The 56144-nt window shown below is 58.2% G+C and carries 57 protein-coding genes (1 of these 57 running past the window's edge); 26 read left to right on the top strand and 31 right to left on the bottom strand.

Features of this window, described 5'->3' with window-relative positions:
* The 6 genes in view from H6B31_RS03830 to H6B31_RS03810 are tightly spaced (at most 54 nt apart) and all read left to right on the top strand, a layout consistent with a single transcriptional unit that may run on beyond the window.
* Nucleotides 1-487, top strand: the final stretch of a protein-coding gene (locus H6B31_RS03830) for a DUF8426 domain-containing protein (protein ID WP_204897283.1). 2795 nt of this gene lie to the left of the window's left edge; 487 of the gene's 3282 nt are visible here — the last part of the coding sequence; the start codon falls outside the window, past its left edge; the stop codon is at nucleotides 485-487.
* Nucleotides 488-517: 30 nt separating this feature from the next.
* Nucleotides 518-1828 (top strand): McrC family protein, encoded by a 1311-nt coding sequence (locus tag H6B31_RS03825; RefSeq protein WP_243418829.1) that lies wholly within the window; start codon nucleotides 518-520, stop codon nucleotides 1826-1828.
* A 54-nt stretch (nucleotides 1829-1882) separates the two neighbouring features.
* Nucleotides 1883-4603, top strand: coding sequence for a DEAD/DEAH box helicase (locus H6B31_RS03820; RefSeq protein ID WP_204897282.1), 2721 nt, complete (start codon nucleotides 1883-1885; stop codon nucleotides 4601-4603).
* A gap of 47 nt (nucleotides 4604-4650) precedes the next feature.
* Nucleotides 4651-4995, top strand: a complete 345-nt coding sequence (locus tag H6B31_RS17080) for a GDSL-type esterase/lipase family protein (RefSeq protein WP_243418828.1) — start codon at nucleotides 4651-4653, stop codon at nucleotides 4993-4995.
* Nucleotides 4996-5184 (top strand): SGNH/GDSL hydrolase family protein, encoded by a 189-nt coding sequence (locus H6B31_RS17075; protein ID WP_243418827.1) that lies wholly within the window; start codon nucleotides 4996-4998, stop codon nucleotides 5182-5184.
* Entirely contained in the window at nucleotides 5181-5561 is a 381-nt protein-coding gene (locus H6B31_RS03810; RefSeq protein WP_204897281.1) for a rhodanese-like domain-containing protein, read from the top strand. Before H6B31_RS17075 ends, H6B31_RS03810 begins: the two co-directional genes overlap by 4 nt.
* Before the next feature lie 118 nt (nucleotides 5562-5679).
* Here the strand turns inward: H6B31_RS03810 and H6B31_RS03805 are convergent, their stop codons facing one another.
* Entirely contained in the window at nucleotides 5680-6492 is an 813-nt protein-coding gene (locus H6B31_RS03805; RefSeq protein WP_243418826.1) for a DUF6076 domain-containing protein, read from the bottom strand.
* Between the two features lie 657 nt (nucleotides 6493-7149).
* Here H6B31_RS03805 and H6B31_RS03800 point away from each other — a divergent pair.
* From H6B31_RS03800 to H6B31_RS03785, 4 genes are all read left to right on the top strand, one after another.
* Nucleotides 7150-7362: a helix-turn-helix domain-containing protein gene (locus H6B31_RS03800; protein ID WP_204897279.1), complete on the top strand. Its 213-nt coding sequence runs from the start codon at nucleotides 7150-7152 to the stop codon at nucleotides 7360-7362.
* Complete coding sequence (locus H6B31_RS03795; RefSeq protein WP_204897278.1) at nucleotides 7359-7790, top strand: helix-turn-helix domain-containing protein; 432 nt, start codon at nucleotides 7359-7361, stop codon at nucleotides 7788-7790. Before H6B31_RS03800 ends, H6B31_RS03795 begins: the two co-directional genes overlap by 4 nt.
* Before the next feature lie 2 nt (nucleotides 7791-7792).
* Nucleotides 7793-8140 (top strand): hypothetical protein, encoded by a 348-nt coding sequence (locus H6B31_RS03790; RefSeq protein ID WP_204897277.1) that lies wholly within the window; start codon nucleotides 7793-7795, stop codon nucleotides 8138-8140.
* A gap of 328 nt (nucleotides 8141-8468) precedes the next feature.
* Nucleotides 8469-8879: a hypothetical protein gene (locus tag H6B31_RS03785; RefSeq protein WP_204897276.1), complete on the top strand. Its 411-nt coding sequence runs from the start codon at nucleotides 8469-8471 to the stop codon at nucleotides 8877-8879.
* Nucleotides 8880-8930: 51 nt separating this feature from the next.
* Here the strand turns inward: H6B31_RS03785 and H6B31_RS03780 are convergent, their stop codons facing one another.
* Complete coding sequence (locus tag H6B31_RS03780) at nucleotides 8931-9386, bottom strand: hypothetical protein (protein ID WP_191523685.1); 456 nt, start codon at nucleotides 9384-9386, stop codon at nucleotides 8931-8933.
* Nucleotides 9387-9639: 253 nt separating this feature from the next.
* On the opposite strand from H6B31_RS03780, the gene H6B31_RS03775 reads away from it, so the two are divergent.
* The 3 genes from H6B31_RS03775 to H6B31_RS03765 are packed head-to-tail and all read left to right on the top strand — an operon-like array spanning nucleotide 9640 to nucleotide 12730.
* Nucleotides 9640-9942 (top strand): DUF6809 family protein, encoded by a 303-nt coding sequence (locus tag H6B31_RS03775; RefSeq protein WP_204897275.1) that lies wholly within the window; start codon nucleotides 9640-9642, stop codon nucleotides 9940-9942.
* 3 nt (nucleotides 9943-9945) lie between these two features.
* Nucleotides 9946-11154, top strand: a complete 1209-nt coding sequence (locus tag H6B31_RS03770) for a tyrosine-type recombinase/integrase (protein ID WP_204897274.1) — start codon at nucleotides 9946-9948, stop codon at nucleotides 11152-11154.
* On the top strand, nucleotides 11147-12730 hold the full coding sequence (locus H6B31_RS03765; protein ID WP_204897273.1) for a tyrosine-type recombinase/integrase: 1584 nt from the start codon (nucleotides 11147-11149) through the stop codon (nucleotides 12728-12730). Before H6B31_RS03770 ends, H6B31_RS03765 begins: the two co-directional genes overlap by 8 nt.
* A 174-nt stretch (nucleotides 12731-12904) precedes the next feature.
* On the opposite strand, the gene H6B31_RS03760 is transcribed toward H6B31_RS03765, so the two are convergent.
* The 4 genes from H6B31_RS03760 to H6B31_RS03745 all read right to left on the bottom strand — a co-directional run bounded on the left by H6B31_RS03760 (nucleotide 12905) and on the right by H6B31_RS03745 (nucleotide 17027).
* A complete protein-coding gene (locus H6B31_RS03760) occupies nucleotides 12905-14875 on the bottom strand; it encodes an oleate hydratase (RefSeq protein WP_204897272.1) in 1971 nt (656 codons plus the stop codon).
* 149 nt (nucleotides 14876-15024) lie between these two features.
* On the bottom strand, nucleotides 15025-15585 hold the full coding sequence (locus tag H6B31_RS03755) for a TetR/AcrR family transcriptional regulator (RefSeq protein ID WP_204897271.1): 561 nt from the start codon (nucleotides 15583-15585) through the stop codon (nucleotides 15025-15027).
* Nucleotide 15586: 1 nt separating this feature from the next.
* Nucleotides 15587-16159, bottom strand: a complete 573-nt coding sequence (locus H6B31_RS03750; protein ID WP_204897270.1) for an SGNH/GDSL hydrolase family protein — start codon at nucleotides 16157-16159, stop codon at nucleotides 15587-15589.
* A gap of 718 nt (nucleotides 16160-16877) precedes the next feature.
* Nucleotides 16878-17027 carry a hypothetical protein gene (locus H6B31_RS03745; protein WP_204897269.1) on the bottom strand — a complete coding sequence of 50 codons (150 nt, stop codon included), beginning with the start codon at nucleotides 17025-17027 and terminating at the stop codon, nucleotides 16878-16880.
* A gap of 321 nt (nucleotides 17028-17348) precedes the next feature.
* Between H6B31_RS03745 and H6B31_RS03740 the strand changes: the two genes are divergently transcribed.
* From H6B31_RS03740 to H6B31_RS03720, 5 genes are all read left to right on the top strand, one after another.
* Entirely contained in the window at nucleotides 17349-17591 is a 243-nt protein-coding gene (locus H6B31_RS03740) for a type II toxin-antitoxin system RelE/ParE family toxin (protein ID WP_346014031.1), read from the top strand.
* 32 nt (nucleotides 17592-17623) lie between these two features.
* The gene (locus tag H6B31_RS03735; RefSeq protein WP_204897268.1) at nucleotides 17624-17896 is read left to right on the top strand and encodes a helix-turn-helix domain-containing protein; all 273 of its coding nucleotides are present in this window, start codon (nucleotides 17624-17626) and stop codon (nucleotides 17894-17896) included.
* A gap of 328 nt (nucleotides 17897-18224) precedes the next feature.
* A complete protein-coding gene (locus H6B31_RS03730) occupies nucleotides 18225-19106 on the top strand; it encodes a M20/M25/M40 family metallo-hydrolase (RefSeq protein WP_204897267.1) in 882 nt (293 codons plus the stop codon).
* Between the two features lie 299 nt (nucleotides 19107-19405).
* The gene (locus H6B31_RS17070) at nucleotides 19406-19960 is read left to right on the top strand and encodes a dimethylarginine dimethylaminohydrolase family protein (protein ID WP_243418825.1); all 555 of its coding nucleotides are present in this window, start codon (nucleotides 19406-19408) and stop codon (nucleotides 19958-19960) included.
* Between the two features lie 37 nt (nucleotides 19961-19997).
* A complete protein-coding gene (locus H6B31_RS03720) occupies nucleotides 19998-21665 on the top strand; it encodes a M20/M25/M40 family metallo-hydrolase (protein ID WP_204897266.1) in 1668 nt (555 codons plus the stop codon).
* A 256-nt stretch (nucleotides 21666-21921) separates the two neighbouring features.
* On the opposite strand, the gene H6B31_RS03715 is transcribed toward H6B31_RS03720, so the two are convergent.
* Genes H6B31_RS03715 through larA form a run of 5 tightly spaced genes read right to left on the bottom strand, consistent with a single transcriptional unit; the run spans nucleotide 21922 to nucleotide 27665 of the window.
* Nucleotides 21922-22911 carry an electron transfer flavoprotein subunit alpha/FixB family protein gene (locus H6B31_RS03715; RefSeq protein ID WP_087287365.1) on the bottom strand — a complete coding sequence of 330 codons (990 nt, stop codon included), beginning with the start codon at nucleotides 22909-22911 and terminating at the stop codon, nucleotides 21922-21924.
* A 13-nt stretch (nucleotides 22912-22924) separates the two neighbouring features.
* On the bottom strand, nucleotides 22925-23716 hold the full coding sequence (locus H6B31_RS03710; protein ID WP_191345750.1) for an electron transfer flavoprotein subunit beta/FixA family protein: 792 nt from the start codon (nucleotides 23714-23716) through the stop codon (nucleotides 22925-22927).
* 19 nt (nucleotides 23717-23735) lie between these two features.
* A complete protein-coding gene (locus H6B31_RS03705) occupies nucleotides 23736-24875 on the bottom strand; it encodes an acyl-CoA dehydrogenase family protein (RefSeq protein WP_087287371.1) in 1140 nt (379 codons plus the stop codon).
* Nucleotides 24876-24916: 41 nt separating this feature from the next.
* Entirely contained in the window at nucleotides 24917-26338 is a 1422-nt protein-coding gene (locus H6B31_RS03700) for a D-lactate dehydrogenase (protein ID WP_087287377.1), read from the bottom strand.
* Nucleotides 26339-26375: 37 nt separating this feature from the next.
* Complete coding sequence (larA, locus tag H6B31_RS03695; RefSeq protein ID WP_087287380.1) at nucleotides 26376-27665, bottom strand: nickel-dependent lactate racemase; 1290 nt, start codon at nucleotides 27663-27665, stop codon at nucleotides 26376-26378.
* Nucleotides 27666-27956: 291 nt separating this feature from the next.
* On the opposite strand from larA, the gene H6B31_RS03690 reads away from it, so the two are divergent.
* Together H6B31_RS03690 and H6B31_RS03685 are read left to right on the top strand one after the other, a co-directional pair.
* Complete coding sequence (locus tag H6B31_RS03690) at nucleotides 27957-28643, top strand: FadR/GntR family transcriptional regulator (RefSeq protein ID WP_191345748.1); 687 nt, start codon at nucleotides 27957-27959, stop codon at nucleotides 28641-28643.
* A gap of 204 nt (nucleotides 28644-28847) precedes the next feature.
* The gene (locus H6B31_RS03685; protein ID WP_204897265.1) at nucleotides 28848-29372 is read left to right on the top strand and encodes an XRE family transcriptional regulator; all 525 of its coding nucleotides are present in this window, start codon (nucleotides 28848-28850) and stop codon (nucleotides 29370-29372) included.
* Between the two features lie 899 nt (nucleotides 29373-30271).
* Here the strand turns inward: H6B31_RS03685 and H6B31_RS03680 are convergent.
* From H6B31_RS03680 to H6B31_RS03655, 6 genes are all read right to left on the bottom strand, one after another.
* Nucleotides 30272-31753 (bottom strand): CotH kinase family protein, encoded by a 1482-nt coding sequence (locus H6B31_RS03680; RefSeq protein ID WP_204897264.1) that lies wholly within the window; start codon nucleotides 31751-31753, stop codon nucleotides 30272-30274.
* A 4-nt stretch (nucleotides 31754-31757) separates the two neighbouring features.
* Entirely contained in the window at nucleotides 31758-32438 is a 681-nt protein-coding gene (locus H6B31_RS03675; protein ID WP_204897263.1) for a DUF4956 domain-containing protein, read from the bottom strand.
* Between the two features lie 26 nt (nucleotides 32439-32464).
* Nucleotides 32465-33175 (bottom strand): polyphosphate polymerase domain-containing protein, encoded by a 711-nt coding sequence (locus tag H6B31_RS03670; protein WP_204897262.1) that lies wholly within the window; start codon nucleotides 33173-33175, stop codon nucleotides 32465-32467.
* Nucleotides 33144-34394 (bottom strand): PepSY domain-containing protein, encoded by a 1251-nt coding sequence (locus tag H6B31_RS03665; protein ID WP_204897261.1) that lies wholly within the window; start codon nucleotides 34392-34394, stop codon nucleotides 33144-33146. The genes H6B31_RS03670 and H6B31_RS03665 overlap by 32 nt, the downstream gene beginning before the upstream one ends.
* Nucleotides 34395-34566: 172 nt before the next feature.
* A complete protein-coding gene (locus H6B31_RS03660) occupies nucleotides 34567-35496 on the bottom strand; it encodes an anti-sigma-I factor RsgI family protein (RefSeq protein ID WP_204897260.1) in 930 nt (309 codons plus the stop codon).
* Nucleotides 35493-36233: a sigma factor gene (locus H6B31_RS03655; protein WP_204897259.1), complete on the bottom strand. Its 741-nt coding sequence runs from the start codon at nucleotides 36231-36233 to the stop codon at nucleotides 35493-35495. Before H6B31_RS03655 ends, H6B31_RS03660 begins: the two co-directional genes overlap by 4 nt.
* Before the next feature lie 261 nt (nucleotides 36234-36494).
* On the opposite strand from H6B31_RS03655, the gene H6B31_RS03650 reads away from it, so the two are divergent.
* Nucleotides 36495-37088 (top strand): PepSY domain-containing protein, encoded by a 594-nt coding sequence (locus H6B31_RS03650; protein WP_204897258.1) that lies wholly within the window; start codon nucleotides 36495-36497, stop codon nucleotides 37086-37088.
* A gap of 119 nt (nucleotides 37089-37207) precedes the next feature.
* Nucleotides 37208-37696: a hypothetical protein gene (locus H6B31_RS03645; protein WP_204897257.1), complete on the top strand. Its 489-nt coding sequence runs from the start codon at nucleotides 37208-37210 to the stop codon at nucleotides 37694-37696.
* 154 nt (nucleotides 37697-37850) lie between these two features.
* Here H6B31_RS03645 and H6B31_RS03640 read toward each other — a convergent pair whose 3' ends face one another.
* Nucleotides 37851-38084 (bottom strand): hypothetical protein, encoded by a 234-nt coding sequence (locus H6B31_RS03640; protein WP_204897256.1) that lies wholly within the window; start codon nucleotides 38082-38084, stop codon nucleotides 37851-37853.
* Nucleotides 38085-38117: 33 nt separating this feature from the next.
* Nucleotides 38118-40391, bottom strand: coding sequence for a choice-of-anchor I family protein (locus H6B31_RS03635; RefSeq protein WP_204897255.1), 2274 nt, complete (start codon nucleotides 40389-40391; stop codon nucleotides 38118-38120).
* A 508-nt stretch (nucleotides 40392-40899) separates the two neighbouring features.
* Here H6B31_RS03635 and H6B31_RS03630 point away from each other — a divergent pair.
* Genes H6B31_RS03630 through H6B31_RS03620 form a run of 3 tightly spaced genes read left to right on the top strand, consistent with a single transcriptional unit; the run spans nucleotide 40900 to nucleotide 44184 of the window.
* Nucleotides 40900-42504, top strand: a complete 1605-nt coding sequence (locus H6B31_RS03630; RefSeq protein WP_204897254.1) for a vWA domain-containing protein — start codon at nucleotides 40900-40902, stop codon at nucleotides 42502-42504.
* 43 nt (nucleotides 42505-42547) lie between these two features.
* Nucleotides 42548-43147, top strand: a complete 600-nt coding sequence (locus tag H6B31_RS03625; RefSeq protein WP_204897253.1) for a 5-bromo-4-chloroindolyl phosphate hydrolysis family protein — start codon at nucleotides 42548-42550, stop codon at nucleotides 43145-43147.
* Nucleotides 43117-44184: a hypothetical protein gene (locus H6B31_RS03620; protein ID WP_204897252.1), complete on the top strand. Its 1068-nt coding sequence runs from the start codon at nucleotides 43117-43119 to the stop codon at nucleotides 44182-44184. Before H6B31_RS03625 ends, H6B31_RS03620 begins: the two co-directional genes overlap by 31 nt.
* Before the next feature lie 226 nt (nucleotides 44185-44410).
* Here the strand turns inward: H6B31_RS03620 and H6B31_RS03615 are convergent, their stop codons facing one another.
* The 8 genes from H6B31_RS03615 to H6B31_RS03580 form a co-directional block, all read right to left on the bottom strand.
* The gene (locus H6B31_RS03615; protein WP_346014030.1) at nucleotides 44411-45160 is read right to left on the bottom strand and encodes an inositol monophosphatase family protein; all 750 of its coding nucleotides are present in this window, start codon (nucleotides 45158-45160) and stop codon (nucleotides 44411-44413) included.
* 85 nt (nucleotides 45161-45245) lie between these two features.
* Nucleotides 45246-46766, bottom strand: a complete 1521-nt coding sequence (locus tag H6B31_RS03610) for a bifunctional metallophosphatase/5'-nucleotidase (RefSeq protein ID WP_204897250.1) — start codon at nucleotides 46764-46766, stop codon at nucleotides 45246-45248.
* 2 nt (nucleotides 46767-46768) lie between these two features.
* Nucleotides 46769-47578 (bottom strand): phosphonate ABC transporter, permease protein PhnE, encoded by an 810-nt coding sequence (gene phnE, locus H6B31_RS03605; protein ID WP_204889131.1) that lies wholly within the window; start codon nucleotides 47576-47578, stop codon nucleotides 46769-46771.
* A 12-nt stretch (nucleotides 47579-47590) separates the two neighbouring features.
* Nucleotides 47591-48412: a phosphonate ABC transporter, permease protein PhnE gene (phnE, locus tag H6B31_RS03600; RefSeq protein ID WP_087337341.1), complete on the bottom strand. Its 822-nt coding sequence runs from the start codon at nucleotides 48410-48412 to the stop codon at nucleotides 47591-47593.
* Entirely contained in the window at nucleotides 48409-49161 is a 753-nt protein-coding gene (gene phnC / locus H6B31_RS03595; protein ID WP_204897249.1) for a phosphonate ABC transporter ATP-binding protein, read from the bottom strand. The genes phnE (H6B31_RS03600) and phnC overlap by 4 nt, the downstream gene beginning before the upstream one ends.
* Before the next feature lie 77 nt (nucleotides 49162-49238).
* Nucleotides 49239-50324, bottom strand: coding sequence for a phosphate/phosphite/phosphonate ABC transporter substrate-binding protein (locus H6B31_RS03590; RefSeq protein WP_204897248.1), 1086 nt, complete (start codon nucleotides 50322-50324; stop codon nucleotides 49239-49241).
* Between the two features lie 95 nt (nucleotides 50325-50419).
* A complete protein-coding gene (locus H6B31_RS03585; protein WP_204897247.1) occupies nucleotides 50420-51397 on the bottom strand; it encodes a substrate-binding domain-containing protein in 978 nt (325 codons plus the stop codon).
* A 95-nt stretch (nucleotides 51398-51492) separates the two neighbouring features.
* On the bottom strand, nucleotides 51493-52233 hold the full coding sequence (locus H6B31_RS03580; RefSeq protein ID WP_243418823.1) for an AAA family ATPase: 741 nt from the start codon (nucleotides 52231-52233) through the stop codon (nucleotides 51493-51495).
* 358 nt (nucleotides 52234-52591) lie between these two features.
* Here H6B31_RS03580 and H6B31_RS03575 point away from each other — a divergent pair, with 358 nt between their 5' ends.
* The gene (locus H6B31_RS03575; protein WP_006877037.1) at nucleotides 52592-53092 is read left to right on the top strand and encodes an immunoglobulin domain-containing protein; all 501 of its coding nucleotides are present in this window, start codon (nucleotides 52592-52594) and stop codon (nucleotides 53090-53092) included.
* A gap of 94 nt (nucleotides 53093-53186) precedes the next feature.
* Here the strand turns inward: H6B31_RS03575 and H6B31_RS03570 are convergent, their stop codons facing one another.
* From H6B31_RS03570 to H6B31_RS03555, 4 genes are all read right to left on the bottom strand, one after another.
* Entirely contained in the window at nucleotides 53187-54029 is an 843-nt protein-coding gene (locus H6B31_RS03570) for a DUF6508 domain-containing protein (RefSeq protein WP_204897246.1), read from the bottom strand.
* A gap of 18 nt (nucleotides 54030-54047) precedes the next feature.
* Complete coding sequence (locus H6B31_RS03565; RefSeq protein WP_204897245.1) at nucleotides 54048-54899, bottom strand: GIY-YIG nuclease family protein; 852 nt, start codon at nucleotides 54897-54899, stop codon at nucleotides 54048-54050.
* 92 nt (nucleotides 54900-54991) lie between these two features.
* Entirely contained in the window at nucleotides 54992-55714 is a 723-nt protein-coding gene (locus tag H6B31_RS03560) for an alpha/beta fold hydrolase (protein ID WP_204897244.1), read from the bottom strand.
* The coding region (locus H6B31_RS03555; RefSeq protein ID WP_204897243.1) for an SGNH/GDSL hydrolase family protein at nucleotides 55711-56144 on the bottom strand (434 nt) is incomplete at its 5' end. The genes H6B31_RS03555 and H6B31_RS03560, both read right to left, overlap by 4 nt.

The following is a 56144-nucleotide window of genomic DNA, read 5'->3' as shown; positions in this document are numbered from 1 at the left end:
TCTGCTGGGCACCATGAATACGGCGGACCGTTCCATCGCTATGTTGGATACTGCCCTTCGGCGCCGGTTCAGTTTTGTGGAAATGATGCCGGATAGCAGCGTCTTGGATGGCGTAGAAGTCGAAGGCATTTCTATCAGTGGGCTGCTTACGACATTGAACCACCGAATCGAGGTGCTGTTTGATCGGGAGCATACGCTGGGGCATGCCTTCTTTACCCCCCTGCGCCAATCTCCGTCCATTCAGGCCTTAGGTGAGATCTTCCGAGATAAAGTGATTCCGCTTCTTCAGGAGTACTTCTATGATGACTATGAGAAGATCTGTCTGGTCCTTGGTGATAGAAAGCGTCCGGAGCAGCAACAATTTTTCAAGGTTGAAACCGCTGATTTGCAGAGTTTGTTCGGTGTGGAACCTGAATTTGAAGTAAACCCCACATACCACCTTAATCCAGCTGCTTTCTTTGATGCAGAAGTATACCGAAATCTCTGACAGCTGTATTCCGTTGGGAGGTGAGCTCCATTGAGACAATATACCATTCAGGAATACATGGGGTTTACCCGGAATGGACCACCGCGGGCAGGTATGATCTCTCTGCCGGAACATGCCTTTGATCAGCTAGAGCAGTTTATTCTCTCCAACCGGTATGAAAGCTCCAGTGCCCAGCCGCTGGAGTTGATGAGTCTGAGCGCAAGGCCTGGCATAGGTAAGGTGATTACCGCCAAAAATTATGTAGGAGTAATCACCACCAGAGACGGAACAGAGATTGAGATCCTACCCAAACTGACGCTGGCGGGGGATAACAGTGACCAGGCCGTCCGCAAAGTGTTTCTCACCATGCTGCGAACGGTCCAAGAGGCTCCGTTCAAGAAATTTCGTACTGCTCACCTGAATACTTCCCGCATGCGCTTGTTGGACCTGTTTGTGCGTATGTTTCTGGATGAGGCACACCGGCTGATTCAACGCGGCTTAAAATCGGATTATACGGTAACGCAGGACAATGAATCTTGTGTCCGTGGAAAAATCATATTCTCGGAACATATTCGAAAAAATCTGCTGCACCGGGAGCGAATCTTCATAGAGTACGATGTGTTCAGCGTGGACTGCCCGGAAAACCGCCTGGTCAAGTCTACAGCGCTCTACTTGCAGCGACACACCACGGATTTGCAAAACCGTAAGGATCTGCGGATTGTGTTATCCGTCATGGAACAAGTTCCGGTGTCCAAAAATGTGGAGCAGGATTTTCAGCGCTGTGGGCAATCCCGCTCCATGGCAGATTACCAGCGACTTCTGGAGCTGTGCCGGGTATTTTTGCAGGGAAAGAGTTTTACTGCTTTCTCTGGTGGAGAAGCCGCACTGGCACTTCTCTTTCCCATGGAGCTCGTATTTGAAAGCTATGTGGCGGCAGTCTTACGACAGCATTTGGATTCCAAGCAATATCGAGTTCATGTTCAGGCAAAAGGCAAATATCTCTTTGAACTACCACAAAAACAGTTTGCCCTACGGCCAGACTTGGTGATTGAAGATTTGAATAGCGGAGAGCAGACCGTATTAGATACCAAGTGGAAACTTCTATCTCCCCAGTGGCACAATTATGGAATCTCACAGGCCGATATGTACCAGATGTACGCATACCAGAAGGAATATAATGCAAAACAGACGGTATTGCTTTATCCGAATTGTGATGCAATGGCAGATCAGAAAAATCCTATCTACTATTCTTCTCCCAGTGGGAGTCTGGTCAGAGTACAGACATTGCTTTTAGATTCTCCACTTGCTATGGCCGAAGCGGTAAAACAACTGCTGGATACAACACTCCAGCCTTCAAAATAGTAACTACGGCCAATCACAAGCAGAAATCGGCAAAACGTGAGAAGGAGGTTTGCGATGGATAGCAGAAAATATATGCTTCTGGTCAATGGCCAGGATAAGAGCGACTCCGTCGCCAGCTTCCGCTTTCAGGACAGCATGTGCGAGGTGATCTATGCCAATTCCCCAAAGGCCTATCACTACCGTGCCGAAAAAGTACAGCTTCTGAAGGTACAAAGCCGGATCGATCCCTCAGATCTCATCATTATTGTTGATGGTGATACCATTCAGCAAGTAGATGAGATTTTGGATTTTGGCCCCTTTTACCGTTTTCTCCGAACAGGAAAAAAAGCCCTTACATACTCAAAAGGCCAAGTGGAACTCCAGAAAAACTGCCTGAAGAACCAGAAGCAGGCGGGCGTTTTTGAATACTTCAAAGAAACAGCAGCGGAGGTCAGTCTGGTAGCCGAAGGCGGCCTCAACATCCTGAGCACCCAGTATGAGCGGATCAAAAGTGTCAGCGATGCAACCGTGTTGTCCTGCTATCTGGATTCTTCGAAGAAGCCCACCGTGCAGGTGCTCCCTGAGGCAGTCATTTACCCCTTTGGTCTGAACCAAAGCCAGAAAACAGCGGTGGAGAACGCCCTTTCCTCCCAAGTCAGTATCATCCAGGGGCCTCCCGGTACCGGGAAAACACAGACCATTCTGAATATCATCTCCAATGCGGTTCGAAATGGTCAGACGGTAGCTGTTGTCTCCAACAACAACTCTGCCACCTTGAATGTAGCGGAAAAATTGGAGAAGAAGGGTCTCTCTTTCCTGACTGCTTTTCTGGGGAGCCGTGCCAATAAGGAGCACTTTCTGGAGACACAGACTGGACAATACCCAGATATGTCGGCTTGGGTTCTGGAGCAGGAGGAGAAGTCACAGCTGGATCAGGAGGTGACCGTCCTCTCTAAAGAACTCAGTGAGATGCTCAACGCGAAAAACCGCATTGCCACCATCGAACAGGAACTCCTCCAACTGACGCCGGAACAACACTATTTTAGTGAGTACTACAACACCTATGCCCAGGCACCAAAGGATGCGGTGAAGGGTCTCTCCTCCCAAAAGATTTTATCCCTTTGGTTAGAGTACGAGCAGCATGCCCAGCAGGAGAGTAAATTGGGTCTGCTCCAAAAGATATCCATTCTCTTTCGCTTCAATCGCAGTGCGCTGAAAGTGTTCCTCCAGAGGCCGGAACTGGTGATCCCGTACCTCCAGCGGCAATTCTATGTGGTGCGCCGACAAGAATTGACGGAAGAGCGGGCTCAACTGGAGAAGAAGCTGGAGCAATATGCATTTGACGAAAAGATGGCAGAACTGACGGAAAAGTCTCTGCGGTTGTTCCAGGCGGAACTGAGCGAAAGATTCGATTGGCGAAAACCACGTCGACGCTTTGAGATACGGGATTTTCGCGGAAAGTCCAGGGAATTTAATCGGGAGTATCCAGTGATCTTAAGTACGACTTACTCCATTAAAGGCACACTAAACTTTGAACATATTTATGACTACCTGATCGTGGACGAGGCATCCCAGGTAGACCTGGCCACTGGTGTACTGGCTTTTGCCTGTGCTCGCAACATCGTCATTGTGGGAGATCTCCAGCAGCTTCCCAATGTGCTGGACAGCAAAAACTTCCAGGACAGCGAGGCGGTCTGGTCGCGGTATTCTCTCCCGGAGATCTACCATTTCTCTGCCCACAGTCTGCTCTCCTCTGCCATTGCCACATGGCCGGAGGCTCCCACGGTTCTCCTGCGGGAACACTATCGCTGCCATCCCAAAATCATCAATTTCTGCAACCAGAAATTCTACGGTGGGAAGCTCATCGTCATGACAGAGGACCATGAAGAGCCGGATGTCCTGACCATGTATCGGACAGCGCCTGGCAACCATGCCCGAGGTCACCTGAATCAAAGACAGATCGACGTGATTCGGCAGGAGGTACTCCCAAATCTGACGAGACAGGGGTATGAGAGCATCGGGATCATTACACCATACAGAGATCAGGTGGCGGCAATCCAAACACAGCTGGGCAAGGACCTGGAAGTAGCCACCGTCCATAAGTTCCAGGGCCGGGAGAAGGACGCCATCATTCTCACCTCGGTGGATAATGTTATTACCGACTTTGTGGATGACCCCAGAATGCTGAATGTAGCAGTATCCCGGGCAGTAAAGTCTTTAGCTGTCATTACCTCCCAAGATCCAAGGAACGATTGGACTAACTATGGTGATCTGGCCCGCTATATTGAGTACAACAACTGTGCGGTGATTGAGAGTGCGGTCTACTCCGTTTTTGACTTGCTCTATCAGGGGTATGCCGAGCAACGACGAGCCTTTCTGAAAAAGCATGGGCGAGTTTCGGAATATGACTCGGAAAATCTTCTCTATGCAGTAATCCAGAATGTTCTCCAGAAGGAAGAGTTTTCTTTTGTGGACTGTGCGGTCCATGTGTCGTTGGTCAATCTGGTGAAAGACTACTCCATGTTGACAGAGGAGGAAACCGCATACGCCCGCAATCCCCTGACCCATGTGGACTTTCTCTTGTTCCGCAGGATGGACAAGTCTCCTCTGTTGGCGGTAGAGGTAGATGGCACCGCATTCCATGCTACAGGAAGCACCCAGGCAGGCAGAGATGAAAAGAAAAACCGCATTTTTGAACTGTGCGGTATCCCGCTGTTGCGACTCCGGACAGATGGGAGCGGTGAAAAGGAACGAATTGAGCAGGGGCTGAGGGCAACGCTCTCCATAGGTCAGTGAATATATCAAAGTTCCCCCGATATCACGCAGAAAAGAGGAAACACACAATGAATGTCATCTGCTTCGGTGACTCCAACACCTACGGATATGACCCCCGAGGCTATTTCGGCGGGCGCTATGACGTGGACTGCCGGTGGGTGGACATCTTGGCTGCGGAAACCAGCTGGACCGTCTGCAACATGGGGCAGAATGGCCGGGAGATCCCCACTGTTGCCCCCTCCTTCCCTGCAGACACGGATCTGCTGATCGTCATGCTTGGGACCAACGACCTGCTTCAGGGCAGAAGTCCGGAACAGGCCGCTGAACGGTTGGAGCGGTTCCTCTCTGGCATCCCCCTGGATCGAAGCAAGATCCTGGTGATCGCCCCGCCGCCGGTGAAACGGGGCACGTGAGTGTCAGACCAACAGCTCATTAACGATTCCCGCACCTTTGCCCGGCTCTGTCAAGTCCTGGCGGAGCAGCTGGGCATCCGCTTTGCCGACGCCGTGAAGTGGGATATCCCCCTGGCTTACGACGGTGTCCACTTTACGGAGCAAGGGCACAGAGCCTTTGCAGCCGGACTTTTGGAGGTACTTAAATGAAACGAATTCTGCCCATGCTGATTTCTCTTCTGCTGGTGTTGACTGGGTGCAAGGGAAATACCTCAGACGGATACCAGCAGATCACCCAGGAAGAGGCCAAAGAGATGATGGACACCCAGGAAGTCATCATCCTGGATGTACGGGAGCAGGATGAGTACGACAGCGGCCACATCCCTGGCGCGGTCCTGTTGCCGGTGGGAACCATCGACGAGGATACCGCCGCAGAGGTGATCCCTGAAAAAGATTCCACGGTGCTGGTCTACTGCCGCAGCGGGAACCGCAGCAAGACAGCATCCTCTGCCCTGGCGGAACTGGGCTACACCAACATCTACGAATTCGGCGGTATCAATACCTGGCCCTATGAAACTGAGTCATAAACTCGGAAATGACAGGTGTAAGCACGAGCACGCGTCTCAAAATCTGCATTGCCTATTCAAAAGAATACGGGATCGGCTGAATCGCCGATCCCGTTGTTCATTTTCTGCCGACTTGTCCTTACGACTCCTTCAGCCACCGCTCAAATTCTTTCAATGTGAGTGCCCCTACGTCGCACTCGCTCCTTTTCTCTCTGGCCTGCTCGCTCCAGGCGGAGAACTCCTCCTGGGTCAGCTTTCCGGCCTTGATCCGGGCAAAGCGCTTTTTGTACTCCTTGCGGTAGGCCTTAAACACCAGATCATTGGACCGCTTCAGTTCCCACGCCTGGGAAGCTCCCCTCTCCCGGCAGGTCTGCTGACCTTCGGCCACCGGGCGTTCACAGTACTCTGCACTGACCCGGCCGGTCTGCGGAAAATAGCGGCCACAGCTTTTGCACCGCCGGACGGTGATGCCCCGTTCCACGCAGCTACGCAGGGAGTAGTCAATCATATCCAGGAGCTCCGAGGCGTACAAAACCGAAGCACACCGATCTGACTCCACCGGTTCGAAGCTCAGCGGGATCGGGCGGAAGGCGAACATGCCCGGGCGGATGGGTTCGCCATCCAGGTACTGCAGGAAGGCCTGCTTCTGGGGATCCCGCCCCGCCTTGTCCACGTCCAGCACCAGGTCAAAGAAACGTTGGATCTGCTCCTGGTACCGTGGGAGCTGCTCCGGCAGCTGACGCAGTTCCGAGAGCATGTTCCAGTCCTCCTCACTGCCCCAGTCCTGGTCAAGTCCCATGCAGTTCATCCGCTCAAACCAACGCACGTACAGAAGGCGAAAATAGATGTGCCGGGCCGCCAGCTTTCCCAGTTCCATCATGGCTGCTGTCCCCGCCTCCCGGTCACCCTCGGCAATTCTGCGCTCCCAGCTGTCGCCAATCTTCTGGAACATCGGTGTAAGCTCCCTGCAGTCCAGTTCCAGGAACGACAGCAGACTCTCCAGAAAGGGAAGGACCTTCCTTGCGGAGGGTGCCCCCTGCACCCCATACGCATCGAACTCAAAAATCTCATGTCTTCCTGAAACGTACATTTTCGCGTACCACATAGCCACCTCCAAAATCGACATATCGAAAAATTATTTTATAATAAGTCTTGACAGATGTCCGCTCCTGGGTTACGATAATGTCGCGGAGCTGTCTAATTAAAAGTTACGGTAAGTCTACCACCGTAAGGGCAATTTGTCAATGGAAAGACAGCCGCAAAGTCACTGCACCTTGACAAGGGAATACCCATCACCAGAGACGATACTCCCCGGAAAAGTAATGCCAGGACACTGCCGCAGGGCTCCGACAGCCGAGCGTACCAAAGGGAAGGAAACGCCGTGAAGGTCAGACAAGGCCGCAGGGCAGGAACGGGTATGGTGTGTGGCAAGCAATTGATCTATAAAGGAGGACACACATGACAGTTTCGAACATCCGCAAAACCGCCGCAGCAGTCCGGCGGTCAGCTGTGTTTCGGAACACACAACGTGAATCTGTGTTTCGTCCGACAGAGAGGCCTCCGAAACGCAGGAAATTTTCTCTGAATTTTTTCTCGGAGGGAACTAATTTTGATCGTATCCAACTATAAGCACTATGAGGAGCTCCCCTTGTTCCTCAACGCGAAAACTGTGGCACAAGTACTGGGCGTGTCCATCTCCACCGCCTACGAATTGTTCCACGAACCCGGCTTCCCCACGCTGCGCGTGGGCAGCCGAATGGTGGTCCCCAAGGAGAAGTTCATCCAGTGGGTAGAGCTGCAGTCGGGAGGTGACGCCACATGAGCCGGCAGACCTGGACAAAGCGCGACCCCATCAAAAACTACTTCCCCCTCCCCAACGAGATCTACTCTCTGGGACTATCCCCCGGTGCGGTGGTAGTCTACGGCTACCTGATGCGCCAGGAGGACCGGAAGACCTACCAGTGTCTGGCCAGCTACCGAACGATTGGGGAAGCGGTGGGAATGAGCGTCAACACGGTGCGCAAATATGTAATCGAGCTGGAGGACCGGGGTCTGATTCGAACAGAGCGCACCACTGTTACCACCTGGGACGGCCGCACCCGCAATGGCTGTCTCCGCTACCACATCCTGCCCATCCAGATGTCCATCAACCAGTTTTATGAGGGACAGATCCAGGAAGCTGAGCGTGCAATGGAACAGTGGAAAGCAGATGAACGTCTGAATCAGTACACAAAGCGGGGAGGTATATGACCGTGTGGCACAAGCTCATGGACGCGCTCCTGGAATCGGACCCGCTTCTGGCCGCCAAACGTACAGCAGACATCAAGAGATACACCGTCCGGCGCTGGCAGAAAATCCACGGCACTCCCCTGGACGCACAGCAGGTCCAGCTCTATCTCTGCGACGTCCGGCACGGAGATCTCACCCAGGAACAGCGTTTGTTCGTGAAACAGTGCCAGGAGGAAATAGACGTATGTTACCGGTCGGCCCTTTTTCGACTTCTGGTATCGGGAGAGATGGTGCGGCTGCACTTGGCCTCCGACATCGGAGAGGCCGCCGCTCTCCTCTCCCCTGCCGTCCCGGCCGCCTCTGAGCCGTAATCGCCCCGTGTGGCCTCCTGTACGCCTGCGTGTGCCTTTTTCTCTCACAGCAGGAGCCCGGATACCCCCGGCTCCTGTCCCCCAGTTTTCCGCCGGATTTGCGGAGATTTGGGCCGTTGGATTTGAGTACAAGGAAAAAGGGGCGGACACCTGGCCGGTGCCTCCCGCCCCGAAAACACCGGACCCGCAGGGCGGGCCGGCGGTACCGGTCACAGCGTCGCTTTTGGCAGTCTGGTACCCAATACCGGTGCGGAAACCAACCAAAACTCCAGAAAAATCAAGGGGTTCCGAAGGTACACCCTTGGTACCGGGGAGGTGAATCTATCCTATGTCCGAAAAACGCGTTAAGGCGGGAATCGCCCTGACCCCCAAGCACCTGAAACTGTGCGACGAGAATCTGACACGGGCCGGCGTCCGCTCCCGCAACAGTTTTGTGGAACGGGCCATTGAGTTCTATGTGAACTATCTGCTCACCCAGGAGCTGCCCCAGCTCCACAGGGACGGCTTTGACACAAACCGATTCGAGACCCTGTGCAAATCCCTGGGAACAGGCCAGTACAAGATGGCGGTGGAGCTGGCCACGGTGGCCCGTCTGCTGTCCACAATTCTGAACACCAACAGTGAGGAGCTGCGCTGGATTCGGGAGGACAGTGCCCAAGAGGTCAAGAACCTGGGCAGCGTGCCAACCTTCCAGAAGTGCTGGCAGCGCCAAATACAGGGCCATCCTTTCACAGAGTGACACCGCACATGAGCAAGCCGCCTCCCGCACCAGCGGGAGGCGGCGCCCCAATCATCTGATCCCAAGCAGGAGCATCACTGCCACACCCACCGCGATGGGGAACAGGAGAAAGAAAACTTGAGCGAATCCGCTTCGCTTTTCTTTGCTGCGGAATGCTCTGCCGGGATCATCCAGATAGTACAGCTGGATCTGCACCGGCGGGACGGCGCGCTCCAGGTATTTGTACTGATACTGTTTTCCGGAGACCTCATAGGCGTAGGTGGCGTGATAGTGCGAGGTGGTCTTCTCATCAGGCGTGACGCCGTCATCCCAGTATTTGATCCGCTTGGCCGTCACCACATGGCCCAGGGCGACTGCTTTCTCCACGCGCCTGCTATGGGGCGGATGGGCATGGGACCACCGCACCTCCAGGATAAAGAGGATAACAGTGACGGCGATGCCGACCACGGCACCGGGCTGGAGCACGGACGTTCCGAACTCTTCCATTAGTGCAATCACTTCCGCCATAGGATCTCCGTCCCCCTGCTCTGCACAGTCTGTATGAAAATCATATCACAGCGGCGGCGGGGAGACAAGGTGTTTGATAGCCCGTACCAGAGTTTCTGAAAATGATAACTTTCTGAAAATAGTTGCGGTTGGGGGTGGCTATTGGGAGGAAGTTCGGGTATTGTGTGTTGCTGATAGGAGCCCACAGGCTCCATGCATGCGAACAACCGAGCGAAGCGAGGCGCTTGGCGAGTCGTAAAAGGAGGCGGCACACATGCGAGACACACTAGAAAATCTGTATTTCGGATCCATCACCCCCAATGAAAGACAAACCAGACCGAACTCGTCCCTGCAAAAAGCCATAGACCAATCGGAGGAGTGCGAAGAGAAACTTACCGCCCGTCTGGAGGAACAAGATAAGGTCCTGCTGCGGCGGCTCCTCAATGCGGAGAATGAGATCTGCAGCACCATGGCACTGGAGCAGTTCATCCTGGGCTTCCGGCTGGGAGCACGCATCGTCCTGGAAGCACTGGACGAGGACAACGGCGAACTAAGCAGCATCTATAAGGAGGAATAGACCATGACAAAGCGACGGCCATCCGGCGACGGCATGGTCCGAAAGCGGGAGGACGGCCGCTGGGAGGGCCGCATCGTGGTGGGCCACAAGCAAAACGGCGAGCCCATCTTTCGGTATGTCCTGGCGAAAACCCAGAAGGAACTGCTGGACAAGCTCCACCGGGACCTGGAGGCCTTTCAGGACGTGGAGCTCACCGAGGACAGCCGCATGACTCTGGGGGAATGGCTGGACCGGTGGATGGAGGACTACGGTGCGGCCACCCTGCGGCCCAACACCCTGCGCAGCTACGAGCAGTTCATCCTGTGCTACATCAAGCCCTATCTGGGGGATAAGATCGTCTCCCGGGTGACCCGCATGGACATTCAAAAGCTGTACCGAAAACTGAAACACGAGGGCCGTGTCCGCGAGCACCCGGAACACGGGCACGAACTGTCGGACACCATGGTGCTCCGCATCCACGCCATGCTCCATCGGTGCCTGAAGGACGCGGAGGCCGCCCATGTGATCGCCCGGAACCCCACCGACGGGGCTGTGGTGCCCAAGGCCAGCTATAAGCCCAAACAGATCCTCACAAAGGAGCAGATGGACATCTTCCTGGCGGCGGTAGACCGCAGCGAGATCTGGCGTGACTTCTTCTACACGGAGCTGACCACCGGCCTGCGGCGGGGCGAGATCTGCGGTCTCATGTGGCAGGACTTCGACGAGAAGGCCGGAACGCTGAGGGTCCTTCGGTCGGTAAATGTCCCCAAGGCCGGAGAGCTGGAGATCGGCGAGACGAAGACCAGCCAGGGCCGGCGGACCATTCGTCTGCCGCCCAGCACCGTCCAGCGGCTGAAGGAGCGGAAAAAGCACGCCGTCAGTCAGTGGATTTTCCCGGAACCTCTGGCTCCGGAGAAGCCGGTACGCCCCAGTGCCGCCTACTACTGGATGAAGCGAATCTTAAGAGAGGCGGGGCTGCCTGCGATCCGATTCCACGATTTAAGGCACACTTTTGCCACCCACGCCCTCACCAGCGGCGTGGACACCAAGACCCTGTCCGGTATCCTGGGCCACACCAACGCCAGCTTCACCCTGGACACCTACACCCACGTGACGCCGGACATGCAGCAGGAGGCCAGCCACATCGTGGGCGGTTTCCTGGAAGATCTCCTGGGGGAAGACCTGAAACCGTGGCAAAGAGACAGGCCGGAGGGAGGTGCCCGCCATGGGTAAGCGGCGTAAAAAGGGCGAGGGCTCCGTCCGCCAGCGGAACGACGGCCGCTGGGAGGGCCGGGTGGTCATCGGCTATGACGAGAAGGGCCTGCCCAGAACGAAAAACGTCCTGGCCAAGACGAAACGGGAGTGCCAGGAGAAGCTGAAACAGCTCCGGGAGACGGTGACCGGCCCCAGGACGGAGAAGGTCCGGCCGGAGATGCCCTTCGGGGAGTGGCTGGACTTCTGGTACCAGAACTATGTGAAACCTCAGATCCGCCCTACCACCCAGGCCAACTACGAGGCGAAGATCTATCAGCACATCATCCCGGAGCTGGGGAAGATCCCCCTGAACCAGCTGGCCCAGAAGGACCTCCAGCAGTTCTATGCCCGGATGAAAACGGGCGGGCGGCTCATCCGCACGGAGCAGTTCGGCAAGGGCCTCTCCGACTCCATGGTACGCGGCCTCCACGCCGCCTGCCGGTCCGCGCTGGAGAAGGCGGTGCAGGAGGAACTGATCCGCACCAACCCGGCGGTGGGCTGCAAGCTGCCGCCCAAGCGGGGCAGGGAAATGCAGGTGCTGGGCCGGGAAGAGCTCCAGCGGTTCCTCATCCAGGCACAGGCAGAAGGTTATTTCGAACTGTTTCTTCTGGACTTATGCACCGGCCTGCGCCGAGGAGAGCTACTGGCTCTCCAGTGGGACGATCTGGATTTCAAGACCGGGGCCCTGACCGTGAACAAGCAGGTCTACGAGGTGAAGGGACAGCTCCAGGTGAGCGTCCCCAAAACCAAGGCGTCCATCCGCAGGCTGGTCCTGCCGCCCGGCGTGGTGGAGGTGCTGCGGCAATACCGGGAGACGGTGGACTCCCGGTGGATGTTTTCCTCGCCGGTCAAAGAGGACATGCCCATGACGCCGGGAGCGGTGCGCCGGCGGCTCCAGATCATTTTGGAGCGGGCCGGGTGTAAGAGGATCAGATTCCACGATTTACGCCACACCTTTGCCACCCTGTCCCTGGAGAGCGGCATGGATGTGAAGACCCTCTCCGCCATGCTGGGCCATGTGTCGGCGGCAACCACCCTGGACATCTACACCCACGTCACAGGGGATATGCAGACCGAGGCGGCGGCCAAGATCGACCGTGGTCTGGGCAACGAGGTACAGGCGGAATCCGTTCAGGCAGAGCAGGACTTGGCTGCGAACTTCCAGCCGGTGCTGAGAAAAACCCGGAAGCCCGGCACCGGGTGCATCACCCAAATCAATGACCACCTGTTCGAAGGCCGCTACTCCCCCACCTGGCCGGACGGCACCAAGCATTCCAAATGCGTCTACGCCCACACTCGGGAGGAGTGCGAGGCGAAACTGAAGGTGCTGATCCAGCAGATGAATGCGGAGCGGCAGGCCTTGCGGGACAAAATGCGGGGCATCGCTCCGCCGGACAAGCTCACCAAAACCCAGAAGAAGATCTGGATGTACATGAAGTTCCACCCCAACGTGACCAGTTATCGGGCCATCGCCAAAGGCGCCGGGGTGACGAGGCACACGGCGGCGAAGTGGTATGCGATGATGCAGGGAATGCTGGGGGGGAATCTGAAATAGAGGAGGATCGTATCATAACTCGATACGATCCTCTTTCATTTGTCATTATATCAATGTTTTCAATCTCATGACGGGCGACGATCTTTGAGAAGGAGTCCCCGGTTAGGGATGAAAGTATTCTGGGTAACGGTCGTCTCCTCGGTTTTCAGGACGCAGAATGGCAGAACCCAACGGTCACATGTTGTCCCGGAGCACGTCCTGATCCCGCAGGACCTTCTCGATGACGGTGCCCCGGACCGCCCTCAGCAGCGGCTTTTTCAGCAGTTCCAGAGGACCGGGCAGCGAGACATCCAGCGGGGACCTGCCGTCCATCAGGCAGACGGTGCTGTGCAGCAGCTCCCGGATGTCGTACACGCTGCCCCACACCTCGGGCACGCCCCGGTCCACCCCCAGCAGGCCGTAGACGGCCTCCATGGCGGTGCGCACGGAGTACTCGGTGGTGAACACGGTGTCCCGGGGGGTATCGGCGAACTGGCCCAGGAAGGCGAAGTTCACACAGCCGTCGGGGATCACATCGGGCCGGTCTCCCCTGGTCCGGGGCATGAAAAAGGCGGTGATGTAGGGCATCATGGTGGGCACGCACACGGCGCTGTGGGCGGCCAGGTCCGGGATCTGCTCCACCGGCACGCCGATGTGGTAGAGCCACTCCTGGGTGATCTCCTTCCCGGTACACTCCTTCATGGGCTTTTTCACATAGTCGCCGGGCACGTCGGTAAAGAGGCCGTACACCCAGACGCACACTCGCTCCGGCTCCTGCTCCTTAAACTGCCCCTGGCGGTTGATGGTCCAGCTCAGCAGCCACTTGGAGTCCTGACAGCTGACGATGCCGCCGGTGACCACCTTCCCGGTGCGGGGGTCTCGCTTGCAGATGTTGGTAATATAGGGGAGGATCTTGTCGTCCAGGGTGGTGATGGTGGCCGACTCCCAGTTGGTCTTGGAGATGTCGGAGCAGAACTTCTCCGGCCGTCCAAAGGCGGGATCCTGCTTGGCGATGTTCTTCCACAAGCTCCAGCAGCCGCTGGTGCGCACCTCCGCGTCCCCGTTGGGGGCGTGGTCCTGGTCGCCGTAGATGGTCCCCTCGGTGCAGGAGCCGTTGGTGACAAACACCAGGTCGCTCTCCGTGAGGACAATGCCCTGCTCCGCGCCGTTGACCCGGCACTCGATGGCGGTGGCCGTCTTTCTGCCGTCCCGGATGTCGAAGATCACGTTGGTGACCTCGGTACCGAAGCGGAAGTCCACCCCGGCGGCCTCCAGGTACTTCTGCATGGGCAGGATTAGGGACTCATACTGGTTGTACCGGGTGAACTTCAGGGCGCTGAAGTCGGGGAGTCCCGCGATGTGGTGGATGAAGCGCTGGAAGTAGAGCTTCATCTCCAGGGCGCTGTGCCAGTTCTCAAAGGCGAACATGGTCCGCCAGTACAGCCAGAAGGTGGAGGAGAACACCTCGTCGTCAAAGACGTCCTCGATGGTCTTGTCGTACAGGTCCTCGTCCGGGGTCATGAAGAGCTTCATGATCTCCATGCAGCCCTTCTGGCTCAGGTTGAACTTCCCGTCGGTGCGGGCGTCCCGGCCCCGGTCCACCGTTGCCCGGCACAGGGAGTAGTTGGGGTCGTGCTTGTTGAGCCAGTAAAACTCGTCCAGCACCGAGGCCCCCGGCTTCTCCAGGGAGGGGATGGAGCGGAACAGGTCCCACAGACACTCGAAGTGGTCCTCCATCTCCCGGCCACCCCGCATCACATAGCCCCGGCTGGGGTCGAAAATGCCGTCGCAGGCCCCGCCGGCCACGTCCATGGCCTCCAGGATGTGGATGTGGTCCCCGGGCATCTGCCCGTCCCGCACCAGGAAACAGGCCGCCGCCAGGGCCGCCAGGCCGCTGCCCACGATGTAGGCGCTTTTGTTCTCCACCCCCTCCGGCTTCTCCGGCCGGGCGAAGGCCTCATAGTTGCCGTTGGTGTAATAGATACCCTTGCGGTTTTTCTCGTGTTTCCCCAGCTCTGTATTCCGATAGGAGGCCGGGGCGCAGGTTTCAGGCCCGGACTTCTCCGCCGCTTTTTTGCCGCCGCCCCCCTTCTTTGCCAGAACTACCGCCGCGCCCGCTCCAGCTACAGCCGCCGCTGCAGTCAGTGCTCCCAATTTCTTATCCATGTCAGATACCGCCTTTCCGATCCTGCCGCTTCTGCGGGCCGGATTCATTTTGATGGCTTGATTTTACTCCCTGCAAAGCATTTCTTCTATTTACAATCCGGGCCCGATGATCAAAAACTAATCATCGGGCCCGGATTGTAAAGCGGCTCTTATTCTGTTTCCGAAAAATTTCGGATGGCGTTGGCGATACTGCCCCGCATGGCGGCGCTGATCTTTCCCGTCAACACCTGGGGATCGTCGGTCATTCCTTGGCGAATCCAGTCCAGCATAACCCCTACAAAACTGTACTTGTAAAATTCCGCAATAAAGGACTTATCCTCCTCAGAGATGGCCGTCCCCCGGCTCTGCTCTTCCACCACGCCCCGGATCAGGCCATAGGTCAGCTGATAGAGGAACCGCTCCATCTGCTCCCGGCTGATACAGCGGTAGGCGTTGAGGATGAAGGGCCTGTTTTCCTGCACTGCCTCAAAGATCTGCAGAAGCCCCTCCTGCCAGGTCTCGTAGGTCTTCTTCCCCTGGAGGGCTTTGGACGCGTCCTCGATGCAGGCCCACTCCACCAGGTCGTAGATGTCCTTGAAGTGGTAGTAGAAGGCCATGCGGCTGATGCCGCAGTCCTCGGTGATGTCCCGGATGGTAATCTTGTCCAGGGGCTTTTTCAGCAGCATATGCTTCAGGGATTCCTCCAGAGCCTGCTTTGTGGTGTTTGGCATATTACTGCGCCTCCTTTTCGTGCTGCTGGATCACTGCCGCAATGGTCTCCGCCGCAATATGAGAGCCCAGCTCACTGGGATGAACGCCATCGGCAGCATAGAGGTCCTGGGGATCGGACCACTCGTAAAACCGTCGGCCCACATCGGCGATCAGGGCGTTATTTTCCAGTGCCGCCTTGTGGTAGGCCTCGGACAGCTTTCGGGCCATCTCGTCGTAGTCCCAGCCCTTGTCCGTCAGCTTGGCTCCGCCCCTCTGATAGGCCCAGGTGGCGAACAAAATTGGGACTGCCCCGTTTGCCCGAATCTGCCGGCAAAGCTGCTCCACGCTGGAAAAGAAGCTCTTGGGGGAGGTGATGGGGCCGTGGCTCATCTCCTGGAGCACCACATAGTCCCACTTCTCCTTTTGGAGCGCCGCCTGGGTCTGACTGCCCAGCCTGGTGCTGGGGTTCAGCTGTTCCGACAGCCGCGCCCCGCCCCGGGTGTGGTGGACCACCTCCGCCCCGGTCAGTTCGGCGAGCATCTGAGGCATATTATTGGTGAAGATAAAGCTGTTGCCCAGCATGAGGATCCGCATGGCGCTGCTCCTTACTCGTTTATTTCACTGTTTTCCACTGCCATTATACACGGCTCCGCTGAGAGGAACAAGGCCGGGAAGCGCGATGGGCCTATCAGATTTTGCGACGCAAGATTCAAAGATAAGGCTGCGACCGCGTGAACTGATCGTGAATAGGTGGTCATGACCCCATATTTCAAAATTTGTACAGTTTGTTTTTGCTTCTTTCTGGGACGAATTGTGGCTTAGACGGACAAGAAGCTTTGTTTACAACGAAAATTCAAAACAAATCCGAAAAAGTGTGTTGACCACATTTGAGACCATATTTGTGCAGAACGTTAAACAAATTATTGTTTGAAAAGTTATGAAAACCGCCTCAAAACATCAGTTTTTAGGCGGTTTTTGGTCCGAGTGGGGAGACTCGAACTCCCGGCATCTTGCTCCCAAAAATATGTCCGTCCTTTCAAGGAGTACTTTTGTACCCTGTTTAACGCTTCTCAGTGCTCCGGCAATTCCTCTTTAGAACTCTTTTGCCCTGCTTGTTTCAAGAAAACCTTTCGCCTTTTGGGATTTATGTGGGATTGGATTCTGTGTATTAAAAGATGTTCCGTCCGGTTTGAGGGGGGGACAGGCTAAATCACCTCAAAACAGAGACGCAAAAACTGCGCCGCATAAACAGAGAATAAAACCCTGGCGTGTGATACATTGTCCTTAAAATAGGTCTTACCGTTGCCTGTCTCTACCTCAATAGATAGTTAATGCCCGGCCCGGCCAGGGTATTGGAGAGCTTCAGGACGCCCCGCCGTTGGCCGGTGCGTAGATTGTCCAGGATACGGGCGTTGGTGAGTTTCGGCACCAGCGGATGGTTCCGAAAGCCGATATCCGTCATGTTCAACTCCGTCTGGACATTGGTCATATCGCCCAGTCTAGGCGGTAGGTGGTGGTGCGCATGGGCTGGCTGTTAAATACATCACAGACCTCCGCTTCCGCCTGAAAGGGCTGGTGTTTGAATTAAAGTTTCATATTATCATCTTAACATATCATATATGATATTGACTCGGTATATCCTATATAATATACTCTGCGTAGATCAAGTTAGGTGGTGATTCAATGGATGTTGCGCTTTATTGCACACGATCACGCAAAGAGGTGGTACAGGAGTTTCTGGATAGCCTGCCCTCTAAAGACTTGGCAAAGGTGATCCGGGAATATTGAGCTTCTGGCGCAATGTGCTCCAGACTTACATGAGCCCCATACAAAACATATTGATGGGCCGATTTGGGAGCTGCGCTCGAAATTTTCCAGCAACATCTATTGTATCTTCTATTTCATCTGGGATGGGAATAAGCTGGTACTGCTCCACGGCTTTACGAAGAAAACCCAAAAAACACCGCCGACTGAAATCGCGATTGCAAAGAAGCGGATGGAGGATTATCAAAGCCGGGCACAATAAATATGCCCAACACAAAAAGGAGGCCGCATCATATGGACTTTAAGGAGTATAAGGCAAAGGTATTTGCTGAGCGCCCCGAAGTCAAGGAGGAGTACGATGTGCTGGCGCCTCAATACGAGATCATTCGTGCTGAAATTGAGAGCCGCAGAGCCATCGGCATGACTCAAAAACAACTGGCCGAGAAAATGGGGACGGCGCAGGCCAATATCTCCAGATTTGAAAGTGGAACCTACAACCCTTCCCTGGCCTTTCTGCAGAAAATGGCAGACAGTTTGGGGAAAACCTTAAAAATATCTCTGGAGTAATCAAGGGCGGAGGCGAACAGCTTCCGCCCTTGATTTTTAAATGTACGTTTTCACATTGCCTGTACCCCCGCCTGAAAGGGATGGTTTTTAAATTGGAGCTTCATATTGTCACCATTGTTATGTCATGATGGAGCCTTTTGATGTTCAACCTTTATATTTGATACGTAGTATAACTCAGATGAGATGGGATAGCATTTACCGGTATCATGAAAGATTGTAAAATCAGTTCCTTCTCCACTCCTAAAAGATTGCTGAACACGAGATGAATTAAACGCAATTCCGTCAAAGCCAATATTCTTTATCAATTCACAAATATATTGGCATAACAATGGGTCATGCCTGCGGCCACTGTGCCAGCGGCAGCGCCAGCGTGCTGTCCGCCCTGGCTCTGAACGCCATAAAAGAGCAACTGCCCTTCGGGGTGGATATCATCAGCACTCCGGATGAAGAAATCAACGGCGCAAAATGTATCATGGCAGATCAGGGAATTTTCGATGCCTATGATTTTGCCATCATGGTGCATATGGGAGGGGCAAATCTCATTGATGTCAATTTTATTGCCTTGGATGGGTTGCAGTTTATATGGACCGGGGTGGCCGCCCATGCGGCTTCCGCGCCGGAGCAGGGACGCAACGCCCTCAATGCGGCCAGACTGTTTATGGATGCCACGGATATGATGCGTCAGCATATCATCCAGGATGCGAGAATCCATAGAATAATCAAGGCTGGCGGCATGGCCTCCAATATTGTGCCGGACCGGGCGGAGGTTGAATTTCTGACCCGGGCACCAAAGCGCAGCCAGCTCAATGACATCACCCAGTGTGTCAAGGATTGTTCCAAAGCGGCTGCCATGGCCACCCGGACCCAGGTGGAGTTCCATCCGGTGGGCGAGGCCTATCATGAACTGTATGTCAGTCCCTCGGGCAGGCAGGTTATGAAGGAATGCTATGAGGCGCTGGATCTCCCCTTGCTGGAGGGAGTGGAGGGCATGACCGGCTCATCTGACATCGGCAATGTGGATTACCACTGCCCGGCGTTCCATCCGGTGATGAGCATTGGGAAAGACTATCAGTGCCACACGGTGGAATTTGCGGAAGAGATGACTAAGCCCAATACCCATCAGGCCATCCAGAATGCCGCGGCGCTGTATTGCAACCCGGATCGCATGCATCAGATCAAGCAGGAGCATAAAGAGTACAGAGGACTATAACAGGAGGTTTGTGCGATGAATTACGGATGTCAAAGTATGGTCAAGAAAATTGACAGCATATTGATCAAGCGGCCGGTGGATGCCTATGTCAGTCAGGAAAATCTGGAAGCCAACTGAGAGGCCTTTAAGTATTTTGGATGCCCGGACTTTGACAAAAAGGAATATAATACGTTTGAGTCCATTATTCGGGCCCATGTTCCCAATGTATATGCCTTGCCCTATGATCCCAGAGGTGGCCTGGACTCCATTTATACCCATGATCCGGTTAAAATTACGGAAAAGGGAGCCATTACTTCCCCATGGGGAAGGAGCTGCGCAGCAAGGAATATCTGGCTACGGAAGAGTTCCTGAAAAGTCAGGGCGTACCCACCCTGGGATATATTCAGCCTCCTGGAAAGATGGAGGGCGGCGACGTCCTTTGGATTGATGAGCGCACCGTGGCCATTGGGCTGGGCCGCCGGACCAACGAGGAGGGCATCCGTCAATTCAAGGAACTGACAAAAGGGCTGGTGGATGAGTATGTGATCGTTCCCATGCCCTACGGTGACGGCCCGGATGCCTGCCTGCCTCTGATGAGCATTGTCAGCTTTGTGGATACGGACAAAGCGGTGGTCTACTCCAAGTATATGCCGGTATTTTTCCGCAACTATCTGCTGGAGAAAGGATTTGAGCTGATTGAGTGCGGAGACAAGGAGTATGATTATTTGGGCACGAATCTCCTGGCTCTGGAGCCGAAAAAATGCGTGCTGATTCAGGGCTGTCCGGAGATCCAGAAAAAGCTGGAGGACAAGGGAATTGAAGTGCTGAGGGACAGGAAATCTCCTATAAGGGAACTGGCGGGCCGACCTGCCTGACTTGTCCTGTGTGCAGAAAGTAGAGCGCGGTGAGCGTATGAAAAACCATGACATTGACTTTGATCAGCTGGGCGTGCGCATCCAAGAACTGCTCTATCGCTATGTAGCGGTTCCAAGTATAACTAATACACAGGCGGAGCGCGGCGTGGAGGATTTTTTCCGGGCGTACATCCAGGAGATTCCCTACTTTGCCCAGCATCCGGATCACTGGGGGCTGTATCCCATCCAGGGGGACGGCCTGGGGCGCAGCGTATGCTGGGCTATGGTCCGGGGGAGCGGAGACAAAACCATCGTGCTGGTCCACCATTACGACGTGGTGGACATTGAGGATTACAAGACATTGAAGTCCTGGGCCTATGCGCCGGAACCACTACGGGAGGCGCTGATGCAGCATAAGGATATGCTGCCGGAGGAGGCCCGGCAAGATCTGGAGTCGGGAAAGTTCCTGTTCTGCCGGGGCGGTTGCGATATGGAGGGCGGAGGGTCCATTCAGTACGCACTGCTGGAGGCATACAGCCGCCTGCCGGATTTCCAGGGCAATGTCATTGTGCTCGGGGTTCCCGATGAAGAAAATCTGTCGGCCGGTATGCGGGGAGCGGATCGTCTGCTGGCAGAGTTGCAGGACCGGTATGGCCTGCGCTACCTGATGATGATCAATTCCGAGCCCCACCAGCGGAAGGATTTTTCCCGGGGCGTGTTTTCAGGAGGAACCGTGGGTAAGATGATGCCGTTTATATATGTGCGCGGCTTCCTTTCCCACGCCGGCAAGGTGTTTGAAGGGCTCAACCCGGCCTCTGTCCTGGCAGAAATTGTGACCCGGACAGAAGTTAATATGGAGTTTTCGGACACGGTCCAGGGGGAAGCGGCGCCGCCTCCCATGTGGCTGTATATGAAGGACAGCAAAGACCGCTATGATGTTTCCATGCCGCTGACGGCGCAGGAATGTTTCAGTGTTCTGACGCTAAAACAGACACCCGGGGAGCTGATGGAGCGTGTTAAGAGGATCTGTGAAGAGAGCTTTGCGGCGGTGATTGACCGGCTGAATGCAAGCTATGCTGAATTCCGGAAACGAACCGGGCGGCCTGTGGAACGGCTGCCCTGGAAGGAAAAGGTGGTGACGTTCGGCGAGCTGTACCAGGAGGCCTGTGCCAGCGGCGGAGAAGCGTTTGCCGCTGCGTTTGCCGCGGAACAGAAGCAGCTGCGACAAGAACTGGAACAGGGCAGGATCTATATGATCGAGGCAAATTTCCGCCTGATCGACCGGATTTATGACTATATTGAGGACATATCACCCCGCATTGTGTATGGTCTGATGCCGCCCTATTATCCCAATGTATTAAATTGTTATTTTGCGGATATGGCTCCGGAAGCGCAGGATATGAGCGGGAAACTCAATTGCTATACCAAAGAGCGCTATGGTCAGGAGTACGACCGGGAATATTTCTACACCGGAATCTGTGATTTGAGCTATATCAACATTGAAGATCCGGAGGAGCAGCGGAAACGGATTTCCCAGAGTATGCCTCTGTTCGGATGGTATTATGACATTCCCTTTGAAGAGATCAAGAAGATTTCCATGGCAGGCATCAACATCGGCCCCTGGGGAAAAGATTTTCATAAGCTGACCGAGCGTGTTCTGATGGAGAACCTGTATGACAGAACGCCCCATATTTTAGACCATGCAATCACGATACTGCTGGGGTGAGACAGGAAACGTTTCGAAAATACCAACCTTCTTTCTGGCGGGAGCCGGAGGTTTTGATCAGGGGGGCCTCTGGCTCCCACCGTTTCTGTATTTGTACCTCAGTTGCTGGCAGAGGGCGCCCGGTTTAGAAAAACGGCACCCCGTCGGACCAACCGGTGAGGCTGGACCAACGGGGTGCCGTTGTGTGTTGTTGTTTTTGTCCAATCATGCCATCGTGCAAAGTACCGGGGGAAAGGTAGCAGAGCTGCCCACTGGGTTACTCTGCCTTGCGCTTGCGGATTTCTTCGATCATGGCAGGCAGAACCTTCATCACGTCGCCTACGATGCCCACATCGGCCACATCAAAGATGGGGGCGTCCTCGTCCTTGTTGATGGCCACCACATAGCCGGAACCGGTCATGCCGGACACGTGCTGGGTGGCGCCGGACACGCCGCAGGCGATGTACAGGGCGGGGGAGACAATCTTGCCGGACTGGCCTACCTGGTGGGCACGGGACACCCAGCCCTCCTCGATGGCAGGACGGGTGGCGCCCACCACGCCGCCCAGCAGCTGGGCCAGCTCCTCCACCAGGGCGAAGTTCTCCTGGCTGCCCATACCACGGCCGCCGGTGACGATGACCTTGGCCTCCTCCAGGTTCACGGACTCGGAGATCTCCTTCACCGCTTCCACTACCTTGGTCTTGATGGCATCGGCGGGCACCTCCACCGCCTCAGCGGTGACAGGGGCGGCTTCGCCGGCCTCAGGCTTGGAGAAGGCGCCGGAGCGGACGGTGGCCACTACAGGCAGGGTGTCCACCACCACGTCGTTGAGCACCGTGCCACCGTAGAGGGGAACGGTCCATACGGGGGTGCCGTTGTCGATCTTCAGCGCGGTGGCGTCCTGCACACTGCCCAGGCCCTTCCGGGCGTCCAGCCGGGCGGTGAGCTCCCGGCCCAGGGGGGTGTTGCCGGCCAGCACCGCGGCGGGCGCATACTTGTTGACCATGGCCTCCAGCGCGCAGACCATGGCGTCGCTGCAGCCGTCGCTGAAGGCAGCACCCTCTACCGAGAGTACGCCGTCACACAGCGGAGCAGCCTTTTCTGCGGCGGCGGCATTGTCCGTGCCCACCGCCAAAGCCAGCACCTTACCGCCGGTGAGACCGGCCAGGGTGCGGGCGGGAGTCAGAGCCTCCAGGCTCACATTTACCACTTTGCCTTCCTTTTGCTCCAGGAAGACCAGAATATCTTTGCAATTGCCCCAATCCATGTCTGTCTCTCCTTTACAGCAGCTTGGCGGCGGCCATCATATCCACAGCCTTGATGGCGGATTCCGCAGCAGTTTCCTCGTTGATTTTCACACCGGCCTGGCGCTTGGCGGGCTCAAAGACCTTGACCACGTGGGCGGTGGGCTTGCCGGGCTCCACAGAGTCCAGATCGGCGGCGGAGAGCACGGGGATGGCCATCTTCCGGGCGGCCATCTTGCTCTTGATGGTGGGGTAACGGGGGTCATAGGCGGGCTTGTTCACCGTGACCACGCAGGGGAGCGCGGACTCTACCTTGCGGTAGCCCTCCTCAGTCTCCTGCTTGGCGCAGATGCCGGCGTCCGTCTGCTCGATGTCCACCAGGTCCACAATCACGCCGGTGCCCATGGCCTCAGCCAGCTGGGGCCCCAGCTGACCGCTGGCCCGGTCGGTGGCCTCGCGGCCGCAGAAAATCAGGTCAAAGGGCTTGCCGGCGTCCGCCTCCAGCTTCCGGATGGCGGCGGCCAGGATCTTGCTGCGGCCCAGGGTGTCCGCGCCCTCAAAAGTGGGGTCGCTGATGACATAGCCCTGGTTGGCGCCCACGGCCAGGCAGGTCTTCACCGCGTCCCGGGCTTTCTCTGGGCCCACGGTGATGGCGGTGATGTTGCCACCCACGGCTTCTTTGAGGCGGGTGGCCATCTCCAGCGCATAGGTATCAAAGGCGTTGACCACTGGGGTAACGCCGTCCAGATTCACTTCCTCGGTGCCGGGCTTCAGATGGATTTCCACCGAGTCATCGGGCACCTGCTTCAGGCAAACCAGAATCTCCATATCACTCGAGCTCCTTCAATTAGAATTTTCCAATGGTGTTGTTGGCAACCACAATGCGCTGCACCTCGTTGGTGCCCTCAAAGATCTGGAAGATCTTAGCGTCGCGGAGCAGCTTTTCCACCGGGTACTCCCGGCTGTAACCGTAACCGCCGAACATCTGGATGGCCTCGGATGCCACCTCCATGGCGATGTCGGAAGCATAGCACTTAGCGATGGCGGACTCCTTGGAGCAGGGCAGGCCCTGATCCATCAGAGTCAGGGTGTGGGCCACCATCTGACGGGCGGTCTCAATCTTGATGGCCATGTCAGCCACCTTGAACTGGAGGGCCTGGTTCTTCAGAATGGGCTTGCCGAACTGGACACGCTCCTTGCCATAGGCAATGGCCTCTTCCATGGCCCGCTGGGCGATGCCGGTGGCGATGCAGCCCATCCAGGCACGGGCCTGGTCCAGAGTCTTCATGGCGATGGTGAAGCCCTGCCCCTCAGCGCCCAGCAGATCGGAGGCAGGGATACGGCAGTCGTCCAGCACCACGTCGCAGGTGTTGGAGGTGCGGATACCCATCTTGTCCTCCTCGTGGCCGGTGGAGAGACCGGGGGTGCCGGCCTCGATGAAGAACATGGACATGCCCTTCACGCCGGCGGACTTGTCGGTCATGGCGGTGACGCAGTAGAAGGAGGCCACGCCGCCGTTGGTGATGAAGCACTTGCGGCCGTTGAGGATGTAGCTGTCCCCGTCCTTCACGGCGGTGGTCTTGCCGGCGCTAGCGTCGGAGCCGGCACCGGGCTCGGTGAGGCAGAAGGCACCGAAGCCGCCGTCCATGATGAGCTGGCAGGCGTGCTTCTTCTGGGCCTCGTTGCCGGCGATGAGCACCGGCTTCATGCCCAGGCCGCTGGCGGAGATGGTGGTAGCAAAGCCGGCGTCGGCCTTGGCCATCTCCTCAAACAGGGCGGCCACATCCACCCGGCTCAGACCGGGGCCGCCGTACTCCTCGGGGACCTCCAGTGTCTGCAGCTGCATCTCGATAGCCTGGTCGTAGATCTCCTTGGGCCACTCGCCGCTGCGGTCAAACTCCTTGCAGGGCTCCTTGACCTCGTTTTCACAAAAATCCTTCACATCGCCCAGCAGATCCTGGGCAGCCTCTGAAATCAAATAGGACATGAGTTTTTCCTCCGCTCGATTTTCTGTCTTTTCCAGTATGTTTACAGGGTGTAGCAGACCTTGCCGGGATTCAGGATCATGTTGGGGTCAAAGGTGTGCTTGATGCCCTCCATCAGGCGCATGTTCACCGGGCCCACCATCTCGGCCAGATACTCCATCTTGCCCCGGCCGATGCCGTGCTCGCCGGAGATGAGGCCGCCCAGCTCAGTGGCCTTGCCGTAGGCCCGCTTCATGAAGGCGGCCACCTGGCGCTTGAACTCCTCCGGGTCCATGTCGTTGGAGCAGTTGTAGATGTGCAGGTTGCCGTCGCCGGCGTGGCCGAAGCTCTTGACCTCGAAGTCGTAGTCCTTGGCGATCTCGTTGATGAAGTTCACATAGTGGGCGATCTCGTTGACGGGCACCACCACGTCGCTCTCGTCCAGCAGCTTGGTGTTGGCCTCAATGGCCTCCAGGAAGGTGGAACGGGCGGCCCAGGCGTCCTTCTTCAGCTGGGGAGTGTCGGCTACCAGGATGTCCAGAGCGCCGGCCTCCAGCAGGACCTCGGAGGCCTGCTCGATCATCTCGTCCAGCTGCTCCTCGCTGTCCCCGTCGAAGGTGATGAGCAGGTAGGCGTTCACGTCGCTGCCCTCAAAGGTCTGGGGGAAGGTGCTCTTGCCCAGGTAGGACTCGCTGAGGCGGACGATCTCCCGCTCCATGAACTCCAGGGCCTGGGGGTGCAGGTTGGCCCGCATCATTTTGGGCACGGTGGCGATGCAGTCCTCCAGGTTCTCATAGAGGGCCACCAGGCTGATGACAGCCTTGGGGGCGGGAATCAGCTTCAGAGTCAGCTCGGTGATGATGCCCAGAGTGCCCTCAGAGCCGATCATCAGATTGAGCAGGGAGTAGCCGGAGCTGGTCTTGGATACGCTGGCGCCCATGTTTACGATCTCACCGGTGGGCAGGACCACGGTCATGGCCCGCACATAGTCCCGGGTGGTGCCGTACTTGACCGCCCGCATACCGCCGGCGTTGGTGGACACGTTGCCGCCCAGGGTGGCGAACTTCTCGCCGGGATCGGGGGGATAGAGGAAGCCCTTCTTGGCTGCGTCCTCGGCCAGATCGTTGAGGAGCACGCCGGCCTGGACCCGGACCACCATGTTGTCGGTGTCGTAGGAGAGAATCTTGTTCATCTTGGCGATGGACAGCACCACACCGCCGCAGACCGGGACAGCGCCGCCGGTCAGGCCGGTGCCGGCGCCCCGGGGGGTGACCGGTACATGGTGCTCGTTGCACAGCTTCATCACTGCGGCCACCTCTTCGGTGGAGACAGCCTCCACCACCACCTCGGGCATGGCCTTGCCGTAGATGGGCATCTCGTCGTGGGAGAAGTCGTCGTTGATGTCCCCGTCCACGCTGACCCGGCCGGGCACCGCAGCCTGCAACGCCTGGATCAGTTCGGGGGTCACTTTTTCATACTGACTCATAGCGGATTCCTCTTTTCTTTCCTTCTCATTAAGTAATTTATTCTGCTTTCTTTACAATCACCGACACGCCGTCGGGGATTACCGTGATGGGGCTGTCCGCCCAGCCCAGCAGCCGGTCGGCCAGGTCGATGGCCGCCGAAAGATCGGGGGCCCAGTGCATGTGCATGGCCTCCACCATCTCCCGGGGGGCCTGGGTGACCATGATCACCGGGTGCTTTAAGAGAATACGGCAGAGAATCTGAGCTTCCCACTGGTCGGGAATGGTGCGGTCGCTGGGGGTGGCCAGGAAGGAGGCCATGATTTTTTCCTCGTCGGGTTCCTGAGCGAAGGTGTCGTAGAACGACTGGCCGCCGTGTCCGTCGCTGCAGGCGGAGACCATAATGATCACACCCCCGGGGGCGCAGGTGGCCTCGGCAGCGGTCATTCCCTTCACCGATTGGTAGATGTTCTGGTCCAGGGGATAGCCGCCGTTGGTGGAGATGACAATGGGGGCGGGGACAGCTGAGACACCGGAGAGCTGTTCTACAAAAGCGCAGCCAGCCCGGTGGGCCTCATTGAAGTGGCCGGCGAAAGCGGCAATCACTTCTTTTTTCTCGTCAATGACTACATTGCAGATGAAAGCCAGCTTAGCCTGCTGGGCGGCGTAGATCATATCCCGGTGAATGGGGTTGCCGTCCAGGATGCCGGTGCGGGCAAAGAGGCTGTCAATGAAAGCGGAGCAGTGGTTGGCCAGTACGGTGGTCCGGCTGGCGACTCCGGGGAGCACACTCTTGCGCCCGCCGGAGAAACCGGCAAAGAAGTGGGGCTCAATGAAGCCCTCAGCCACCAGCAGGTCCGCCTGGGCGGCCAGCTTGTTGATGAGCAGCTTGCCGCCGGAGGGCAGGGTGCCCAGAGATACCATGTCCTCATCCTTGCCGCTGAGATGGACGGCAAAGTGCAGGCCGGACCGGAGGAAAAGCTCCTCGCCGTATTTGTCCAGCATCTCTTCCCGGGTGGTGGGGCGGTGGAAGCCGGTGGCCACCAGCACGGTGATCTTTGCAGAAGGGGAACCGGCCCGGATCTCATCTACCAACTGGGGCAAAATAACCTTGCTGGGGACCGGGCGGGTGTGATCGCTGCTGATAATGACAACCTGATGCTTGCCTTTGGCCAATTCCCGGAGCGGGGGCGTGCCGATGGGGTTCTCCAGAGCCTGCCGCACCAGCTGATCCTGGTCGGCCTGAGGCCGATAGCTCTGTGCGCCGGAGCGGAGAACCGCCGCCAGGCGCTGGTCCGGGATCTGAGCCTCAACCCGGCCCCGTCCGTAAGGAAGGGAAATCGTCTGCATAGATGATAACCTCCTGTTTCAGTGGTTGACCTATTCCTTAAATTGGTTCTACCATATAAAATAAAAAGCGCGCAACAATACAAGGAATTTTTAGAACATTTATATATTATTCCTGAGACTTCTAGATGTCAAGGCGATAATTGGACAATATTACGAAAAAGTTTGCAATTATCGGCTTTTTTAAAAACATGTTGGTCCTACCAGTTAGAATGAGTTGGTCGCACCTTTACAGTGGCCTTCTCCTTGTGCTATACTATTTACATGTACATCATGCCAAGGAGGAAGATTTCCATGGCGGAACAGCCCAAATCCTATGAAAAAGTGCTCACCTATCTGGAGGATTCCTTGCGCCGCGGACAGCTGTCCCTGGGGGATCCCTTGCCTCCGGAGCGGGAGCTGGCCGAGCAGTTGGGCATCAGCCGCAACTCGGTGCGGGAGGCAGTTCGGCTGCTGGAGCATATGGGATTTATCGTCAGCAACCAAGGGGCCGGCAATTTTATCTGCTGCAACATCCAGCGCAATCTGCAGGACTCCTTTGACCTGCTGATGCTCCTGCAGCAGATCGACTACCGGAGGCTGGGGGAGCTGCGGGCGGGCCTGGAGCTGCAGGCCGCCCTGTTGGCCCTGGGGCGCATCACCGACGAGCAGGTCCGGGAGCTGTCCGGAATGGTGGAGGAGATGGCGTCCTGTTCCTCCAAGCGGGCCGCCCAACTGGATAAGCAGCTCCATGATACCATTGCCGCCATCTCAGGCAACGAGCTGATTATCCAGATTCACCGGGCCCTCTCCACCACTATCGACCGCTTCATCACCGATATGCGCCGGCATATCCTGCGCAACTTCCAGACCGGCAACCAGCTGCAGTACGCCCACGAACAGATTGTGGACGCTCTGGCCCGCCGGGATAAGGCCCAGCTGATTCTGGCCATCAACCACCACTTCAATGTGATCAGCGCCAATATGGAACAGAACCTGTGACAAGATGTTTATCATGCAGAAAAAGACGCTCCCTGCCCTTTACCGGCGATTCGTTCCGGCGGGAAAGGAAACGCCTTTTTTGTTTCCATAGGGCGTACGGGAGAAAAGGGCAAGGAAAGTAATTGTTTTTATCCCTCATATCCCGTATAATGGAGAAAACAGGACCTAGAAGTTTTGGTTCTTGCATGGAGTGAGGAAAGCATCATGGCCAGAGTATCCACCAAAGAAAACAAGGCCATTTACCAGCTGACCCGGGAGAGTCTGAAACCGACCTGGGAGGACGCCAGTGAGCTGTTGGTGACCATGTCTCCCGAGCGGATTGAGAAGATTGAAAATGAGCGCTCCATGCCCCATCCGGATGAGGTGCTGCTAATGTCCGATCAATATAAACAGCCTGGACTGTGCAACTACTACTGTGCCAGCCAGTGTCCCATCGGGTGGCAGTACGTTCCAGAGATCAAGATCAAGGAGCTCTCCCAGATTGTCCTGGAGATGCTGGTCTCTCTCAACTCCATGAACAAGCAGAAGGAGCGGCTGATCGAGATCACCGCCGACGGGCAAATTACGGAAGATGAGCTGGCCGATTTTATTCACATCCAGGAGGAGCTGGAGCGGATCTCTATCACAGTGGAAACCCTCCAGCTCTGGTGCGAAAAGATGCTGGATAATGGAATTATTGATATTGAGCAGTATAATGCCTACCGGAAGGGGGACAAAAACGGCGGTTAATGCTCCCTTTTTGCAGAAATAGCCCCCTGTTATTTGCGGGAGAAGCCCTTTATTCTGCATGCCCCATACCGTAAAATAGAATCAACCAGAGGGTTCCACACCCGAGTAACACGCTTTGTCTGAGAGGAGGACCATATGTGTGTCTGAACTCTATCGCCCTCTTTGGCCCTTTCCTCTGCTTCGGCAGTTTCTCTTTAGAACTCTTTTGCCCTGCTTGTTTCAAGAAAACCTTTCGTCTTTTGGGATGGGTGTGGGATTGAATTCTGTATATTAAAAGATGTTCCGCCTGGTTTGAGGGGGCGATGACAGGCTAATCACCTCAGAGGAGCGGCGCAGGAAATGCGCCGCATAAACAAAGAATAAACCCTTCCTGCAAGCAACCTAAGCCATTTTCTCATGCCTCTGCACAAAAGACAACAGAGGTTGACATAGGGTGATAAAGTAGTAGATATTTCCCTCTTTCTTTGATATTGTTCGGTGGCAAAAAGGAGGCGGCGATATACAGAGCCGAACCGCAATCGTCCAAGCAACAAAAATAGAACAAAAAACGCAGAAAAACCGCCTTTTCAGGCGGTTTTTCTGCGTAAGGTGGTCGGAGTGTGGGGACTCGAACCCCGGGCCTCCTGCTCCCAAATAGGTTCCGAAAGATTTTTTGCATGTTTTTCGTTTGTTTTGCGCCGTTTCCGCTCCATTCCATTTACTTTCCGTCACTCTTTGGAAGTGCTGTTTCCATATGTTCCACGCCACTCTGTGGCTGAAACTGTGGTCAGAAACGTCTCCCACCTGTTTCCAACGGCATGTCCGCCAGCGCAGAGAGGAAGCGTTTCCTATTTTTCTGGCCGCCTGCACGGTAACTCTGAAGACAGGTTTAGACAAGCCCTTTCTGCGCTGTCCACAGCTCAAAAATTGGAGGGCTGTAAACAATATGAGCCGCCCTCTGATTCCGTCCCCGCCACTGCCGCGGCCTCATCCTGCCGCTCCTTTGCGGCCTCCAGGTCGTCGAAATCCCCCAGAGTCCGCAGATCCACATGGGAGGCGTCCACCCCCGCCCCCGGTTGCGACCCCTGCTGGGCCAGGGTGATGGGATAGTCCCCCTCCAGCTGTCCCCGAGTGCTCTCGGAGCGCAGGCGGCACACCTCCAGCAGGGTGTCCACCGCCAGCAGGTGGTCCCCATAGGAGCAGAAGGCGGTGGGGTCGGCCTGGACATAGGGGGCGATCATGGCCTGGGTCTGCCGGATGACCGCCTCATACCGGCCGCTCTCGAAATACTCCGTGAGCAACTGGTCGAAATAGGCGTGATACCGAGCAAAATAGTCGTTGTTTTTCATCAGATTGTGATAGAGGGGCCGTTTCAGCATGGTCTCCCCCCGGGCGGGGGTGTTGATGGGCCAGTTGATCAGTACGTCGGGGTCCCGGATGGGATCGGTCATGCCCAAGGCGTAGGTGCCGAAGGCCAGGTTGTAGTCCCAGGGCAGAATGGAGATCACCCCGTCCTCCTCATAGAGGAAGTAGTTGTGCCCGGTGTGGCCCAGGTAGCTGTCCCAGTTCATGACGAACACCTGGACGGCAAAATACCGCAGCACCTCATCCGCATTGACCGCCGTCTCCAGGTCCTCCCCGGTGGACAGCACCCGCAGGGCCTGGATCAGCCGCTCCCGGTCCGCCACGTCCGTGTCAAACTTGGCGTTGTCAAAGATGTTTGGGTAGGCGGCGGGGTCATCGCCGATGTACCGCAGGGCCACGTCGGCGTTCTCCGCGTTCAGGGAGCGGTAGTCCGGCTTGTAGAGCGCTCCGTGATCCGGGCCGAAATTCCGCCGGGCAAAGGCCTCCTCCGGCTCCTCGATGGCCAGAAACAGCCCCCAAGGCTGACCGTTCACCGTCACCCAGGCGTAGCTACACAAGGGCGCCGGTACCTCCATATAGTCCATCATGTCGTAGACCAGGTACGTTTTGAGATAACTGTTGTCCTGAAAGGAGGCGTCCAGGGAGAACTTGTCCAGGCCATGGTAGTTGCCCCCGTCCACATAGTGGTCGAATTCCAGCTTCAGACTGTACCGGGACAGGCCGTACTCCTCCGTCAGCCGGAGGGAGTTGTTCCCCTTGGCCCGCAGGCCCACCTGGTAAAATTCCTCCCCGTCGATGACCGCGGTGCAGGGGATATACTCCTCCGCCGGGGCGTTTTCGAGGAAAGCCGCCCAGTCCTCCACCCGCAGGTCCACGGTGTGGACCCGGCCATCGTCAAAGAGGCGGGAGGCGTACCCGGGCGCGGCGCTGGCGGGCCGGAGGCCCAGAGCCTCCCCGAAGCAGAGCAGACCGGTGAGGACCAGGGCCAATAGGATGGCCCCGCCGCAGATAAGATCGATATGCCGGTGGCGGATCATGGCCTCACCCCATGTAGTCCCCGTTGTAGGAGACCAGCACCACGTTCCACACGCCCTCCATGGCCCCCAGCTCATTGACGAACTCCGTGTCGGCATCCCGCAGGCGCACCTCGTAGTTCAGCTCGATCTGGCCCGGGGCCACGCTCTTGCTCTTCAGATTCAGCCGCCGCACCCGGGCCTCCACCAGGGCGCGCACCTGCCCCTCCACATCCTGGTCGGCGCAGTGGACCACCAGGATGTAGGGGGACTCCCCGTTCTTCTGCCGGGAGAACACCAGCAGCACCACCCCCACAAATAGGCTGCCCACCACCGCCAGGGGGATCAGCCCCGCCGCCAGCACGATGCCCGCCGCGATGGCCCAGAACAGGAAGGCGATATCCATGGGCTCCTTGATGGCGGTACGGAAGCGGACGATGGACAGGGCGCCCACCATGCCCAGGGAGAGGACGATGTTGCTGGTCACCGCCAGGATCAGCAGGGTTGTGATGAGGGTGAGGGCGATGAGGGTCACCCCGAAGCTGGGGGCGTACATGACCCCGGCGTAGCATTTTTTATAGACCAGGAAGATGAACAAGCCCAGGCAGAAGGCCAGCGCCAGGGCGATGACGGCGTCCGGCAGGGAGACCGCGTCCAGCCGCTCCAGAAAGCTGGATTTGAAGATGTCCTGAAAGGTGAACGTGGGCATGGCAGCCACACCTCTTTTCTTCGTTCTCAGTCAAACCGCCGGCACAGGGCGTATTTGGAACAGGCCCCCGCCCGGCGGCCCGGCGTCTGGACGGCCAGCCGCACCAGGTCGGGGAGAAAGGCATCGTACTTGACCTCCAGTACCGTCACCCCCTCCAGGGGCCTGAGGGGAAAGGCTCCTGGGGACAGGAAGCCGGCGCTGTCCCCGCAGGTGCGCAGGTCCCGGTCCAGGGTCACCCGGACGTTTCCGGGGGCGTACAGGAATGCCTCCCGGTCATAGCACACCACCGTCCTGGGCCGCAGCAGCGTCCCCCGGAGCTTGTGGTACAGCTCCGACAGCAGGGGCTCCCCCCGCTCCAGAAGGAAGGCGTCCTCCCCGGAGAGCAGCCGCTCCGCCTCCGACCAGGTCAGGCGGGCGGACCGCTTGCCGCACAGGCCGTTCACCTTAAATTTTTTCTCCAGCTTGAGAAAATCCGGGCGCTCCCCGTAGTACCGCAGGCGGAACTTCTCCCGCCGGTCCACCCCGTCCAGCTTCTCCCGGAGGGCGGCGTCGTATGGGGTGTCGAAATACAGGCTGGTCACCCGGTAGGAGCCGTCCGGCCCGGCGTGGCCGTCCCGGGGAAAGAGCTTCCCCAGCCTGGAGGCGAGCACCAGATCCTCCTGGGGAGAGATCTGGTGCTTGACCTCGTGGCGCAGGCGGAGGGGCTCAGTCGTCCCAATCGTCGTCCCAGTCGTCATCGTCGTCCCGGTCGTCGTAGTCCGTGTCGTCCCAGCCGTCGTCATCGTCGTCCCTGTGGTCCTCGCCGGTGGGGTCGCCGTACCAGTCGTCGTCATCGCCCCAGTCGTCGTAGTCGGTGATGCCATCGGCATTGGGGCCGTAGTCGGTGTCGTCGTAATCGGTGATGCCGTCGGCGTTGGGGCCGTAGTCCGTGTCGTCGTAATCGGTGATGCCGTCGGCATTGGGGCCGTAGTCCGTGTCGTCGTAATCGGTGATGCCGTCGGCGTTGGGACCGTAGTCGGTGTCGTCGTAATCGGTGATTCCATCATTGTTGGGGCCATAGTCCGTGTCGTCATAGTCGGTGATCCCGTCGGCATTGGGGCCGTAGTCGGTGTCGTCGTAGTCGGTGATCCCGTCGGCATTGGGGCCGTAGTCGGTGTCGTCGTAGTCAGTCACGCCGTAATCGGTGATCCCGTCGCTGCCCGGGCCATAGTCGGTGTCGTCATAGTCCTGGAACTCCGCGTCCATCTCGGTGACCTTGCCGGTGTAGGCGTTCACCTCATACTCGTACTCCACGCCGTCCAGGACGAATTCCACCTCGTACTCCCCGTCGTCCAGGTCGTACTCCTTCTCCACAAACTGCAGATCGTCCCGGCCCAGCTGGGTGGAGAGGATGCTCTGAGCGGCGGAGGCGTTGATGTACCCCTTGTCCCCGTAGGCGTCGTCGTAGTCGTCTTGGTCCAGGGTCACGGCCTGGGAGCCGATCTGGTCGGTCTCCACCACCAGCCGGACCGCCTCGGCCAGTTCGTTCAGGAACTGGTCATTGGGGTAGACGGAGCCCCGCTCCAGCTTCAGGATGATGTTCTTCTCGTGGCCGCCCACGGTGGCGTCGAAGTAGCCCAGGGCATTGATCTCGTCCACCAGCTCTCCCACCACCTGGGTACAGGGCCGGCCCTCATAGCCGGTGTAGGAGGCCAGCAGGGTCTGGGCCTCCTGGTTGCGGCCGGTGAGGGCCACCACGTTGCCCAGATCGTCATAGTCCATCTCGATCTCCGGGTTCACGCTCAGGAGGACGGTCCCCACGGCGCCGCCGCTCTCTTCCAGAAGGGGGGCGCTGGTGCCGGGGGTCTCGGGGAGGTCCGCCGTGCCGGCGCTGGTCCCGCAGGCGGTCAGAGTGGTCAGGGCCAGGGCGGTGGTCAGGGTCAGGGCAAGCAATTTGGTGTGGATGTTCTGTTTCATGTCTTTCATCTCCTTAGAAAATGGTGTTTGGTTTTGTGTTCTGATTTTAGATTACGGAGCCGTTGCTGAAAAACCGGGGTCTGGGAAAAACTTTTTTCTCTTCTTCGGCTGACACAGGGAGGATACGGCGGCCGGTTTTCAAAACCGGGGCCGCGGCGGAAATTTTTCTGCTTTAATCGTCGTCATCCCGATTTCCGTCATCGTCATCATCATCCCGGTCGTCCTCATCGTCTTCCCAGCGATCATCGCCGTCGTCCTCCCAGCGGTCATCGTCGGTATCCCGGTCATCGTCCCGATCCTCATAGTCGGTGTCACCGTCTATATAAGGGCCGTCGTTGGAAGACTCATAGTCGGTGACGCCGTCGCTGTAAGGGCCGTAATCGGTATCCTGGTAGCCGGTCACTCCGCCGTTGCCGGGGCGGTCGTCCGTGTCATCCGGGACAACGGGCGGATCGGTCTGCTCCGGGGGCGGTTCTGGGGTAGGCTCCGGTTCGGGGGGCGTCACCGGGATGACTACCTCAGTGACCGGCGGCTTCTCGTCAGTGGGGCCGATCTGGATCACGATGGTCTCCCCGTACCGCTCCTCCAGATCCTCCCGGGCCGCCTGTTCCTCCCGGGCCTGCCAGTCGGCGTCGGCGCTGGTAACTGTGATGGACACCGTCTCCCCGCCGGAGAGGTAGCCCATATCGATGGCTCGCTCCACCAGCTCCTCCGTCACGTCCTCCCGGTCCTTGCCCCCATAGTCGTAGCCCTCGATCAGGACCCGACCGTCCGCGTTGAGCCCCTCCAGCTCCAACACCCGGTCGGTGCGGCTGAGGGTGAGCTCCACGTCTGGGTTGATCTGGATGCGCAGGGCGCCATAGGGAACGAAGTTGGGCTGGTAATAGCCGAAGAACACGATGCACAGGCAGGCGGCCAGGCCGGCAACGCCGGACAGGGGCTTCCACAGGGCGGGGCGTTTTTCCTTGGGACGCCGTAGCTCCACGATGTCCCGCACCGTGTCCCCCACCTGATAGCGCAGGTTGGCGGCCTTCAAAAAGCGGCCCTCCTCGTCCAGCACCACCGCGTAGGCCGGGTGCACCTCCATAACCAGATAGTTCACGCCTCGTCGCCCCCTCTCTTTGGGCCCACCTGGCACAGGTGACCCCGGATGATTTCATAGCCGTTGGTGAAGGCCAGCAGGATGGCCACCAGGTACTTCCGGTGCCGCTCCATGGTCTTTTTGTCGGTGCCGGAGCCGGCGGACAGCTCGTTCATGGGCAGCTTGCCCGTGTCCTCCACCCGTTTCAGTAGCTCCGGCTGGCTCCGGGCGAAGTCCAGCACCCGGCGGCAGGCGGCGAAGGTCCGCTCCTGCCGGGGGCAGTTGTCCGCCACGTCGGAAAAGGTCAGGCCGAACTGGGCCAGCTTCTCGGAGAACTCCTGGATCTCCCGCCGGCTGGCGGTGCGCACCACATAGTCCGACCCGTGGTCCACGGTGTCGGGGATGGTGTCCAGCAACTCGCCTCTGTCCTCCTCCCCGCCCAGGGGGGTGTGGAGGGAGATCACATTGCCGTGGCGCTTCTCTGTCCGGTAGTGGTCGATGAGCCGGTTTTTGATGGCCCGGGCGGCGTAGGGCAGAAAGGCGCCCCGGCTCTTCTCATAGGCCAGCACCGCCTCATAGAAGGCCAGCATGGCGATGCTCAGCTCGTCCTCGTGGCCGTTTTCCGGGGCGGTGTGAAGAAACTTCACCGTCTCCGACCGGATAAAGCCCATGTACTGACGGATGAGGGCGTCCGCCGCCTCTGAATCCGTCTTGGCCGATTGTACCTGGGAAACGATGTCGTGCTCTGTGCACACCATTGCCATCCCTCCATCCCCCTCCGGCAGAAGGATACGGACACGCCGCCGGATTTTCGGGGTCGTAGCAGAAAATTTCAAAGGGTAAAAAACGCTATTGTAAAGTTTAGCGGTTGCGAAACGGAGGCGCGACCGTCTGGATGTCAAATCTTTGTCAAATGTAGGTAAAGAAACGGGTGGGGTGGCCTTGCGTTCCCTTTGTTGAGTTGCGCACCGGGGTTTTTCGTGGTAGGATGGAGGCACACACAGAAAGGAGCGCGCAGGATGAAACAGATCTTTTCTTTCGGTTTGACAGCGGCGCTTTTGCTGGCCTGCCTGACCGGTTGCGGCGGACAGGCGGGCGATACCGCACTCGGCGGGACAGCTCCCTCCGGCGGCCAGACTCCCCCGGCGTCCTCCGCTCCGGAAACGCCCGCCGGTGAGATCAGCCGGGAGGAGGCCCTGGCCATCGCTCTGGAGAACGCCGGGGTGCTGGAGGGGGACGCCTACAACGTCAAAAACGAGACCGACAGCGACAACGGCATCCCCCTCTACGACATCGAGTTCGAGACCGACTACGGCGACTACGACTTTGAGGTGGCCATGGCCGACGGACGCATCGTGGGGGCGGACTACGAGGTGGACGAGGAGTGGCTGGACGCCCTGGGCGGCAACCCCGTCACGGCGGAAGAGGCCGCTTCCATCGTGGCCGGCAAGATCCCCGGCGCCAGCGCGGCGGATGTGTCTGTCCGGGAGGAGTCCGGCGATGGCCGGGGCCGCTACGAGGGGGAGCTGTTCCTGGACGGCATGAAATATGAGTTTGAAATCGATCCGCAGACAGGGCGGATCTTCGACTGGAATGCTGATCTGCGGGATTGATGCCCACAGCCTGTTGCAACATGCGGATTTGGCTGCAGGTACCGGAAACAGGCATCTGTCCTGCGGAGACCCCGGAAGACTATACTGTCCAAAGGAAAACAGGTAAGGGAGTGTCCTATATGAGCATCCGAGAGGCACTGATCCATATGTTTACAGACGATCCCGTCAACTGGCTCAAATGGGCGCTGGTATTTGCCGTCCTGATCGGAGGGTATTTTGTCGCGATCCCGCTGTATGGGAGACTCTCCCACGGTATGAGCTGGGAGCGCAAACGGGACATCGCCAGGAGCCGAAACCACATCATCAAAGCGTCGATCGTGAAGAAATGGCCGTCCGGGGATGTGGGCCACTACAACTGGCACGCTACCTACCGTTATGCGCTCCAAGGCGAGGAGCGCAGTTACACTGCCTATTTCAAGCACCCGTCCACGCCGCCCCTATATCTGTATCTCTACTACATCAACGATCCCTGTAAACTCTTTTCCTGTGATGAATACCACTATCAAAACCACAAGGGACTGCTTCTTCTGCCGGTCATCTTCCTGCCCTGGATTTTGGCTCTGGTCGTCTTTGCCCTTTTGGGTGTGGAGCCGCCGCAGGCAATCTAAGAGAGGGAACCGTTGCTGGACGGCATGAAGTATGAATTTGTGATCGCCCCACGATCCTTCGACTGGAATGCCGGCTGGCAGGACTGGCTGGCACAGAAAAGCAACGGGGAGAAGGCACATATGCCTACTCCCCGTTACTTCATTTTGTTCTTTTTTAGGACGGTTCCTTGGGCGAGAGCCCCAGTTTGGTCTCCAGTTCCCGCATTTTGATCTCCGCCTCGTGTAGCGCCATGGACGGTGTCTTTTCCTGCCTGGTCACCATCTTGACCAGGATTTCGGCCAGAATGGACGCATTCGTCCGCTCCAGCAGTTCCATGGCCCGCTCCAGCGTCTGGCCGGTAAATCCGGCCTTCTCCAGCTTCCGGCGTTCCTTATCCAAACTCTTCATGGCCTTCACACCCCAATTCGCCTTGTTATCTTGTTATTTGGTGAATTGGGCCAGGGCCAGCAGAGCCTGGGCGGTCTGTACTCGAGTGGCCGCCTGGCCGGGGGCCAGCGTATCCGAGGAGGTCCCGGTGAGCAAACCGGCCTCCACTGTCCAGGCCACGGCCTCCAGGGCGTAGCCGGCGATCTGGTCATAGTCGGCGAACTCCCGGACGGTCATGCCGCCCTGGGCGGTGTCCATCCCCGCGTACTGGGCGTAGCGCAGGAGCATAAGGGACATCTGCTCCCGAGTGACGGGGTCAGCGGGTCCGAAGCGGCTGTCGCCGTAGCCGCTGACGACGCCGTTGTCGGCGGCCCAGGCCACCGCTCCGGCACAGTCTGCTCCGGCGGTGTCCACAAAGCCGGCGGCGTCCGCCGCCACCTGGGGACTGCCCGCCAGCTTCCACAGGATGGAGGTCAACTCCCCCCGGGTCAGGGTCTGGTCGGGGGCAAACTGGGTCTCGGTGACGCCGGCCATCAGGCCGTTCTCATAGACATAGCGCACCGCCTGGGCATCCTGGGCCTCCACATCGGTGAAGGGCAGGACGGACAGGGGCTCGCCGCCCACCTGATAGACCGCCACAGTGCCGGACACCTCGCAGGCGGCCAGCAGCAGTGCCTCGCCGGTGGGACTGACGGCAGCGTCCAGGAACAGCAGGCCCTCGGGGGCCACATCGCCGCCGGTAACCCACTTGTCCAGCTCCCCGTCCTCATACTCCTCGGAGCCCTCCACTGTGGAGGAGAAGTCCCGGGTGTTGATGTAGTTCACATACTGGGCAGAGGCGGGCTCGGTCACATCATAGACCATGACGCCGCCGGTGCGCTCCAGGGCCACGAAGGCATAGGTGCGGCCGTCCACCGTGCCCACGGTGACGCTCTCCGCCTCCGGCCCCTTCTTGCCGGAGCGGTCGTCCACCACGGCGTTGTCGTTGGAGCAGTTGTAGTAGTCGGGCAGGTACTGGGCGGTGAGGGCCTCGAAGTCGTCCCCGCTGGTGAACACCTCCGTGATGCCGTTCTCCCCCGCCTCGTAGATGGTGAAGGTGCGCCCGCCGAAGAGGTAGTCCTTACCGGTATCCAGGCCGTCAAAATCCCCGCTCTTGAAAAAGACCACCTTGCCGGTGAGGCCGGAGTTCTCCGCTGTGATGGCCCCGGTGGGGGAGGTCACGCCCTCGTCACCGAAGTCCCGCTCGTCCTCATTGAGGTAAAAGGTGCCCAGATCCTCGTTGCCCCACTCCCGGGCGTCCCCCTCGTTGGCGGTGACCAGATAGGTTTTGCCCTCTGCCTGGAAGGCGGCGATGGCATCGGGCATCCGGATGCCCATGAGGCTGCCGTAGGTCTTGGGGGCGTAAGCGTCGTCCTTTTTGTCGATGTCGACGGGGGTGATGCCGTAGTCCTCAAAGCCCGCGGAGTAGATCCCGTCAAAGGTACGGGAGGTCAGATCCAGCACCGCGATGGCGTTGTTCTCCTGGAGGGTGATATAGGCCTTGCCGCCGGAAACGGCGATGTACTCCGGCTCCAGGTCGGTGGAGGGGTTCACACCCTTCTTCAGCACCACGCCGGAGGCGGCCAGCTCGTCCCGCCGGTCGTCAAAGGCGTCGAAGCCCACCACCTCGCTGGTGAGAGCGGACACGTCCACCACGGTGACCGAGCCTCTGGGGTCGGCAACCCCGTCGCCATATCCCTCCCGGGGCTCCCCCTCGTCGGCGGTGAGGACGGTGTCGTTGTTGGCAAAAGTCACCATGTCCGGTTGCACGCCGGTCTCCACCAGTCCCTTCAGGGTGAGGGTGCCGTCGGCATTACAGGTGAACAGGGCCACCCGGCCGGCGTCGTTGTACCCCTCCGCCTGAAGGGCGGCGGCCAGGGTGGCGCTGTCCGGGGAGACGGCCACGGAGGTCATGTCCCCATAGCGGAAGGAGCTGTCCGCCGCCTCCACCAGGGCCTTCACGTCAATGTCCGTGCCGCTGAGCTGGGCGACGGAGCTCCCGGCGGCGAGATTTTTCAGAGAAATGGCCGCCAGCAGGCCGCTCTGGCCGTTGATGGCGTAGGCAAAGTCGTTGCTTTGATTGTAGGCCACGATCTCCATGACGCCGCCGTCCACGTTGAACTGGCCAGAGGTGTACCGGGCGATCTGGGTCAGGTTCAGGGGAGAATTACCGTTTTCATATCCGGCGGTGGCGGTAATGTCCGCCGCTACCGCCGGCACTGCGGCGCCCAGCTGGAGCGCCAGAGCGAGGGCCAGGGCGGTGGCCGCCGGCCTTCTTGCTTTTCTCATGCTGTTTCCTCCTGTGATTTTGTTTTGGACAGGGAGCCGAGTATCCTCCCAATTTAGAATAGTATAATCCCGCCGTTGTAAAATCCGAAAGTAGTAGCATGTAAATACTTTGTAACCGCCTGCGGGCCGGAACGATACCTGGCCCGCAGGCGGCGTGCTTCACATAGATTTAACGGTCTCTTTACGGAAACACCGTCGCGCGCCGTGAAAGGCCCCCTCTACTGGACACCCGGAGCAACGGATTGACCTACGCCAGCGCCCGCATGAGGGGCAACCCCTTGTGCGCCCAGCTGACCATGCTCCCGGACGAGTGCGAGCGCTCCCCCCTGGCCCTGGACGCGGCTATGCGGATGTGAGTGGAAAGGCGCCTGCGCTGGATTTCACCTGTCTTTTACCTGTTCTTGATGTAGAGAGGAGGCCGTCGTGCTAAGATAAAAGTGGGATATTTTATCTGGGACCATGCTCCCACTGTGTTTTGATCGATTGACCGGAAAGGAAGTGTCCCTTTATGAGACGAATTGGGTGGTCCGTTCTTGGACTGATTCTGGTGTTGCTCCTGGTGGCCTGTGGTAGCGCGCAATCAGAGGGCGGTACCTCCGGCGGAGATCACGCCTTCGACTACGGCGGGGACGTGACGTTGCGCATTCTCTCCGGCTCGGAGAACCAGGAGTTGGAGGGTATCCTGGATGACTTCGCCCGGGAGCGGGGCGTGAACATCGAGATGGACTACCAGGGCTCCCTGGACATCATGCGCGCCCTCCAGGGGGAGACCATCGACTACGACGCGGTGTGGCCGGCCAGTAGCCTGTGGCTCACCGCCGGGGACACCCAGTACCGGGTGAAGCACGCTCAGTCCATCTCCATCACCCCGGTGGTCTTCGGCATCCGCCAGAGCCTGGCGGAGGAGCTGGGTTTTGTGGGCCGGGAGGTGTCGGTCAGCGACCTGCTCTCCGCCATCCAGGCGGGGGAGCTGGAGTTCTGCATGACCTCCGCCACCCAGTCCAACTCCGGGTGCAGCGCCTACATCGGCTTTCTCTATGCCCTGCTGGGCAATCCAGATGTGATCACGTCGGAGAGCCTCCAGACTCCCGGCCTCTCGGAACAGATCACCCAGCTGCTCTCCGGCGTAGACCGGTCCTCCGGCAGCTCCGACTGGCTGAAGGACCTATTTCTCACCGGCGGCTATGACGCCATGGTGAACTATGAGTGTCTGATCATCAGCGCCAACCAGGAGTTGGAGGCGCGGGGCGAGGAGCCCCTGTATGCCGTCTACCCCTATGACGGTCTGTCCATCGCCGACTCCCCTCTGGGCTATGTGGACAACGGGGACGCCGAGAAGGAGCAGGCGTTTTTGGATCTGCAGGAGTATCTCCTGTCCGACGAGGTGCAGAATGAAATCCAGCGCACTGGCCGCCGCACCGGCTACGAGGGGGTGTCGGCAGAAAACCGGGATGTGTTCCGCGCCGACTGGGGTATCCAGCCCGACCGGGTGCTCTCTCCTATTCGGATGCCCTCCACCGATGTGCTGATGGAGTGCCTGAGCCTATACCAGACAGAGTTCCGCAAGCCCTCCCTCACGGTCTACTGTCTGGACTACTCCGGAAGTATGGAGGGAACGGGCCGGGAACAGATGGTGGAGGCCATGAGCCAGATCCTGATCCAGGAGAACGCGGAGAAGAATCTGCTCCAGGCCTCGGAGCATGAGGTCAATATCCTCATCCCCTTTGAGGGCTACCCCCGGGACGTCTACACCGCCGTTGGGAACGGAGAGGAGCTGGAAGCCCTCTATACTCAGGTGGAGGCGGAGGAGGCCGTGGGCGGCACCGACATCTATTATGCCGCCATGGAGGGCCTGCGGCAGCTGAAAAACTACGACCTGAGCCAGTACACCCCTGCCATCATCCTGCTGACGGACGGGGTGTCTGACGGGAGTTTTTCCGACTTCCGAGATGGCTACGAGGCCTTCGGGGCGGATGTGCCGGTGTTCTCCATCATGTTCGGCTCCGCCGATCCCACCCAGCTGGAGGAGCTGGCGGAACTGACCCACGCCCGGGTCTTCGACGGGCGGGAGGACCTGATCGGGGCCTTCCGCAGCGTGAAGGGGTACAACTGAGATGAAGAAAGGACAGCTACGGCAACTGGTACTGTCGCTGGGCGTGGGAATTGCAGTCTTTTTGGTTCTGGCCCTGGGCCTCCACTGGAATTTCCTGTTCAGCGCCGCGCTGGGGGTGGGAATTTATCTGGGCCTTTGGTTTCTGCTGACCCCCAGGGCGGACCCCATCACCCTCTATTTCGCCCAGCGGCCAGACGGCGGCGAGATGCAGGCCCTGATGGAGGAGGCGGAGCGGGATCTGAAGGCCATCCGTTCGGCCGCCGGTCGCATCACGGACGTCCGGACCCATGAGGACGCCCTGGCCCTCACGGAGACGGGGGATCGCCTCTACCGGTATCTCCGGGAGCATCCGGAGAAGATTTCGTCGGCCAACCGCTTCCTCACCTACTATCTGGACACGGTGGGCCGGATCCTGGGGCAGTATGTGAACTTCCAGGACGCAGGGCTGGGGACTTCCGAGGTACGGGAGTTCCAGCGGAAGGTGCGGGCCATTTTGCCAAAACTGAAGACCGGATTCGAGGAACAGTTCAGCCAGTTGATGGCCTCGGAGCGGTTTGACGCGGAGGCGGACATGAAGGTCATGGAGGGCCTGCTGAACACGGAGGGATTCCAATGGGAAGCAAATCAAAATGGATCGGTCTGATCATTCTGCTGGCCGTCATCGGGGCGGCGGCGATCTATCTGCTACTGGGCGGCGGCCCCCAGCCGGAGCCTGCCGTTCTGCGGGGCTACGTGGGGGGCGAGAAGATCGGCCTGCTGGAGGACGAGGCGGTACAGGACATTCTGGAGCGGGACTACGGGCTCACCCTGGATTACGCCAAGGCTGGCTCCCTGGACATGGTGGCGGCGGATCACGAGGGCCGGGATTTTCTCTTTCCCTCCAGCCAGACCGCCCTGGAGTACTACCAGCAGCTCTGCGGCGCGCCGGACAAGAGCCAGATCGTGTTCAACACCCCCATCGTCCTCTACACCCACCGTCCCATCCTGAAGGCGTTCCAGAAAGAGGGACTGGTGATGGAGCGGGACGGGGTCTACTACATGGACATGGCCGGTCTGGTGGCGGAGATCGAGGCGGGCACCGCCTGGGCGGATCTGGGGTTGCCGGAGCTCTACGGCACCGTGGCGGTCAACACCACCGACCCTGTGCGCTCCAACTCCGGCAATATGTTTGCGGGGCTACTGGCCAATGTGCTGTGCGGCGGGGTGGCGGATGCGGACAGTGTGGAGGCCGTGCTACCCCGCCTGAAGGCCATTTTCGAGAAGCTGGGCTATATGGAGGCGTCCTCCTCCGACCTGTTCGACCAGTTCCTCAAGACCGGCATGGGGGCCAAGCCTGTGATCGCCGGCTATGAGAACCAACTGCTGGAGTTCGCTGTGGAAAACCCGGAGGACTGGGCGCAGTTGAAGGATGACATCGTGCTGATCTACCCCACCCCCACCGTCTGGTCCTCCCACATCTACATCGCTCTGGATGAGGCAGGGGAGGCGGGCATCGACGCCCTGCTGGACGAGGAGGTCCAGCGCCTGGCCTGGGAAAATCACGGCTTCCGCACCGAGGTGTCCGGCACGGATGCTGACGAAGACCACTTCGGCGTCCCCCACCTGGCCGCGGAGATCACCCAGGTGGCCGCCATGCCCAGCTACGCCGCCATGGAGAAGATCATCGCCGCGCTGTCGTGAAGGCGGCTCCCGTAGCGCCCCCGGCCGTGAGCAAATAAAAACCCCATTCCGTCCACTCAGAAGATATCTGAGTTGTACGGAATGGGGTTTTGTTGTTATTGATCTGGCCATCGTGCGAGTGTGCTGATGGGTATACCTCAAGATTTGCGGGGCTGTAAACAATGAGAGTGCTTACCTATCACTATGCTCCAAAAGTGTCCCTCAAATCTTTTGCGACGGGCTGTTCTCATACACAGAGGATGCAATCTTTCAGTTCCATAGCATTGAGAGCGAGCACCGTGCTCTTCTGATCCAGGGGCAGTTCTCCCCCGTCCACTGTGAAGATCGCGCCGCCGGCCTCCTCCAGGATGATCCGCGCCGCGTTGTGATCCCAGGGGGAGGAGCGCATGGTGACGAACAGATCCGCCCGGCCGGTAGCCACCTCACACAACTCCAGGGCCACGGAGCCGAGACACCGGACTCCCCGTACCTTCCGGGAGAGCCGGATCATCCGCTCCTGATAGGAATGGGGTTCCAGAAAAGTGTATTGCAGACCCGGCGTTGTCAGCAACAGCTCCGAAAGCTCCCGCCGGCCGGAGGTGTGGATCGGCGTCTGATCCTGCCACGCACCGCCGCCGTGCTTTCCCCAGTACAGCGTTTCCCGCTCCACATCCAGCACCAGGCCGAACAGCGGCAAGCGTCCCTCCCAGCACCCCACGGAGATGGCGTAGTTTTGGTGCTGATTGATAAAATTCGTGGTCCCGTCGATAGGGTCGATATACCAAGTCACCGCCCCGGTGCGATGCGCCTTCGGCGGATACTCCTCCCCCACGATGGAGTCCCGGGGAAAGGCTGTCAGTATTTCATTTCGTAATAACTGCTCGATTTTCCGATCCCAATGAGTGACCAGGTCTTGGTGCCCTGTCTTTTGGCAGATCTCTGCCTCTTCCAGGTGACACCGCCGCAGAAGATCTCCGGCGTTTTGAACAACTTCCACAGCGACATTGAATCTGTCCATCCTCCACCTTCTTTCCTCTGTTTGATTTATAAAACCACATTCCTTATGGCTTGTCAAGAAGGCTTCACCAGATCACCCGCATCTCCGCGTTATGCAACTGAGGCACCGGGCTGTGGGTCTGGATGTAGCGGACGGTGAGATCCGGCATCTCCACGCCACCCAGCCAGAGGACAGGGCACTCCCGCAGGATCTCATATCCACCTGTGCCCGTGGCCCGGTAGTTGCTGGTGCACAGGCGGAAGGTTCCACCCCCCAGGGGCGAGCCGTCCAGCTTCGCCAGCCGGACCACCCGGCTACCCACGGGGCGGCGCAGGTCGAAGGTATAGGCCAGGCCGGCGTAGAAGTCGTAGTTGTAGTGCTCCACCTTAGGGAGCAGGAACTCCTCCGAAATCTGGGGCTGGCCATCAACCAGGGTGAAGTAGGAGGCGCACCGCTCCAGTGTCTGCCGCAACACCTCCTCCGTTACCTCCAGCACCACCAGGGTGTTGGCAAAGAGATAGGCCGCCGTCACCCCCCGCATGGTCACGGGAGAGGCCAGCCCCACCGGGTCGTTGCCCAAGCTGGTACAGGAGAAATCCGCCCCGGTCTCCGCCAGCTGCACCTGGTTGAACAGGGCGGCCACCCGGCTTCCGTGGAGGGCGGCGTCCAGCTTCCCCTCCGGTGGAATGGGGGGGGCCAACTCCCCGATGGGCTGGTCCAGCCAGACCTGCACCGCCCGCTCCAGAGACAGCAGACTCTGGTAGGGCTCCGCTTGGTGTTTTGACCCCACCGGCGTCAGCCTGGAGTGAAAGCGGGTGCCCCGCCCGTCCCACTGACCGGTGATGCGGAGGAATTGCCCGGCGTTGGCGGGGGGCTGGACGGCCCAGGTGCCGGACAGCTCTACCCCTTCCACTGCCATGTGCTGGTGGCCGGTGAGGAGCAGATCGAAGTCCAGCTCCCGGGCAATCCTGCAGGCCAGGTTCTCGCCGCTGTCCGAGAGCATCCGCCCCGTCTCCAGTTCCTCCTCGAAGCCGCCGTGGTAGATGCACACGCAAACATCACACTGATCCCGGAGGGCGGCGCAGGTCGCCCGGGCGGCCTGAAAGGCATCGGTGACCCGAATTTTCTCCAGGTTCTGGGGTTGCTCCCACACGTTTACGAAGTCGGTGACCACACCGGTGAGCCCCACCCGCAGGCCGTTGGCCAGGGTGTGCACCGCCCAGGGGCGGATGCGTAGCTCGCCCCCCAAGTCCTCCACATTCGTACACAGGCATACGCCGTCCATGGCCCACAGATAGTCCCGGAGGGCCTCATAGCCGAAGTTGAAGTCGTGGTTGCCCAGAGTGAAGTAGTCCAGGCCCATGGCGTTGAAGGCGGCGGCCACCGGGTGGACGGGCCACTGATCCCGGTGTTCCAAGTAATACTGGGTCAGGGGCGTTCCCTGCAAGGAATCCCCGCCGTCCAGCACCAGGGTGTTTCCGTCCTTTTCCACCTGGGCGGCCAGGTTCAGCAGTCCGGAGTTCTCCGGGCAGCCCGCGGCGTAGTTCACCGGGAAGATGTGGCCGTGGGTATCCGAGGTGTAATAGATTTGAACCGTCTTTTCCATGCTTACCCCCTGGCCAGCTTGACCCGGATCTTGGTGGAGATCCACTCCACGATCAGCACCAGCACAATGAGGCCCGCCAGGATGGCGCCGGCCTCCTCCCAGCGGTAGGCGTTCATGGCGAAGATCAGGGGCGCGCCGATGCCGCCGGCCCCCACCAGGCCCAGCACGGTGGCGTCCCGCAGGTTGATGTCAAAGCGGTAGATGGCGGTGGAGGCGAAGTTGGGCATCAGCTGGGGCAGGATGCCGTAACGGATCTTCTGCCAGGTGGTGCAGCCCGCCGCGTCCAGGGACTCCAGCACCCGCACGTCCAGATCCTCAATGGACTCGATATACATTTTGCTCACCATGCCCACTGAGCAAAGGGACATGGTCAAAAGGCCCGCAAAGGCGCCGGGGCCGGTGACCCGAATGAACATGAGGCCATAGACGAATGCGGGGATCGTGCGGACCGCCATAATGATGATCCGGCCCACAAAGGCCACCGGCTTGGGTGTCAGGTTGGAGGCCGAGAGGAAGGCCAGGGGGACGGAGATGATGGCGCCCACAATGGTACCCAGAAAGGCGATGCAGATGGTTTCCAGTAGCAGATAGGGCACACCCTGGGTGGTGAAGTTGAACAGCAGGTCCGTGTCCGGGTGGAAAATACCCGCCAGGATGTTCCAGGCGATTTTGGCTCCGCTCTGAGTAGTGCCCGCCGTCTCCACGGCGGAACCACTCCAGATCAGCAGGGCCACAACCACCACAGCCACAACCAGTTCAAACACCCAGCGGCGGGGCCGCTGCTCATAGGCCGCTTCGATTCGTTTGTTCATGCCAGCCCCTCCTTATACCAGTCGCTTCCGGGCGGCCCGGCTGATGGTCTCAATGATGAACACGGTGACAAACAGGGCCAGCAAGATCATGCCCACGCTGGCGTACTCCCGCCAGCCAATCTTCTCGTTCAGGATCAGGCCCAGACCGCCAGCGCCCACATAACCCAGAATGGAGGCGTAGCGCACGTTGCCCTCGAAGCAGAACAGGCAGTTGGACAGGTAGGAGGGCAACACCTGGGGGACGATGGCGCTGATAAAGGAGCGCACCTTGGTGGCTCCCATGGCCTCCATGGCCTCGAAGGGGCCCATGTCCACCGTCTCGATCTCCTCATAGAGGATCTTTCCGATGTAGGCGAAGGTGAAGATGGCGATGGCCGTGGTGCCCGCCAAAGTGCCCAGGCCGAAGATATAGGTGGCAATCAGGGCGGACACCAGAGTGGGCAGGGTGCGGATGATGCTCAGGAGTAGCCGCATGGCCGCCACGATCACCCGGCTGTGGATGATGTTGGTGGAGGCCAGCATGGCAAAGGGTACCACCAGGATGGAACCGATGAAGGAGCCCAGCAGAGACATCTTGATAGTGTCAAACAGGGGCTGCCAGATCTGGGGCATATAGTCCCACTCTGGTGGGATCATGTCTCCCAAAATGACAAAAAATTCCTTGATCCGACTGACCAGAACCTCCATGTCAAAGCCGGTGACCTCCACCGAAAGGGCGGTCATGGCCACCAGGATCACCGCCGCCAGGGGCGCCCGGGAGCGGGGCTTAGACACCTGTTTCCCGTTGGGTAGTGTCAGCACCCTGGGCGGGAAAATCTTGTCATACACACTCATGCCGGCTCCTCCTGTTTCCCCTGGTAGATGGCGTCCAGCACCCCCTGATCTACCTGGTCCGCCGGACCGTCGTAGACGATCTCGCCGGCCCGGATACCAACCACCCGGGTGGCGTACTGGAGGGCCAACTCCACATGGTGGATGTTGATGAGTACCGTGATGTGCATGTCCCGGTTGATGCGCTGGAAGTCATCCATCACCTGCTTGGCGGTCACCGGGTCCAAGGAGGCCACCGGCTCGTCCGCCAGGATGATCTGGGGGTTCTGGGCCAGGGTGCGGGCCAGGGCCACCCGCTGTTGCTGCCCGCCGGAGAGCTGATCCGCCCGGACAAAGGCCTTGTCCAGAATCCCCATCTGATCCAGTGCCTCCAGAGCCTTCATCTTCTCTTCTTTCGTGAAGATACCAAAGGTGGCCCGCCACCAGGGCAGGTCGGGCACAAAAGCGGTGAGCACGTTTTTGATGACTGTGGTGCGGGTAATGAGATTAAAGGACTGGAAGATCATGCCGATCCGTCGGCGGAACTTCCGCAGGCTCTTCCCGTGGAGGGTCATCACGTCGGTGCCGTCCACAGTTAACTGGCCATGGGTAATATCGTGCATCCGGTTGATGGTGCGGATCAGGGTGGACTTGCCTGCGCCGGACAGGCCGATGATGGCCACGAACTCCCCCTGATCAATGGTCAGGTTGATGTGCTTCAGGGCCTCGTACCCGTTGGGATAGCGTTTTTCTACCTCTTTGAATTCAATCATCGTATCTTTCTCCATTCCAAATGAGGGAGGAAAGCCGCGGCCTCCCTCCCTCGTTTGTGGTTCATGTTTGATTGGGTTTAACCCGCGCTGTTCAGGGACTGGATCATCTCCTGGGCGGCCCGCTCGGAGTCGTAGTCGGAGGACTGGGCGGGCAGATAGCCGTTGTGGCTGTAGATAGCGATGACCTCTTTGCCATCTTCAGTGTTGCCGATATTGATGAAGGCCTCGGACAGGGCGGCCTTGAAGTCGTCGTCCATGATGGGAGAGGTCTTACTGACGCTGATGGTATCGTTGTAGATGGCGGGAGTGACGCCCACCACGGCGGTGTCGTCCCAGATGCTGTTGGTCATGCCGTACTCGCCGGTCCACTCGTCCTCATAGTCCCGGCGGGCATCGGCGTAGGTGCAGAGGATGTCCACCTGACCGGAGGCCAGACGGGCGAAGGCGCTGCCGTAGGAGTCGGACTGCACCGCATGGGGCAGGTCGGTGATGTTCTTATCGAAGTTCTCCTGGAGCCACAGGGAGGGATAGATGTATCCGGCGGGAGAGGAGGAGTTGGCTACGCTCCAGTTGGCACTGCTCACGTCCTCCCAGGTGAGGGCCTCGCCGGCGTTGACCTTGGCGGCCAACTCCTGGCCCTTCGCGGAGGGGCCGGCGATCATCAGAGCCCGGTAGCTGGTGACCTGCTCGGTGGTGGGCTCGGTGGGGGCGTTGTCGTTCCAGTCCTTGGCGTTGTCGGAGTCGATGGACAGGCCGTCCCGAGTGGCGGTCAGCAGCACGTCGCAGCCATCGTCGTAGAGCACATAGGTGCCGCCGGGGATCAGGCCCACATCGGCAGTGCCGGCGGCCAGGGCCTCGCCCACCGCCTCGTAGCTGGTGCCCACGGTGATGTCCACCTCGCCCACGTCGTAGCCCAGCTTAGCCAGCTCATCGGTGAGCATCTGCTTCAGGGGCTCGGTGGCGGTGATGATCTCCTCCGGCTCCCGAGAGGGGACAAAGGCGATGCGCAGGGTGTCGATGGTCTTGTTCCCGGTCTCCTGGGTGCTGCTGGTGTCCGGCGTGCTGTCGGAGCCCTGGGTGTCCTCCGTGTTCTGACCGCCGCAGCCGGCCAGCAGGCCAACGCACATCACGCCGGCCAGCAGGAGAGAAAGTGCTTTCTTCATACTGTGATCCTCCTCGATGTTTCGTTTATGTTTTGGGGTTGATTTTGGACTTATCTGTTACAGAGGGGAAACCCTCTGATAACCGTTTCGGGAAGTCAGGCGGTGTCACCGATCTTCAAGTGAGTGGGCACTGTGACGGTCACCGCCTGGGAGCGGCGCTGGCTGATCCGGCCAAAGAGCAGCTCCAGGGCGTTCTCCCACACATAGTCCGGGAACATCTCCAGGCAGGTGCCAGTGGGCCACTTGCTCTCCAAGGTCTGGATGTCCTGATAGATGATGACAGCCACATCTTTCGGCACACGGACGCCCAGTTCCCGGAAAGCCTCCAGAGCACCCTCGGCCACCTCGTCGCTACCCAGCAGAACCGCTTCCGCCAGGGTATGCTCTTCCACGGCTTTCTTTGCCAGAGCGTATCCGCTCTCCCGGCTGATCTCCCCCACATGGAAGGTGCGGGGATCATACTGGCCGCGCGCCTCCAGGATGCGCTGGATGGCCGCCAGACGGTGGGCACCGATGCGTCCGTTGGCCCCGTCGTAGATGCCGCCGATATACCCCAGGCCGGTGTAACGCTTCTGATCCAGCAGATAGGCAACCATCTGCTCCTGGCCCCGGTCGAAGTCCACCTGCACCTGGTCGAACTCGTAGTTGTGCTGATTGGAGTTCACAAAGACAATGGCAAAGGACAGGGAGCGGAGGAAGTCGATCTCCTTCTCGCTGAACACCCCCAAGGCGATAATACCATCCACCTTTTGAGGTTCACCGAAGGTCAGCCGGACAAAGGAGACCTCATACTGGTCGGTCATCATCTGCACCAGACAGGATAGGGAGGACAGACGCACGTTGGGCCGATCCGGGCGGATGATCCGCCAGTCCGCCACCCCGATGACCAGATGGGTCTTGTGTTCCGCCGCCCGCCGCTGTCGGGGCGACACATAGCCCAGGGCGTGGGCCGCCTGAAAAATCCGGGCCCGTACCTCCGGCGAGACAGAGATGTTGTCGTCCTTATTCAAAACCCGGGAGACCGCCGCGGCCGAGACCTGGGCCGCCTGGGCCACATCCTTGATCGTTGCCATGGGGTTCCCCCTTTCGTGTCGTTCTAAAGACATTATATTTCACCCGCTGTCGAAGTCAATAGATTTTACTAAAATTTTACTAAATAATAAATCGTCTATAACAGATAAGCGCCCTCAAATTCTGCGGGGGAATAAAACAAAGAAAGCCTTCCACCATTTACAGAAAGCCCATGCTCCGCTATACTGAAGTCAGAAAGAGAATGGGGGGACAGCGATGGCGGGCAGAGAGAACTCAAGTACTGCATTTTCGCCGCGTCAGTGGGGCGGGACAAGATCAGCGGCATTCCGCCGTAGAAGGCGTAATTTTCAAATGCGTCCTCCTTGTCCCCGCCCACAGCGGAGTAATACTCCGCAAAGCTGAGCGGATGCACCCGAATTTCGTCGCTGCGCCCCCGGAACTCGGTGAGGATGTCTGAGGACAGCATCCGGGAGTTGCTTCTGGTCACATAGATGTCCAGATTGGACAGGGACTTCAAATCGTTGAGCGCATCGTAGAAGGTGATCTTCTTCCCGTCCGGGTTATAGGGATTCGACACTTCGTCCGACATCTGGATCTCGTCTACGAAAAGATAGAATTGCTCTCTCTGATTTTCAACGATCTCCCGGACACGATTTGCAAGCTCCAACGGATTCCGATACCGGATATCACGGGTCAGATCCAACTCAAAGGAGAGAATGTGATCTGCCGGAACGCCCTCCTCCAACAGATAAGTGCGGAACAGATTGTGGAGGAGGTAGGACTTTCCGCAGCGGCGGATGCCGGTGATGACCTTCACCTGTCCATCCCACATGAAGGATATGAGCTTGTTCAGATAGCGGTCCCGTTTGATCTCCATAGCACCACACCTCACTGAAAACTTTTCGGATTTATCGTACTACTTTTCAACGAAAATCATACAACTGCTTGCGTGCTGTGGCAAGTGATTTGTGCGGAGGTTTGCAATTTGGAACGTACATGAAGTTCCATCCCGGCGTGACCAGTTACCGGGCCATCGCCAAAGGCGCCGGGGTAACAAGGCATACGGCGGCGAAGTGGTATGAGATGATACGGGGGATGCTGGGGCGGGCGGCGTAAAAAGGCGACTTAACTACCCATTTTATCAAATTCTCCAATTCATCATCAAAAGTATCATTCTGCCTTGCGGAGCACCTCCAAATATCGTATGATGGATAAGAGAAGTACCGGCAATTGCCATGGAGGTGCTGAAATTGAGTATCCAAGAGGCTCTCGTCACGATGTTTACCGACAATCCTGTCAATTGGCTCAAATGGGCGGTCGTATTCGCCATCCTGATCGGCGGCTATGCCATCGCGGTGCCGCTCTACAAAAAGGTCTCCCACGGCGCCAGCTGGGGGCGGAAACGGGACATCGCCAAGAGCAGGGACCACGTCATCAAAGCGTCTCTGGTGGATAAGCACCCCTCCGGTGAGGTATCCCGCTACAACTGGCGCGCTGTCTACCGCTACACAGTCGAAGGCGAAGAACGGCAATACACTGCCCATTTCAAGCACCCGGCAACGCCGCCCCTGTACCTGTATCTCTATTATGTCGATGATCCTGACAAGCTGTTTTCCTGCGAGGAATACCACTACGAAAACCACAAGGGGCTGCTCCTGTTTCCGGTCATCTTCTTGCCTTGGATCTTGGCTTGCATCGCCCTCGTTCTCCTGGGCGTAGACCTGTCGGGGTTTTGAAAGGCATATCAAGGCTTCCGAATGCTCAAAAGAGGTTGGTATCACAATGTGATACCAACCTCTTTTCTCAAGGTCACTTCTTACTTTTCCTCTCTCAACCCCGCCAGTTGGCCAGTGGATAGGAGCCGTTTTTCTCTCGGTATTCCTGCAGCAATTGTCGTTCCCTTTCTCCTGCGTTTTCATAGGCTTCGTAAGCAAGCAGCAAAAGTCCGCAGTCCGAAATCTGCCAGACGGCCCGTCCGCCCGCATGGATATTTCCGTTTCCCCGTCCATAGTCCATGTACTGTTTTAGCCTCTGCCGCAGGCCACGCTTTCCTTCCGCTTTTCCAATATATAGGATACTTTGGTCGGCACATCCCTCATATTTCTCCTGAAGCTTTTTCGCAGGATAGATTTTAGCCTTAGGGCGGTACTCCTGTTCCGAGAAACGGATTGCCATTCCCTCAGGCGCAAATACCCAATAGACTCCTGGCACCTCAGGGACAGAATGACAATCGTTACAACAGAGTTCTTGTAGTGTGACGGCGGGAACCGCTGTGGGACAGAGCGCTTTGAGCCGACGAAACAGGCGTAACAAGACTCCTTCCGCGATGCTTTGACTGATCAGGGAACCCTCGCAAAAATGGTCTCTGCGGAAATGCCATGCGATACAGGCCAATACACATAAATAGGGCTGCGTCTCCAGCCATCCCGGAGGGGCAATCGCGATATTCCGCTCCTCGAGGCCCCACTTTTGGATCACCTCGTGATAATTCTGGATCACCAATCCCGCCTGGTAGGTTCTGTCTACAAAATCATGTAAATCGCGAGAGAGTGTTTTCTGCCCAGGACTACGGGAATACACAGAATAACGGCGGCACCAAAGCTTCTTTTCCTCAGAAGTCTCGATTTGCTCCAGCAATTTGATCGCCCAGTCTAAAAACAAATTTTCTGTCATAGACGCATCTCCCGATATTCAATTGTCGTTCATTCCAAAAGGAATCGTGAGCAATTTCTTTTTATATAGGCTCTCTGTCCGGATGACCTCATCATCTGTCACAGTTTTGGGCAATATCTGCAAAATGGAGAACTGGAAATCGTGGTAACGTTCGGGGTAGGCGCAAATCAGTTCCTTCATCAGCTTATTATTGCCGTGCAGGGAATCCACATAGCAGGCCCACCGCCCCAGCAGTCCAGCTTTTCCATAAGCCGATCCCACATACTGTTTTCCCGTCTCCCGGTCAACGATGAGATAAATGGCGTTGACAGAGGACAGCGCTGTGTGCCACGCCTCATAAACGGTTGGATTTTCAACGATTTCCTTCAGTTCATCATATGTAAGGATCAGATTTTCAAAGCCGGAAAAGACTTTCTTTTCATCTGCCTGAATTGCCACAACAGGCTTTTCGGTCGTTCCCTTCTGATGCCACATGCGCGCAGACTTCCCCCAATCGATGATCAGTCTGCCCTCATATTCTTTCAGCAAATCGAGGGGTTCGAGATGAAAATATGCGTTCTTGCCCTGGAATTTTCTGGCCTCGATTTCCGGGACACCCTTCGGGATCATATCGGGCGTATCCGGAACAGCAGCACCTACTTTATAGCAGGAATCCAGCTTACAGAGAGTCCCCTGGTCGCTTATAAAGGTCACCCAATAATCGTACCCTTTGCTGAATCCAGATTTCTGATGACAGGTATATTCATATACCACATTTGCTTTATAACACTCTCGAAATCCACGATCTGTCAGTGCATGACGAATCAATTTAACTTTTGAGGGATCCAGCCCTACTTTTCTTAATACGTCTGAGAAATAAAAAATCGCCATTTTATATCTTCCTCCGCGTATAAACTATCAGAGTCAAACTTGTCGCCCAGGGTGATATCGCCATGAAATTCCAATTTTTGAAGGAAACTCTTTCACTTCTGGCGTTGGGCAATAAAATCCGAGATAGCCTCCACCGTCTGGGCCTGTTGTTCCTCCGCCGAGATCGTGGCGGGCATATCTTCTTTCTGCGGCCCGTAATTGCCGAACTGGGCGTGATTGCCGCCCTCAATTTCCACCACGTTCTCCGTGTAGTCGATCTTGTCCTCCACACTCTGGTTCAGGGAGCCGTAGACGGTAATGGTATCGGCAGGCGGATAGTCGCCATAGAGGTAGGCTCCCAGCAAAATCAAACCGTCCACCTCGTCCGGGTGCTCCGAAGCGAACTGGGAGGCCATGGCCCCGCCCATGGAGTGACCGGCAATGTACCAGTGCTGGATATCCGGGAACTGGGCCATTACGTCTTCCGCTGCGTTCACGTCGAAGATAGCTAAGTGGAAGGGCATCTCCACCAGAATGCAGGTGAGGCCGGTCTGCCGGAGTTGGTTCAGCAGGGGCAGATAGGCGGCGGCCTCCACCTTGGCCCCGGGGTAGAAGATGATCGCGGTGTCCGTGGGATAGGATGGCGAGAGGATGGTCAGATCATCCCGAACTTCCAGATGATCTCCGCTTGCCAGTACCTCCAGGGCCACATCCTCCGCCCGGTAGTAGTCGGACACATACCAGAAAAAGCCGCCCGCCAGCAGAACCAGGACCGCCAGCAAAATGCCGCCGGCTAACTTCCACTTTTTACGGCGGGGTTTCATCTCTGCCGTCATTGCTCCCCCTCCTCCCGATGCCGGATCACTGCCGCAATGGTCTCCGCCGCGATGCGAGAACCCAGCTCACTGGGGTGGATGCCGTCGGCGGCATAGAGGGCCTGGGGATTGGACCACTCGTAAAACCGCCGACCCACATCGGCAATCAGGGCGTTATTTTCCTGTGCCGCCTTGTGGTAGGCCTCGGACAGCTTCTGGGCCATCTCATCGTAGTCCCAGCCCTTGTCCGTCAGCTTGGCTCCGCCCCTCTGATAGGCCCAGGTAGCAAACAAAATGGGGACCGCCCCGTTTGCCCGGATCTGCCGGCAGAGCCCCTCCACGCTGGAGAAGAAGCTCTTAGGGGCGGTGATGGGGCCGTGGCTCATCTCCTGGAGCACCACATAGTCCCACTTCTCCTTTTGGAGCGCCGCCTGGGTCTGACTGCCCAGCC

It is taken from the genome of Pseudoflavonifractor capillosus, from assembly GCF_016899775.1.
GTDB lineage: Bacteria > Bacillota > Clostridia > Oscillospirales > Oscillospiraceae > Lawsonibacter.
This window is presented reverse-complemented; position numbering and strand designations above follow the sequence as displayed.

What these genes read in the sequence shown, in the direction of transcription:
- H6B31_RS03700 (WP_087287377.1), bottom strand. Translation starts at nt 26,338, where the DNA reads ATGAGTCAGTATGAAAAAGTGACCCCCGAACTGATCCAGGCGTTGCAG.
- H6B31_RS03560 (WP_204897244.1), bottom strand. Translation starts at nt 55,714, where the DNA reads ATGACGGCAGAGATGAAACCCCGCCGTAAAAAGTGGAAGTTAGCCGGC.
- H6B31_RS17080 (WP_243418828.1), top strand. Translation starts at nt 4,651, where the DNA reads ATGAATGTCATCTGCTTCGGTGACTCCAACACCTACGGATATGACCCC.
- H6B31_RS03735 (WP_204897268.1), top strand. Translation starts at nt 17,624, where the DNA reads ATGGACTTTAAGGAGTATAAGGCAAAGGTATTTGCTGAGCGCCCCGAA.
- H6B31_RS03670 (WP_204897262.1), bottom strand. Translation starts at nt 33,175, where the DNA reads ATGACGACTGGGACGACGATTGGGACGACTGAGCCCCTCCGCCTGCGC.
- H6B31_RS03760 (WP_204897272.1), bottom strand. Translation starts at nt 14,875, where the DNA reads ATGGATAAGAAATTGGGAGCACTGACTGCAGCGGCGGCTGTAGCTGGA.
- H6B31_RS03795 (WP_204897278.1), top strand. Translation starts at nt 7,359, where the DNA reads ATGAGCCGGCAGACCTGGACAAAGCGCGACCCCATCAAAAACTACTTC.
- H6B31_RS03610 (WP_204897250.1), bottom strand. Translation starts at nt 46,766, where the DNA reads ATGGAAAAGACGGTTCAAATCTATTACACCTCGGATACCCACGGCCAC.
- H6B31_RS03690 (WP_191345748.1), top strand. Translation starts at nt 27,957, where the DNA reads ATGGCGGAACAGCCCAAATCCTATGAAAAAGTGCTCACCTATCTGGAG.
- phnE (WP_204889131.1), bottom strand. Translation starts at nt 47,578, where the DNA reads ATGAACAAACGAATCGAAGCGGCCTATGAGCAGCGGCCCCGCCGCTGG.
- H6B31_RS17070 (WP_243418825.1), top strand. Translation starts at nt 19,406, where the DNA reads ATGGGGAAGGAGCTGCGCAGCAAGGAATATCTGGCTACGGAAGAGTTC.
- H6B31_RS03745 (WP_204897269.1), bottom strand. Translation starts at nt 17,027, where the DNA reads ATGACGGATATCGGCTTTCGGAACCATCCGCTGGTGCCGAAACTCACC.
- H6B31_RS03675 (WP_204897263.1), bottom strand. Translation starts at nt 32,438, where the DNA reads ATGCCCACGTTCACCTTTCAGGACATCTTCAAATCCAGCTTTCTGGAG.
- H6B31_RS03640 (WP_204897256.1), bottom strand. Translation starts at nt 38,084, where the DNA reads ATGAAGAGTTTGGATAAGGAACGCCGGAAGCTGGAGAAGGCCGGATTT.
- H6B31_RS03785 (WP_204897276.1), top strand. Translation starts at nt 8,469, where the DNA reads ATGTCCGAAAAACGCGTTAAGGCGGGAATCGCCCTGACCCCCAAGCAC.
- H6B31_RS03775 (WP_204897275.1), top strand. Translation starts at nt 9,640, where the DNA reads ATGCGAGACACACTAGAAAATCTGTATTTCGGATCCATCACCCCCAAT.
- phnE (WP_087337341.1), bottom strand. Translation starts at nt 48,412, where the DNA reads ATGAGTGTGTATGACAAGATTTTCCCGCCCAGGGTGCTGACACTACCC.
- H6B31_RS03765 (WP_204897273.1), top strand. Translation starts at nt 11,147, where the DNA reads ATGGGTAAGCGGCGTAAAAAGGGCGAGGGCTCCGTCCGCCAGCGGAAC.
- H6B31_RS03565 (WP_204897245.1), bottom strand. Translation starts at nt 54,899, where the DNA reads ATGGCGATTTTTTATTTCTCAGACGTATTAAGAAAAGTAGGGCTGGAT.
- H6B31_RS03650 (WP_204897258.1), top strand. Translation starts at nt 36,495, where the DNA reads ATGAAACAGATCTTTTCTTTCGGTTTGACAGCGGCGCTTTTGCTGGCC.
- H6B31_RS03820 (WP_204897282.1), top strand. Translation starts at nt 1,883, where the DNA reads ATGGATAGCAGAAAATATATGCTTCTGGTCAATGGCCAGGATAAGAGC.
- H6B31_RS03730 (WP_204897267.1), top strand. Translation starts at nt 18,225, where the DNA reads ATGGGTCATGCCTGCGGCCACTGTGCCAGCGGCAGCGCCAGCGTGCTG.
- H6B31_RS03570 (WP_204897246.1), bottom strand. Translation starts at nt 54,029, where the DNA reads ATGACAGAAAATTTGTTTTTAGACTGGGCGATCAAATTGCTGGAGCAA.
- H6B31_RS03720 (WP_204897266.1), top strand. Translation starts at nt 19,998, where the DNA reads ATGAAAAACCATGACATTGACTTTGATCAGCTGGGCGTGCGCATCCAA.
- H6B31_RS03620 (WP_204897252.1), top strand. Translation starts at nt 43,117, where the DNA reads ATGGGAAGCAAATCAAAATGGATCGGTCTGATCATTCTGCTGGCCGTC.
- H6B31_RS03710 (WP_191345750.1), bottom strand. Translation starts at nt 23,716, where the DNA reads ATGGAGATTCTGGTTTGCCTGAAGCAGGTGCCCGATGACTCGGTGGAA.
- H6B31_RS03810 (WP_204897281.1), top strand. Translation starts at nt 5,181, where the DNA reads ATGAAACGAATTCTGCCCATGCTGATTTCTCTTCTGCTGGTGTTGACT.
- larA (WP_087287380.1), bottom strand. Translation starts at nt 27,665, where the DNA reads ATGCAGACGATTTCCCTTCCTTACGGACGGGGCCGGGTTGAGGCTCAG.
- H6B31_RS03665 (WP_204897261.1), bottom strand. Translation starts at nt 34,394, where the DNA reads ATGAAACAGAACATCCACACCAAATTGCTTGCCCTGACCCTGACCACC.
- H6B31_RS03770 (WP_204897274.1), top strand. Translation starts at nt 9,946, where the DNA reads ATGACAAAGCGACGGCCATCCGGCGACGGCATGGTCCGAAAGCGGGAG.
- phnC (WP_204897249.1), bottom strand. Translation starts at nt 49,161, where the DNA reads ATGATTGAATTCAAAGAGGTAGAAAAACGCTATCCCAACGGGTACGAG.
- H6B31_RS03590 (WP_204897248.1), bottom strand. Translation starts at nt 50,324, where the DNA reads ATGAAGAAAGCACTTTCTCTCCTGCTGGCCGGCGTGATGTGCGTTGGC.
- H6B31_RS03750 (WP_204897270.1), bottom strand. Translation starts at nt 16,159, where the DNA reads ATGCGGATCCTCATGCTGGGCAACAGCTTTATCTTCACCAATAATATG.
- H6B31_RS03645 (WP_204897257.1), top strand. Translation starts at nt 37,208, where the DNA reads ATGAGCATCCGAGAGGCACTGATCCATATGTTTACAGACGATCCCGTC.
- H6B31_RS03705 (WP_087287371.1), bottom strand. Translation starts at nt 24,875, where the DNA reads ATGTCCTATTTGATTTCAGAGGCTGCCCAGGATCTGCTGGGCGATGTG.
- H6B31_RS03685 (WP_204897265.1), top strand. Translation starts at nt 28,848, where the DNA reads ATGGCCAGAGTATCCACCAAAGAAAACAAGGCCATTTACCAGCTGACC.
- H6B31_RS03715 (WP_087287365.1), bottom strand. Translation starts at nt 22,911, where the DNA reads ATGGATTGGGGCAATTGCAAAGATATTCTGGTCTTCCTGGAGCAAAAG.
- H6B31_RS03635 (WP_204897255.1), bottom strand. Translation starts at nt 40,391, where the DNA reads ATGAGAAAAGCAAGAAGGCCGGCGGCCACCGCCCTGGCCCTCGCTCTG.
- H6B31_RS03755 (WP_204897271.1), bottom strand. Translation starts at nt 15,585, where the DNA reads ATGCCAAACACCACAAAGCAGGCTCTGGAGGAATCCCTGAAGCATATG.
- H6B31_RS03655 (WP_204897259.1), bottom strand. Translation starts at nt 36,233, where the DNA reads ATGGTGTGCACAGAGCACGACATCGTTTCCCAGGTACAATCGGCCAAG.
- H6B31_RS03680 (WP_204897264.1), bottom strand. Translation starts at nt 31,753, where the DNA reads ATGATCCGCCACCGGCATATCGATCTTATCTGCGGCGGGGCCATCCTA.
- H6B31_RS03805 (WP_243418826.1), bottom strand. Translation starts at nt 6,492, where the DNA reads ATGTTCCAGAAGATTGGCGACAGCTGGGAGCGCAGAATTGCCGAGGGT.
- H6B31_RS03575 (WP_006877037.1), top strand. Translation starts at nt 52,592, where the DNA reads ATGGAGGTGCTGAAATTGAGTATCCAAGAGGCTCTCGTCACGATGTTT.
- H6B31_RS03580 (WP_243418823.1), bottom strand. Translation starts at nt 52,233, where the DNA reads ATGGAGATCAAACGGGACCGCTATCTGAACAAGCTCATATCCTTCATG.
- H6B31_RS03630 (WP_204897254.1), top strand. Translation starts at nt 40,900, where the DNA reads ATGAGACGAATTGGGTGGTCCGTTCTTGGACTGATTCTGGTGTTGCTC.
- H6B31_RS03780 (WP_191523685.1), bottom strand. Translation starts at nt 9,386, where the DNA reads ATGGCGGAAGTGATTGCACTAATGGAAGAGTTCGGAACGTCCGTGCTC.
- H6B31_RS03585 (WP_204897247.1), bottom strand. Translation starts at nt 51,397, where the DNA reads ATGGCAACGATCAAGGATGTGGCCCAGGCGGCCCAGGTCTCGGCCGCG.